The organism is Pantoea sp. Cy-640, assembly GCF_011752635.1.
GTDB classification, from domain to species: Bacteria; Pseudomonadota; Gammaproteobacteria; order Enterobacterales; family Enterobacteriaceae; genus Pantoea; species Pantoea dispersa.
Window position 1 is genome coordinate 57,672 of record NZ_VWXB01000012.1, and the last position, 56,213, is coordinate 113,884.

Genomic DNA, 56,213 nt, shown 5'->3' on the forward strand with positions numbered 1-56,213 from the left:
TTAAACGCGCAGAATTTTTCCACCCGAGCCGTCCGGCATTTCAATCAGCAGGCTTAGCTTGCCGCCCATCGCTTCAATGTAGCGCTTAATGGTAATCAGACGCTGATCGGCGCCGCCCTGCTCAATTTGCGTGATACGCGGCTGCTTAACGCCCATCGCTTCCGCAACGGTTCTCTGCGATAACGCTAACTCTTCCCGCAGCAGTTGCAGGCCGGTTTCGAGAATCAGCTCATCTGCCATCAGCTGAATGTCAGCTTGCTCAGCTTCAGTAAACTCACTCTCGATAAATTTTTGTAAGTCGTTCATGAATGATTTTCCTCTGCGTTATTGAGGTAAGCCGTGAACAATTGATCTGCAAGGCATATCATCCGCGCATAAAATTGTTTGTCTCCGGATTTATTGCCAGCACACAAAATGACCGCTTTGCGTTGCGTGTCGAATGCGTATAGCGCCCGAATTGGCTGACCAGCGTACTGTATTCTCAGTTCTTTCATGTTGTGGAAGCGTGATCCGTTAACCGTATCGGCATAGGGCCGTGGCAGCAACGGGCCATAATGCTGCAGGTTTAACAGGGCCGCAGCGATGCGTTTTTTCAGTTTGTTATCCTGTGCCCGCAACCATTCCCGGAAGGTGTCGGTAAAAATGATTTCCCACATAGCGCAATCTCCATATAAGTGATTGCTTATAGCAATTTATAAGCAATCACTTATATGATCAAGCGAGTCAGCAGAAGTAAAACACCAAATGCTCAAACTGGATAATGCTGCACAAAGCATGACAGGCGTTATCTGCCGATTAACTGGTCAATGTGAGCTGAATCGCGCTAGCATTAAAGCCAGACCCTGAATTAACCGAGGACGTTATGGCGATAAAACTGATTGCGATCGATATGGACGGCACGCTGCTGAATCCGCAGCACGAAATCACGGCGGGCGTCAAAGCGGCGATTGGCCGGGCGCGGGATAAAGGTGTGTCGATCGTACTGGCCACCGGACGCCCGTTTGTTGGTGTGGAGCGCTACCTGATGGAACTGGATCTGCGCCAGCCGGGGCAGTATTGCATCAGCAACAACGGCGCACTGGCGCACAGCGCGGACAGCGGTGAGGTGGTGGCCGAGAAGACGCTTGGCTTTGATGACTATCTCTACCTGGAACAGCTGGCGCGCGACCTTGGGGTACATTTTCAGGCGTTCGACAAATCCTTCCTCTACACGCCAAATAAAGACATCAGTGAATACACCATTCACGAAGCCAGCCTGACCGGCATTCCGGTACGCTATCGCGCCGTAGAAGAAATGGACCCGGCGACGCGTTTCCCGAAACTGATGATGATCGACAAACCGGAGCTGCTGGATAAAGCCATCGCCGCTTTACCGGCGCGCGCCCGCGACAGTTATACCATTCTGAAAAGTGCACCTTACTATCTCGAAATCCTAAATCCGCTGGTCAACAAAGGCTACGGCGTAAAAATGCTGGCGGAGAAACTCGGCCTGCAGCCGTCAGAAGTGATGGCGATTGGCGATCAGGAAAACGATCTGGCGATGATTGAATACGCCGGCACCGGCGTGGCAATGGGCAATGCGATTGATTCCGTGAAGCAGATTGCGCAGTTCGTGACCAAGACCAATATGGAAGATGGTGTCGCGCACGCCATAGAAGAGCTAGTGCTGTAACCCTCATCTGATGCGGGCGGCGTTCTGCTGCCCGTCACTTCTCTGCTGAATTTTTTACTGCCAGTGCGCCAATGGGTTGTCTGTTTTGTGATCCATATTGTAGTACAAACAATACATATGGTACTACAATCGCCGCTACAGGATGCGTCAGGGATTGGGCTTTGCACTACGAAAGCAGTAATCTGATTTCTCACGCCTTTCATGGAATCGAACACGATGACGCAGGAACCACTGAGTAAAACAGAGCGCATCATCCAGACGCTGGGTGAAGAGATTGTTGCCGGAAAATATGTGCCGGGCGCCGCGCTGCCGGCGGAAGCGGAGCTGTGCGAGCGATTTTCAACCTCGCGCAACATTATCCGCGAAGTGTATCGCTCCCTGATGGCTAAACGCCTGATGGAGATGAAGCGCTATCGCGGCGCGTTTGTCACCTCACGTAACCAGTGGAACTATCTCGACAGCGATGTACTGCAGTGGGCGCTGGCGCACGATCACGATCCGCGCCTGATTGCGGCCATGAACGAGGTACGCGTGCTGGTGGAGCCGCAGATTGCGCGCTGGTCGGCCGAGCGGGCAACGTCGACCGATCTGGCGGCGATTGAGCTGGCCTACAAAGATATGGTGGCCAACCACCTCAACCGTGATGCCTTTAACGACGCAGATATCCGCTATCACGAAGCGGTGATGGCCTCGGTGCATAACCCGGTGCTGCAGCAACTCAATGTGGCCATCAGTCAGTTGCAAAAAGCGGTGTTTGCGCAAACCTACATGGCGGACTCCGGCAACATGCCGCGCACGTTAGCCGAACATAAAGCGCTGTTCGATGCCATTCGCCACCAGGATGGCGATGCGGCGGAACAGGCGGCGAAGGCGATGATTGCCAGCTCAACCGCCCGACTCAAGGAGATTTTGTGACCGGTTATATCGCTATTGACTGGGGCTCTACCAACCTGCGCGCCTGGTATTACCGCGCCGGTGAATGCGTCGATGAGCGCCGTTCGGAAGCGGGCGTGACGCGCCTCGGCGACCGCACGCCTGCTCAGGTGTTTGCCACCATTACCGACGGCTGGCCGGTGGCCGAAGTCCCGGTGATCATGGCCGGTATGGTGGGCAGCAACGCTGGCTGGCTGGCAGTGCCTTATCTCGCCTGTCCGGTGGCGCTCAATGCATTAAGCGATCGCCTGACCTGCGTGGAGGGAAAAGCGTGGATTGTGCCGGGACTGAGCGTCGAACGTGACGACAACTACAACGTAATGCGCGGTGAAGAAACCCAACTGCTCGGCGCGGTCACGCTGCAGCCCGCGCCGCTGTATGTCATGCCGGGCACGCACGCTAAGTGGGTGCAGATGGAACAGGATCGCGTCATCGATTTTCGCACCGTGATGACTGGCGAGCTGCACCATTTACTGCTGAAGCAGTCGCTGATTGGCGCCGGTTTACCCGCGCAGGAAGCCAGTCCGGACGCGTTCCGGGACGGTTTGCAGATTGGTAGCCACGACCGCTCAATTCTGGCGCGCCTGTTTGAAGTGCGTGCCGCCCACGTGCTCGGCGCGCGCGATCGTCGCCATATCAGTGATTTTCTCTCTGGCCTGTTAATCGGCCATGAAGTGGCGCAGATGACGCAGCAGTTAACGCATAGCCGCCAGCCGATTGTCATTATCGCCGGCAGCGCGCTGGCACAGCGTTATCAGCAGGCGCTGGCCTTTATCGGAACAGATTCAGTCACGCTGGAGGGCGATCGCGCTTTCCAGCACGGAATAAGGAGTATTGCGCATGTCCTGGCCCACTAAACTTCCGCTGATCGCCATTCTGCGTGGCATCACGCCGGATGAAGCTGAAGCGCACGTCGCGGCGTTAATCGACGCCGGTTTCGATGCGATTGAAATTCCGCTCAACTCGCCAGAGTGGGCGAAAAGTATCGGCGCGATGGTGCAAACCTTCGGCGATAAAGCGCTGATCGGAGCCGGCACCGTGCTGCAGGCGACGCAGGTCGATCAGCTGGCGGCGCTCAACAGCAAGCTGGTGGTGACGCCCAATACCGATGCTGCGGTGATTCGCCAGGCCGTGGCACACGGCATGCTGGTTGCCGCAGGCTGTGCCACCGCCAGCGAAGCCTTTACCGCGCTGCAGGCTGGGGCGCAGGCGCTGAAAATTTTCCCGTCGTCGGCGTTTGGTCCGGGTTACATCAAAGCGCTGAAAGCGGTGCTGCCGCCGGAGGTGCCGGTCTTTGCCGTGGGTGGCGTTACGCCGGAAAACCTGCATGAATTTATCGCCGCCGGTTGCGTCGGGGCTGGCCTGGGCAGCGATCTCTATCGCGCCGGTCAGCCGCTGTCGCGCACCGTGGAGAAGGCCCGCGCATTTATTGCTGCCTATAAGGACGCTGTACGATGAAAATTACGAAACTGACCACTTATCGCCTGCCGCCGCGCTGGATGTTCCTGAAAATCGAAACCGATGAAGGCATCATCGGCTGGGGCGAGCCGGTGATTGAAGGGCGCGCGCGCAGCGTCGAAGCGGCGGTGCATGAGCTGTCGGAATATCTGATTGGGCAGGATCCGGCGCGGATTAACGATCTGTGGCAGGTGATGTATCGCGGCGGTTTTTATCGCGGCGGCCCGATTTTAATGAGCGCCATTGCCGGTATCGATCAGGCGCTGTGGGATATTAAAGGCAAAGCGCTGGGCGTGCCGGTGTATCAGCTGCTGGGCGGTCTGGTGCGTGACAGCATCAAAGCATACAGCTGGGTAGGCGGCGATCGTCCGGCTGAAGTGATTGATGGCATTAAGAAATTACGTGGTATCGGCTTTGACACCTTCAAACTCAACGGCTGTGAAGAGATGGGCATCATCGACAATTCTCGTCAGGTCGATGCCGCTGTTAACACCGTAGCGCAGATCCGCGAAGCCTTTGGCAGTGATATTGAGTTTGGCCTCGATTTCCACGGTCGCGTCAGCGCGCCGATGGCCAAAGTGCTGATCAAAGAGCTGGAGCCGTATCGTCCGCTGTTTATTGAAGAACCGGTGCTGGCCGAGCAGGCAGAATACTATCCGCGCCTGGCGGCGCAGACACATCTGCCGATTGCCGCAGGCGAACGCATGTTCTCCCGCTTCGAGTTCAAGCGCGTGCTGGAAGCCGGTGGGCTGGCGATTCTGCAGCCGGATCTGTCGCACGCCGGCGGCATCACCGAATGCTACAAAATCGCGGCGATGGCCGAGTCTTACGACGTGGCGCTGGCGCCGCACTGTCCGCTGGGGCCGATTGCGCTGGCTGCCTGTCTGCATGTCGACTTCGTGTCGCGTAACGCGGTGTTCCAGGAGCAGAGCATGGGCATTCACTATAATCAGGGCGCTGAACTGCTCGATTACGTGATCAATAAAGATGATTTTAAAATGGATGACGGCCATTTCTATCCGTTAAATAAACCCGGCCTCGGTGTGGAAATTAATGAAGAGCTGGTGATTGCGCGCAGTAAAAATGCGCCAGACTGGCGCAACCCATTATGGCGCTTTCCGGATGGATCGGTAGCCGAGTGGTAATGTCCGTAGTATTGCGCCCGGTCGCTGCGTTTACCGCTTTATAACAGCACCGATTATCAGGCGATTAAACATCTGACTATTTAAACCATGTGCGGGATATATAAGGCACAAGGCAGCGCTCAACCTGTTTTCACCGCGCTGCCAGTTTACCGCTGCTGCGGCTTTTATCTTCGATAACCTTACCCTGCGTTGGCTGCGGCGTGTTTCGGCACGTCCGCCAGCTGACATCTGACGGAGAAACACCATGGATCTCTCTGCTGTTCAGGCGAAACCTACGCGTCGCCGTTATATTACGCTGCTGATGATTTTTATTACGGTGGTGATTTGTTATGTTGATCGCGCTAATTTAGCCGTGGCCTCGGCGCATATTCAGCAGGAGTTCGGCATCAGCAAAGCAGAAATGGGGTATGTCTTTTCTGCTTTTGCCTGGTTATATACGCTGTGCCAGATTCCCGGCGGCTGGTTTCTCGATCGTGTAGGTTCACGCCTGACCTATTTTATTGCTATTCTCGGCTGGTCGGTGGCGACGTTATTACAGGGATTCGCCAGCGGCTTATTATCGCTGATAGGTCTGCGCGCCATTACCGGTATTTTTGAAGCGCCGGCTTTCCCGACCAATAACCGCCTAGTTACCAGCTGGTTCCCGGAACAGGAGCGCGCTTCGGCCGTCGGTTTTTACACCTCCGGTCAGTTTGTCGGCCTGGCGTTTCTCACGCCGTTGCTGATCTGGATTCAGGAACTGCTGAGCTGGCACTGGGTGTTTATCATCACCGGCGGGATTGGCATTATCTGGTCGCTGGTGTGGATGAAGGTTTACCAGGCGCCGAGCCAGAGCAAAGGCATCAATCAGGCCGAGCTGGATTACATTCGTGCCGGTGGCGCGATGGTCGACGGCGATGCGCCCGGCGAGAAAAAAGCACGCGTTAAACTCACCGCGGCCGACTGGAAACTGGTGTTTCATCGCAAGCTGTGCGGCGTGTATCTCGGCCAGTTTGCAGTGACCTCAACGCTGTGGTTTTTCCTCACCTGGTTCCCCAACTACCTGACGCAGGAGAAACATATCGCCGCGCTGACGGCCGGCTTTATGACTACCGTGCCGTTTCTCGCCGCCTTTGTTGGCGTGATCCTCTCCGGGATGGTGGCCGATCGTCTGGTGCGCAGCGGCCGCTCGCTCGGCTTTGCCCGCAAGACGCCGATCATCTGCGGCCTGCTGATCTCCACCTGCATTATGGGCGCAAACTACACCAACGATCCGCTGTGGATTATGGTGCTGATGGCGCTGGCCTTTTTCGGCAACGGGTTCGCGTCCATCACCTGGTCGCTGGTCTCGTCGCTGGCGCCGGTACGCCTGATCGGCCTGACCGGCGGCATGTTTAACTTTATCGGCGGCCTCGGTGGCATCACAGTACCGCTGGTGGTGGGGTATCTGGCGCAGGATTACGGCTTTGCGCCCGCGCTGGTGTACATCTCCGCCGTTGCGCTGATTGGCGCGCTCTCTTACATCCTGCTGGTGGGGGATGTGCAGCGCGTGGGCTAAGCTTCCGGGTGCGCATGCCTGCGCACCCGCATTAGCTGCTCAGCTTTTGCTTAACTGAACGGCATCACGTAATTTGTCCGGCAACGGTTACATCTGAGGTTGCCCCATGTCAGAAAAACAACTCACCTTTACTCAGCGCCATCATCAGCTGACCAATATCAACGTCTGGACCGCCGACAGCCAGTGGCTGGCATTTGATGTGCGGCCGTCCGGCGCCGCGTTTACCAGCCTGACCATTGAGCGCGTCAACGTGCACAGCGGCGCGGTCGAGGTGCTGTATCAGGCGCGCGATGGCGCGCACGTCGGCGTGGTGACCGTGAGTCCGGATCTGCCGCCGCGCTATGTCTGTATTCATGGGCCGGAGCATCCCGATGCGCAGTGGCACTATGACTTTCATCACCGACGCGGCGTGATTGTTCAGCAGGGCATCGCAGAGAACCTCGACGCCTGCGATATCACCGCGCCCTACACGCCGGGTGCGCTGCGTGGTGGCTCGCACGTGCATGTGTTCAGTCCGGATGGCTCGCGGCTGAGCTTTACCTATAACGATCACGTGATGCATGAGCGCGATGTGCGTGACGACCTGCGCAACGTCGGCGTGGCGGTGCCGCTGCATCCGGTGTGCCCGCCGAAGCAGCATCCGCGCGAATATGACGGCAGCCACTACTGCGTGCTGGTGAGTCACACCCGGCGCGATCCACAACCGGGCAGCGATCAGATTGACCGCGCTTATGAAGAGTGCTGGATCGGTGAGCGTGGCTATCAGAAAGCGGACGGCAGCTGGCAGCGCTGGGCCATCGCCTTTATCGGCGATACGCGCAATGCCAGTGGTGAAAAAGTGCCGGAAGTGTTTGTGGTCGATCTGCCTGAGGCGCTGGCGGACTATGCCAGAGCCGGCAATGCGCCGCTGCAGGGCACGGCAGAGCAACTGCCGGCACCGCCGGCTGGCGTGCAGCAGCGGCGGATCACGTACAGTAAAGGGCTGGCGCTGCAGCCGCGCCACTGGTTGCGTGCTGCGCCGGATGGCAGCGCGATCGCCTTTTTGCAGGCTGACGAGCAGGGCATTGTGCAGCTGTGGACAGTCTCACCCAACGGTGGCGCGGCGCGTCAGATCACCTCACTGCGCAGCAGCATTCAGTCTGCTTTCAGCTGGCAGCCGGACGGCGCAGCCATCGCCTTTATCTGTGATAACAGCGTGATGCGTTGTGAGCTAGCCAGCGGACAGTGTACGTGTCTTACCGCGCGCAGCGCACAACCGCCGGGCGGCGACGCGGTGGTGTGGTCGCCGGACGGGAAGCAGATCGCCTACATGCGCGAGGTTGACGGCTGGCGACAGCTGTTCTGCGTCAGTGCGATTCCGCCGGCATAGCCGCCGCGGTGGCCAGGCTGGCTTGGGTGCCAGCCATCTTCTCGCTCTGCAGCACGCGTTCGCGCGGCGAATCTTTGGTTTTATCGTCGTCGGCGCGGAAGTAATCCCACGGCAGCAGCAGCGTATCCATCACCGCCGAGAAGGGCAGATCGATCAGCGCCAGCGGTTTAATCGCCCAGCTGGTATTGTCATCGGTCAGCATCTCTGCGCTGGCGCGCGTGCCGGGGTAGTAACCCTGGCTGGCACCGGTATGCGACATCACGCTGGAGCAGCCCGATGTGGCACAGGCGCAGCAGACCAGCAGGCCGGTGAGCGGAAAGCGTTTCATCATTTTCATCATCATCATCCCTACAGTCATGGCATGGCCCTGGCTGGAGTGTGTCACCTGACATCCGCATAACTCTGTGGTTATGTCCTTCCCGTCAGGCGAAGCGTCCCCTGAGTGTATGCCATATCGTCAGAATTGCTGCAAAAAAAAGCGCATTGCCCCTTGAAAGCGACCTGAGCGCACCCATCTTTAAGCTACGGTCACGACGCGGTCGCCGACAGGGACACCGACGGGCCGGACAACCTGTCCATGGTGGAAGGTTGCCAAAACTTGCTGATTATCAGGAGTCTTATTATGCGTAACTTTGATCTCTCTCCGCTTTATCGTTCTGCTATTGGTTTCGATCGTCTGTTTAACCTGCTTGAGTCCAACCAAAACCAGGCTAACGGCGGCTACCCTCCGTACAACGTCGAGCTGGTAGACGAAAACCACTATCGCATCACCATTGCCGTCGCCGGCTTTGCGCAGAGCGAACTGGATATCACCGCCCATGACAACATGCTGGTGGTACGCGGCGCCCACCCTGAAGAGCAGCAGGAACGTAAATACCTGTACCAGGGCATCGCAGAACGTAACTTCGAACGCAAATTCCAGCTGGCCGATCACATCGTGGTGCGCGATGCGCGTCTCGAACTGGGCCTGCTGAGTATCGATCTGGAACGCATCGTCCCGGAAGAGGCGAAACCACGCCGGATTGAAATCCTGAAATAAGGCTAACGAAGTAAAGAAAAACGCCGCTGCAACGCGGCGTTTTTTTATGGCTGCATCATCAGGTACGTACCAGCAGGCGCTGGCTCACCATACCGCCGAACACATTCACCAGCAGCCCGAGAATGATCACCGACGCGCCGAGAATCTCCTGCGCCGACAGAGTTTCACCGAGGATCAGCGCGGCGCTGAGAATACCGACCACCGGCACCAGCAGCGACAGCGGCGCCACGCGCCAGGTTTCGTAGCGGCTGAGCAGATTGCCCCAGATGGCGTAGCCAATGATGGTGGCGAAAAACGCCAGATAGAGCAGCGCCAGCACCGTCTGCAGCGAAATATCCAGCAGGCTGGTGACAATGGCGGATTCGCCCTCGAACCACCACGAACAGGCAAAGAACGGCGCAATCGGCACCAGCGCGCTCCATACCACCAGCGACATCACCGGCACCTTGCGGTTGCGCAGGATAATCTTGTTAGTGATATTGCCCAGCCCCCACGACAGCGCCGCCGCCAGCGTCAGCATCATGGTGGTCAGCGTGATGCCCGCGGTTGTCTGGCCCTCCATACCGGCGGTTGCCAGCATAAACATGCCGAGCGTGGCGACCAGAATGCCGGCGATGTGGTTCCAGCGCAGCTTCTCGGCCAGCAGCAGCGCGCCGAGCAGCAGGGTGAAAAATGCCTGCGCCTGCAGCACCAGCGAAGCCAGCCCGGCTGGCATGCCAAGCTTGATGGCGAGGAACAGAAACGCGAACTGACCAAAGCTGATGGTCATGCCATACACCACCAGCCAGCGCAGCGGAATTGCCGGACGACGCACGAAAAAGATCGCCGGAAACGCCACCAGCGTAAACCGCAGTCCCGCCAGCAAAAAGGGCGGCATGCCCTGCAAACCCAGCTTAATCACCACAAAATTTACGCCCCACGCCACCACGACGCACAGGGCTAACAACATATCTTTCACGGACATACGCATTCCTCAGCGCGGCAATCAGGCGGTTGCCGTCACCGGTGTGGCGATCTCTGCACCGCAGTCGTCGCCGATCAGTCGAAAATAATCATCCACATCCAAAGCTACCGAGCGGTCCAGCGCACCGGCGTTAAACCACAGCGTCCCGACATCACGCAGCCGCGCATCCACGCGCAGCGCCAGTCGGTCATCAAAACTAAACGGCGGCACCGCGCCCATCACACACTGCGTCAGCGCTTGTGCCTGCTCAGGGGTGGCAAACGTCGACTTCTTACCGCCAATGGCACGCGCGGCGTGTTTGAAGTTGATTTTGCAGTCGCCGGGTACGATCGCCAGCAGATAGCGCGGCGCGGCACCGTCCGGCATAGTGACTTCCAGCACCATAGCTTTGGCCGCCTGCTGGAGATCGTTTCCGCGGATGGCGCTGATCACCTCGGTCTGGCCGATGGCCTCATGCTCCACCACGCGGTAGCGGGCCTGCTGCGCATCCAGCAGCGCGATCACTTTGTCATAGGTTGTCATACTGTCTTCCTCGTCTAAGGCCGGGATTAACTCCAGGCAATGGCGTGCTTCATTTTTTTGTCGGTCAGGCCAAAGAAAAAGCCCATGGTGATGCGCGTGTCGCCTTCAACGCGATCGATTTCATGATAAAACGCGGGATTAAACAGATAGATATCGCCACTGCGCGGCGCGAACTCGCAGGTCTCGCTGCCGGCGATGACGCCGCTCTGGTAGCCCAGCTCGCCGGGCGTTTTAAAGCGCTCGTCTTCCGACTGCCATTTCTTATTGAAGATGCGCAGCGCGCCACCGGCGTTGCACTCCTGCAGGCACACGACGCAGCTCAGCTGATGCAGAATGTGCGTCACCGCCAGACCGCTGCCAGCGGCATCGCGCACGATATTGTCGTTATGCAGCGGATTAGCGACGCCGTCAGCGTGGAAACGCACAATCGAGCCGGCGTAATCACCCAGTGCCGGTTCGGTGGCGGTTTGCAGACTCTCAAGGCGCAGCGCATGCTGCACCCAGTGGTAAATCTGCGCGCGCAGGGCGTGCAGCGAGGCCGGCAGCGCCGGCTGGATGTCGCGCAGTTCGGTGAAATAGTTTTCCGGCGCGGCGGTGTGCTTCGCCAGATACGGGCCGAGCGTGGTCAGCGCGCCATTTGGATAGTGAGAAACCCGTACCTGCTCGCGGCACTGCTGCAGATCAGCCACCACCGCGGTGCGCACCTCTGGCGTGAGGAAATTGCGCAGCACCAGCAGCGGCACGCGCGCGGTGACGATGTCATCCAGCCAGGTGCTTTCGACGAACATGTTGGGGTTAATGACGCGAATCTGATTGAAAATGGCCATGGGTTCACTCTCCAAAAGGAATTTCATGAAGTTCATGGTTGCTCATACGGTGCCATGCTGACGCCGTGCCCAGTGTTGAAACAGGTTCAGAGGAGATAAAGGTGCTGTTGTTCTGCTGACAACGATGCAGGGTGAAATAGTCGGGATAAGGCGTGTCATCAGGATGCCATTGCCATGCCCAGGCCTTCTCGCGGGTGACGAAAATGGCGTTCGCCGCGCTGCCACCTGGCGCCACCCGGGCCATTTTTTCGCGCAGATAGTCGCGGGTGAAATCGGCGGGCGTGACGCGGTCAACGATATATTCCAGATATTCAGCGGAATCAAAGCGCGACTGCGCCATGCCCAGCTGCGCATAGACGGTCGGCAAAAAGCCGTTGTGCATCATGTACCACTGGGTGGTGCCGCTGGTGCGCCGCAGCGGATGGGAGAACGCAATGCCCTGGTTTTTGCTGAGCGTGGCGTGACGCACGTGCACCGCCAGAAAGCGGCTGTGCTGCATGCGCGTGACGTCAATGCCTGGCAGTGCTTCGGCAAAGGTGCCGCTGCCATGCAGCGTACGGATTTGACCGTGCTCCAGCCACAGACAGCCCCAGCCGTTGGGATGTTGTTTAATCGGGCCATCGTGCGCGGCGGTTTCACCGCAGCTCATGGCGCGTGCGGCGTCCAGTACCGCAGCGGCGTCAAACTGGCCGTGTGCCAGAATCATTCTGCACATAGTAAATCTCTCCGTGAGGTCAAAGCGGGAACAGCAAGAAGGGCGTGAAACACCGCCAGAATTTCGTCGCGGCTGGCGGCAGGCAGACGCAGCGTAGCGAGAATCCCGGCGTGGCGCGTCAGATCGGCGTACAGCGATGAGCGCGGCGAGACCTCCAGCGCCGGTAAGTTGAGCGGCGGTAACAGCTGGCCGCGCTGGTGGTCGGCAATCCAGCGCTCGGCGGCGTCATACTGCAGCCGCTGGCGCAACCGCAGCCGGCCGACGGCCTGTGACGGTGAAGCGAAGTGCAGTTCAGGCAGGCCGCGTCCGGCTTCAACCTGAAAGGCCACCTCGGCCCAGTTGATGCCGGTGACCTCTTCCACCAGGTTCACCACGCCCATGCCGGACAGGCGAAAGCCCATTTCGAGAAAGTGCGGTTCGCCGTTCACCATAATGAAATCAATGTGGAAAGCGCCGCGCCGGTAGCCGAAGGTTTCACAGCAGAAGCTCATCAGGCTGGTGAAGGCGGCGGGCAGCTGCTGCGCCGCCATCGCCACATGGCCGGATTCGTAAAAGCTGATACAGCCGTCGGCCTCGGTATGCTGCTCAATCACCTTCTGGCAGCAGGTCAGCGCCACCGCGTGTCCATTCTCTACCACGCCCTGCAGCGAATATTCGTCGCCGGCCAGCCAGCTTTCGACGATAAAGCCGGTAAAGCCGCGTCCGCCATAGTTCATGGTGTCGAGCAGCCGGGCAATCACCGCATCCAGCTGGCTGGCCTCTTCCACCAGCCAGATGCCCAGCCCGCCGCCGCCGTCGACCGGTTTAATCACGCAGGGATAAAGCAGCGCATCCCGCGCATCGCCAATGCTGAGCGGTGAGGCAAAGAAGCGAAACTCCGGCTGCGGAAAACGCGGCCAGGCTTTGCGCAGCGCCATGCGCTGTGCGTATTTATCCGGCGGGATAAAGCCCGGACCGGCATCCGGGCCAGCCAGCAGTTCACGCACCCGGCCAGCGCTGGCGTTGTAGGCCTCAAAACCGGCCAGCACCACCTGTGGATGCTCCAGCAGACCGGCGTGCAGACAGGCATTGAGGACATCCCACGGGTTTTCCGGGCGATCGAGACGCACAATCAGATCGAACGGCAGGGCGATGCTGAGCGATTGATAGTCGACAAAATCCCCCATTTCGGCCAGTACGGTAAAATAGCCTTCGCGTTTTGCCACCGCGCAGTAGGGATTTTGCCCGTCGCGCGTGGCGCCAATCTGCAGAAAAATCTTTCTCATCGCGTCGCCTTACCGGGTTAACGCCCGGAAATCACTTCAGTAACGATGTCCTGTAACGCACCGTTGTTAACCTGAATCACCGCTTTGTGCGGGTCGAAACGCAACACGCGCGACAGCGCATCGCCGCGCGCGCCGTCCAGCAGCGAACTCACCGCCGCGCTGCGCCAGCAGTGCCGCATCTGCGCCACGCTGAGGCCAGACAGCTGCGTGAGCTGCTGCGCCAGCGCCACATCTTCGCTCTCTCCGCTCAGCAAGGCGCGCACCGCGGCTTCTTCCGGCGCGGCCGGCAGCTGCAGCAGCCAGGCTTTCAGCTGCTGGCCGGCGGCGATAAACGGTGAATAGATCATGCATACCAGCTGGGTTTCACTGAGGCCGAAAGCGTCGAGTGCGAACTGCGCGGCGCGCTGGCGTGCACGGGCAATCGCGGCATCGTCCTGATAGCGCGCGGCCATCTCATCAATCAGCTGCGGCGGAAAGTCCTTCTGCACCATCAGGCCGAGCGCAAAGCGCACATATTCGCGAATGCCTTCGGCGTAGCTGCGCTGCAACAGCGTCTCCGCACGCAGACCGCGAATATGTGCCATTAACGTCGGGTTGCCGCAGTCCGACTCGGAGAAGCTGAACATCAGCTCGTCGAAGCGGAAATGCATGAATTCGGTCAGCAGCGCCCAGTGCGCGCCAGCCTCATAAGCGGTGTCCTGATAGATGTTGAAGAACAGCGGGTCGCGCGTCAGCTGCCAGGTAATGCGATGTGCCGGCGTGACCTGGTCAGCGCCGTAAATGTCGGCGAAGTAACGCGCCGCCACGCCGTCCAGCGTGTGCAGAAAGCCGCTGAAGCCGCGCGACTTATCGGCCATCGGCGCATCAAACAGTTTTGACAGGTGGCGCGCCCACGCAAGGTAAGCGGTCTGTTCCTGCGGCGAATCGCCGGTGATGATCACATCGACGCCGCCATCGTAATGCGCCGCCAGGCCAAACGAATTCACCATACTCAGGTTGCAGGCGTTGCAGAAGGTGGAGCGCGCGTCGGCACGGAAGCGGTGACCATTCATCAGCACATCGTCGCGGTTCTGCTGACGCACGCTCTGCGGCATCGGCAAATGGCGATCGAAGGGTCGAATCTGCAGCCCGTCGGTCACCAGGCACTCGGTGAACGCGTCGTCATGGATACGCAGCGCACGATAGACGCGGTCGATGTTTTCCATCACGCTGTCGTTCATGGCGGCATGGCGGTTAGTGCTGATGCGCAGCTGGAAAGTGCTGTTGCGCTGTTGCCAGATTAACCCCTGAATGTAACGTACGTAGGCCACCATATAGCTGCTGTCTTTGCCGCCGCCATAGGCCAGCAGTACGCGGTTACGTTCGGGATGGTCGGGATCAGGCAGGGCGGCGAGCAGTCGCTGAGCACAGTGCTGGGCGGAATCGAGAATCGCGGGCGTCAGGTATTCTTCAATTTCACTCATCATCGCGGACAGATTATTCATTTTTCACTTCATCCTTTGGCTAATAAAATCGCCGCTGCCGTGCGGGCGACAACGGGCTGGAAAACGGGCCACGAAGGTGCTGCGTGAAGCTGAATTAACAGATGCAGCCTAAAGTACTTTGAATGTAATCTGATGAATACGCACAGATCAGCACGATATGGGGTGGAACAGATGGCGGGTGAAACGCAGGAACAGGAGAGTCAGAGCAGTCGTTACCGTCAGATCGCTGAGCAGATAAAACAGGCCATTCACAGCGGATCGCTGCCGCCCGACAGCCGTTTGCCGTCGGTGCGCACGCTGGCGACGCAGTATCGCGTCAGCATGACCACTGCGCTGAAAACATTACGCACGCTGGAGGATGAGCACTACGCGGTGGCACGGCCGAAGTCCGGCTTTTTTGTCGCACCGCGTCCCACAGAGAAAAAAGTGCCGGCGGTATTCAGCGAGCAGCCGCGCGAAGTGGCGCCGCTGGATGAGCAAACCGAACTGCACCTGGCGATGCTGGGATCGGACTGCCGCGTGCGGCTCGATCTGGCCAACGGCGACATCTCGCTCTATCCGGTGAAAAAAATTGGTCTGCTGATGCGGCAGATGGGTTACAGCAAACCGGCGCTGCTCGGTAATACGGTGAAAGGCACCGGCTATGCGCCGCTGAAGGCGGAAATTGCCCGGCGCGCGGTGGATTATGGCTGCAATATCAGCGCTGATGACATCCTGGTCACTAACGGCTGCATTGAGGCGATTTCGCTGGCGCTGCGCGCCACCACGCGGCCAGGCGATATCGTGGCGGTAGAGTCGCCATGCTACTTCGTGCTGCTACAGATGTTGCACAACCTCAACCTGCGCGTCATTGAAGTGGAAGCCGGGCCGGAGGGTTACGTTAACGTCGCGAAACTCACCGGGCTGTTCCGGCGTAAAGCGGTGCAGGCCTATCTCACCATCAACAACATCAATAATCCGCTGGGCAAAAGCATTCCCAACGAGCACAAAGCGTATATCGCGCGCCAGGCCGATGAGAATGATGTGGTGATCATTGAGGACGATATCTTTGGCGATACGGCTTTCGGCGAGCGCCGGCCGTTTCCGATGCGCGCCTTCAGCCCCAATGCCATCCTGTGCAGCGGCTTCTCCAAAACTGTGGCGCCCGGCATCCGTATTGGCTGGGTGCACAGCACCAAGTACATGCGCAAAATCGCCTCGCTGAAGTACACCACCAGCATGGGCACGTCGGTGCTGTCGCAGGCGGCGATTGCCGAACTGCTGCGCAGCGGCGGTTACGATGCGCACCTGCGCAAGCTGCGGCGCGAGCTGAAAAATCAGATCCACCATATGCGCCAGGCGGTGCTGCGCTACTTCCCGGCGGGCACGCGCGTGTCGGATCCGGAGGGCGGTTACGTGCTGTGGGTGGAGATGCCGCAACAGGCGCTGAACGTGCGCGCGCTGTTTCTCAAGGCGCGCAACGCGGGCATCGGCATCGCGCCTGGGCACATCTTCGCCACCGATCACCGCTACGATCACTGCTTCCGGCTCAACGCCGGTTTTGGCTGGAATGCCGAAGTCGAACAGGCGATTCAGCAGCTGGCGCAGTGGTGCCAGCTGTCGTTAAGCGCGGATTAAGCGTTCCAGGCGTTATCCAGCTCTTCCGCCAGAATCTGTACCGCACGCTCAATCTTGTCGCTGTCCGGTACGTAATTCATGCGCATGCACTGATGGGTGTGCGGCCAGGCCTGTTCCAGCCCCGGGAAGAAGAAGTGGCCCGGCACCATCAGCACGCCGCGCGCTTTCAGGCGCTGATACAGCGCTTCGGTGCTGATTGGCAGGTCGCGGAACCACAGCCACAGGAAGATAGCGCCTTCCGGTTTGTGGATCAGGCAGCGATCTTCGCTGATATAGCGGCGAATAATCGCGATAGTTTCGCTAACCTTGGCCTGATAAAACGGTTTAATCACTTCCTGCGACAGGCGCAGCAGATCGCCACGCACAATCATCTCGGTAGCTATCGCCGGACCGATGCTGCCTGGCGCCAGGCTGATAATGCCATTCATGTTACCAATAGCACTGATTGTGCTCTCATCGGCAACGATAATCCCGCAACGTGCGCCCGGCAGGCCCAGCTTCGACAGGCTCATGCACAGAATGGTGTTGGGATTCCACAGCGGACGTGCCTCACTGAAGATGATGCCGGGGAACGGCACGCCGTAGGCGTTATCGATCAGCAGCGGGACGCCGTGCTGCTGTGCCAGCGCATCCAGCTGCAGCAGTTCGTGGTCGGTGATGACGTTGCCGGTTGGATTGGTCGGACGCGACACGCAAATCAGGCCAGTCTCATCATTCAGCGGCAGATGGTCGAAATCGACGTGGTATTTGAACTGGCCTTCCGGCAGCAGTTCAATATTGGGTTTGGCGGAGATGAACAGATCCTCCTCCAGCCCGGCATCGGCATAGCCGAGGTATTCCGGTGCCAGCGGGAACAGCACGCGCTTTTTGCTGCCGTCGGCGCGGCGGCCGGCAAACAGATTAAACAGGTAAAAGAACGCGCTCTGGCTGCCGTTGGTGAGCGCGATATTTTGTGGCGTCACCGGCCAGCCGAGTTCCTCGCGCAGTAGCGTAGCCAGCGCCTCCAGCAGCAGCGCTTTGCCGCGCGGGCCGTCGTAGTTGCACAGCGCTTCGTTCAGCTTGCCGTCCTGATGCATCTGCAGCAGCAGCTGACTGAAATAATCATTGATGGCCGGAATCTGCGCCGGATTACCGCCGCCCAGCATGATCGTGCCAGGCGTGCGCAGCCCTTCGCCCATATCTTCCATCAGACGAGAGATGCCGGAATGTTGCGTAAATTTGTCGCCGAACTGAGAAAAAGCCATAGGAGGTAAAAACATTGTTATCAGGGGGAAGACCACCATAGCGCCCGCAACCGGCAGGCGCAATGGCTAAAGCCGTGGGATCAAGCCTGGACCTGCGGGTTAACGCAGTTTTTCTCCACTTTACCGCTCAGCGCGGCGATCAGGTTGTCGACCGCATCGCGCGCCATGCCGTAGCGCGTTTCATGCGTGGCAGAGCCGATGTGCGGCAGTGCAACCACGTTCGGCAGCGTGAGGATTTCCGCATCGGCCGGCACCGGCTCGACTTCAAACACATCCAGCCCGGCGGCGTGAATGGTACCGTCTTTCAGTGCGGCGGTCAGCGCCTGCTCATCGACCACCGGACCGCGTCCGGCGTTGATCAGAATCGCGCTCGGCTTCATCAGTTTCAGCTGTTCCGCACCGATCATATGGTGCGTCTGCTCGGTCAGCGGCAGGCTGATGCAGACAAAATCGCTCTCTTTCAGCAGCGTTTCCAGATCGCAGGCGCGCGCGCCAAAGCGGGTTTCCGCCTCTTCATGCTGGCGGCGGGCGTTGTACAGAATGTTCATGCCGAAGCCAAAGTGCGCGCGCTGCGCCAGTGCCAGACCAATGCGGCCCATGCCGAGAATGCCCAGCGTCTTGTGGTGTACGTCGATACCGAAGTGCTCAGCGTCGATACTCTTTTTCCACTCACCGGCTTTGACCCACTTATCCAGCTCGGTGACGCGACGCGCGGTGCTCAGCACCAGCGCCATCATGGTATCGGCCACGGTTTCGGTCAGTACGGTGGGCGTGTGCATCAGCAGAACGTTGCGCTGGTTGAGCGCATCAACGTCAAAGTTGTCATAGCCGACGGAGACGGTAGAACAGGCACGCAGTGCCGGCATGCTGGCCAGCAGCTCATCATTCACTTTGCCGCCGGAGCCCAGCAGACCCTGCGCTGCGGCGAACTGCGCCGCATGTTGTTTCACCGTCTCCGGCGAGACATCTTTTACTTCCGTGACGCTGAAGTGCTGGTCCAGCTTGGCACGCAGGTCATCGGGCAGGCTCTTATACAGAATCACAGCAGGTTTCATTATTTGCTCCCTGTAGAACGTGTGACGGGCGACCTGAGTCGCCCGGAAAAGTCATCGCTTACGCTTTCAGGCGTGCTTCGCCCCGTGAATCGGCGGCGGCGTTTTGTTGGCCGCCGGTTTAACAATCAGCGTCAGCCACACCGACGCCAGTAGCGCAGCACCCATAAAGACATAGGAGGCGGCAGGACTGCCGGTCGCCCCATTAAGATAGCCTACGATCCATGAACCAATGAAGGAACCCAGTGCGCCCATACTGTTAATCAGCGCCATGGCACCGCCGGAAACATTGCGCGGCAGCATCTCCGGAATGATGGCGAAGAACGGGCCATAGGGGGCGTACATGGCCCCGCCGGCAATCACCAGCAGCGCATACGACAGCCAGAAGTTGCTGGAGCCCACCATCCACGAGCCGAGGAACGCCAGTGCGCCAATCAGCAGCAGCGGCCAGACAAACAGCTTACGGTTTTGCGTCTTGTCCGACGCCCACGACACCACCAGCATGGCGATGGTCGCCACCAGATACGGTACCGCCGACAGCCAGCCCGCTTCTACCATGCCCATCTGCGTGCCGTTACGCAGAATTGACGGCAGCCACAGCACGAAACCGTACACGCCGATGCTCCAGGCAAAATATTGCAGGCACAGCAGGATAACGTTGCGGTTGCGAAAGGCTTCGCTGTAGTTGCGCACCGCTTTAATGTTCTCCTGCTCCTTCTGCAGCTGCGCCTGCAGCGCCGCTTTCTCTTCGTCGCTCATCCATTTGGCCTGGGCCGGTTTATCCTGCACCATAAACCACCAGGCAATCGCCCAGATCACCGCCGGGAAGCCCTCGATGATGAACATCTCGCGCCAGCCAAAGGAGTTAATCAGGTAGCCGGACACCACCGACATCCACAGCACCGTCACCGGGTTGCCGAGGATCAGGAAGGTATTCGCGCGGGAGCGCTCGGATTTGGTAAACCAGTTGCTGATGTAGATCAGCATCGCCGGCATCACCGCCGCTTCCACCACGCCGAGGACAAAGCGGATGGCGGCCAGCATCGGAATATTGCTGACGATACCGGTCAGCGAGGCGCAGCCGCCCCACAGAATCAGACACCAGAAAATCAGTTTTTTTACGCTGCGGCGCTCGGCATAGACCGCGCCGGGGATCTGAAAGAAGAAGTAGCCAAGGAAGAACAGGGCACCGAGCAGCGATGACATGCCTTTGGTGATACCGAGATCCTCATTTATCCCTGCGGCAGAGGCGAAGCTAAAGTTCGCCCGGTCCAGATACGCCAGACTGTAGGTGATAAACACGATGGGCATGATATACCACCAGCGTTTTGGCGCGATTGTCTGCGATTTCATGGGTGACTCCTCTGGTTGAGGCGGGCGCATTCTGTGGATGCGTCTCGAAATTAGGGTGTAGAGACAGTTTTAGCGTATTGGCACGGCATCGTAGCGGCGCGATTCATCGCGCGTTGTTGACGTTGCGTCCTGCATGTGCGCAATAAATTGCGCCGCTACGGGTCCGTGCGTTTGTTTAATAATCGCCGAGCGCTGCGCGCGTCGGCAGACCTTCGCTGTCGCCGGCAACCTGAATCGCCAGCGAACCAATTTTGTTACCGCGCAGAATCGCCTGCGGCAGCGATTTCCCTTCCAGCAGTGCGCTGATCAGCCCGACCGCAAAGCCATCGCCCGCGCCGACGGTATCCACCACATTCTCCACGTGGATCGGCGCAATCTGGCCCTGTTCGCCCGCGGCGGTTTTATACCAGGCGCCGTCGCTGCCGGTTTTGATCACCACCGCCCGCACGCCTTTATCGAGGTAGAAATCCGCGATCGCTTCAGGCTGACGGTAGCCGGTCAGAATCAGCCCCTCTTTTTCACCTGGCAGCACCCAGTCGGCGTATTCTGCCAGCAAATTCAGCTGCTTACGCATCTCTTCTTCACTGCGCCACAGCACCGGACGCAGATTAGGATCAAAGGAGATGGTTTTGCCGCGGGCGCGCATCTCTTTCGCCGCATGTTTAGCCAGCGCCAGCGAGCTATCGGAAAGCGCGGCGGCCACGCCGCTCAGATGCAGATGGCGCGCGCTGCCGAAATAGCTTTCGTCGAAATCATCCGGTGACAGGTGGCTGGCGGCGGAGCCTTTACGGAAATACTCCACTTCCGGATCGGAACCGTCGTCCACGCGCGCTTTGAGCTGAAAACCGGTGCGATAGCGGTTATCAATGGTCACGCAGCGGTGGTCAACGTGCTCTTTCGCCAGCTGCTGCAGGGTAAAACGGCCGAAGCTGTCGTCGCCGACGCGGCTGACCCAGCCCACCTGCAAACCGAGGCGCGCCAGACCAATCGCCACGTTAAGTTCGGCACCGGCAATGCGCTTCGTGAACTGATCGGCTGCGGCGAGATCGCCGGTTTGCCCGGCGATAAACATCGCCATCGCTTCACCAATGGTGACGACATCCAGCTGAGAGGTGTGTGTCATGCTCAACTCCTTACACCGCGCGCAGCAGATCGACGTAGTGGCGGGTCACCGCCACTAAATCTGCGCCGGCTAATGGGAACTCAATACCGCGCGGTGCATCGGCCGGCAGCGCCTGCAGCAGCGTGCGCCAGCTGTCGTCGGCGTCATCCAGCGCAATGGCGCGGAAGCTGTCACCGTGCGGCACCGCCGCCTTAACATGAATGTAGCTCACGTAGCGACTGAGCTGCGCCGCTGCCTGCAGGGCGTCTTCGCCGGTCCAGCGCCAGTTGCCCATGTCGAAAGTCATATCCAGCGGCAGCGCGGCATCGCAGGCGTGATGGAAGAAGTGCAGCATCGGCGTCAGCTTACTGTCCGGCGTCTGATCGTTTTCGATTACCAGCGTGACGCGCGAGCCGGCCAGCACCTCGACCAGCTGGCGATCGGCCAGCGAGACATAGTGACCCAGTGCCAGCTTGAGGCGCTGAGCGCCCAGCAGCTCAGCTTCCTGCAGGAACTGCGCCAGACGTGGATTGAGCGCACCGTCCGCCTGCCACAGCGCTTCCGGCACTGAATAGCTGACGCTGAGCTGATGCTGACGCAGCGCGTCGCTAAGCGTATGCAGCTGGCACAATTCGTCGTTGCTGAACAGCTCGCGGCGGATCTCGACGCCATCGGCACCGGCCGCTTTAATCAGCGGCAGCAGCGCTGCCTGGCCGCCCAGTTCTGCCACCTTGTGCGCGCCGTAGGCGGCCGTGACCACAATAATTTCCGCTTTCGACATCTTTCCTCCAGCCTGTCTCGCTGTACTGCCCGCCGCACCGTTTTGCGCCGGACAGCACGTTAATGTGCTGTAAAAAGCTTAATGGAACCGGTTCCAAAGGAAAGTAGCAGAGTGCGGAATTATGATCCTGCTCACGAAGTGAGCCGTGAAAAGCGGGATTAGCGCAGCGGCTGGCTGGAGCCGCGCACAATCAGTTCGCCGGAGAAAACCTGCTCGCGAATCGGCTGTTCGCTGCCTTCGATACGCGCGATCACCTGCTCCAGCGCGGCATAGCCGATCTGCCAGGTGGGCTGCTTCAGCGTGGTGATACCGACGCCGGCCAGCGCCGCCCACTCCAGTTCGTCGAAGCCCAGCAGGCCAATGCTCTCGCCCCAGCGCAGCGTCAGGCGCTGTAACGCCCGCGCCACCTGTAGCGTCAGCGCACCATTGGCTGCCATCACCGCGCAGCGTTTGCCCGGATGGCGCTGATGAAACGCCTGCAGCACCTGTTCCAGCTGTGCCGGCTGATGCAACACCACTTCGGCATTCTCCGCCACCACTTGTGGCGCGCTGCTGATGGTGTCAAAGAAGGCGGCGAGACGTTCGCGGCGGGTATTGACGCTGCCGAGCGGCTCACTGAGAAACAGCAGCGCTTCGTAGCCGTTATCCAGCAGATGCCGGGTGGCGATGCGGGCGGCCTCCGGGTTGTTGAGCCCGACCACGTCGCAGGCGAAGTCGGGAATTTTGCGGTCAATCAGCACCATCGGCAACATCGACTGCTGCAGACGGTTGAGCACCTCTTCGTGCATCCCGACTGCATTCACCACAATGCCTTCCACCTGATAGCTGCTGAGCAGCTGCAGGTAGTGCTGTTCGAGGTCAACTTCGTTGTTGGTGTTACACATCAGCAGCGTGAAGCCGCGCGCGCGGCAGGCGGCTTCAATGCCGCTCAGCACATCCACCGAGTAGGGATTGGTGATATCGGCAATGATCAGGCCTATCAGCCGGGTGCGGCCGCGTTTGAGTCCGCGCGCCATCTGGCTGGGGCGGTAGTTGAGGTCGGCAATCGCCTGTTCGATACGGGCTTTCAGATCCGGCGAAAGCAGATGAACTTCGCCATTCAGATAGCGGGAAACGCTGGTTTTACCGGTTTTTGCCGTGCGGGCAACGTCACTGATTGTGGCTCGTGGCGGCCTGGTTTTCATCACATACACCTGATTAATTGCATCAGGCGAAGACTATCACAGCGCGGCACCCGCGCAATCACTGTGCGTCAGAAGTGAGGCGCAGCATTGGCTGCCACAGCGTCTGTAACTGCGCGGGCGGCGCGCCTTCCAGCAGCTGCAGCACCATTTCGGCGACGCGTTCGCCAATCCGCTGCTGTGATGATTGCAGAATCGCGTTGACCGGTTGCGTGATAATGGAGTCGTGCGGCAGACCATCGTACACGTACAGGGGAATTGCCTGCGCGCCGCTCAGACGCCCGGCCTGCTGCAGGGCAATCGCTGCGCCTTCGCCGAGTGGGCTGCAGTCGGTAATGATGGCGTCAGGCTGGATAACGTGCGCCAGCCAGGCGCGGGTTTGCTGATAGCCGGCGCGGCGCGAGGGCGGCAGCGCGGCCATCCAGCCAGCCTGCTGCGCGCAGGGCGTGGCGGGCAGCGCGTCGATAAACCCCTGCCGGCGGTCAAGAATGTAGGTGCTGGGCTCGTTACCGCCGAGATAAGCGATGCGCGTATAGCCCTGCTGCTGGCAGTGCTGCGCCGCCAGTAGCGTTCCGGCATGGTTATCATAATCAAACCAGGCGTAAGGCTGCGGCAGCTGGCTGCGCCCCAGCGTAAGAAAGCGAAAACCCTTCTGCTGCAGGCGCTGCAATCGCACATCCTGCGGCGTGGTATGGGTGACAATCAGCGCGTCCAGCACGCCGCTGCGCAGCATGCGCAGCAAATTGCGCTGCTGATCCTGCGGTTTGTCGGGGAGCAACAGCAGATCGATCTCGTGCAGGGCAAGGCGCTGATCGAGCGTCAGCAGCATTTCACTGTAGTAGCTGTCGTTGAGTGAGGCATTGCTGACCGGAAACACCAGCCCGACCGCATTGGCACGGCCGGTCTTCAGGCGGCGCGCGGCGGCATTCGGGCGATAACCGCGCCGGTCGGCTTCCTCTTCGATGCGTTTGCGGGTTGCAGCGGCGACATCATCAAACCCATTCAACGCGCGGCTCACGGTGGTCACAGAGAGGCCAAGGGCGGAGGCGATAGCTTTGAGTGACATGATGGCTTTCCACTGATCAAATTTTGATCACGCTAGCATAAAGTCATCGCTGGCTCTATCGTGCTGCGACGTTTACGCGTTATCTGCTGCTTTGCGCGCCAATAAGCGCGTAAAAACGCGTCAAAAGCCGGCCTGCAGCGGCAGACCGGCCTGTGCCTTAGCCCAGCGGACTCAGGGTAATTTCGACGCGACGGTTTTGTGCTTTACCGGCTTCGGTGCTGTTGCTGGCGATCGGGTTATCCGGGCCCATGCCCTGGGTGCGCAGGCGGTTCTGCGCCACGCCCTGCACGATCAGCGCGCTGGCAACGCTCTCTGCACGCTGCTGCGACAGGCGCATGTTCAGCGCGCGCGTGCCGGTGCTGTCGGTAAAGCCGACCACGTTGACGGCGGTTTTCGGATACTCTTTCAGCACCATCGCCACGCCGGTCAGCGTATTCGCGCCGGCCGGTTTCAGGTTGGCGCTGCTCGAGTCAAAGGTCACGTTGTTCGGCATGTTCAGCACGATGTTATCGCCCTGACGCGTTACGCTGACGCCGGTACCGCGCATCTTGTCGCGCAGTTTGGCTTCCTGCACATCCATGTAATAGCCGACGCCGCCGCCCAGTGCCGCACCGGACGCTGCGCCAATCAGCGCACCTTTACCGCGATCTTTCTTCGACGAAGAGAGCACGCCCACGCCAGCGCCCAGCACCGCGCCCAGACCCGCGCCGATGCCCGATTTCCCGGCCTGCGATTCGCCGGTATAAGGATTGGTGGTACAACCCGACAGCGCCACGCTGCCGCTCATTAACAAGGCCAGCGCCAGTACACGCTTTTTCATGAAAAGTCCCTCATACGGAAACGGGGAAAATGCCCCAAAACGGCACTATTATGCCGTTCAATGATGGGGAAATTCGTGAGGCGCAGTCTTAATTTGTAAACTTTTGCCTTAAAGATTATCGGGATGGCAGAAACAGCTGGTTTGATGATCGTTTATCAGCCCGCAGGCCTGTAAAAAAGAGTGGCAGGTTGTAGGCCCGACGAATTTAAAACCACGCTTCTTAAGCGCTTTAGACAGCGCAATGGCCGGTTCGGAGGTGGTGGGCGCCAGTTTATAATCCGCATAACGGTGCAAAATCGGCTGGTTATCGACAAATGACCAGATAAAGCGGGAAAAGTCTTCACCGGTGGCCTCCAGCGCTAGCAGCGCTTTGGCATTATTGATGATGGCTTCCAGCTTGCCGCGATGGCGGATCAAACCGCTGTTCTGCAGCAGGCGCAGCAGATCGGCCTCATCCATCAGCGCCACCGCCTGCGGATCAAAATTATGAAACGCCTGGCGGTAGTTCTCGCGCTTTTTCAGCACGGTGATCCATGACAGGCCAGCCTGTTGCCCCTCCAGACACAGCATCTCAAATAAGGCGCGCTTATCGGTCTGCGGCACGCCCCATTCCGTGTCGTGGTACGCCAGATAAAGCGCATCCTGTGTTACCCAGCCACATCGCTGCATTGCATCACTCCCTAAGCATGAGGAAAAAGCGGTCAGTCGCTTGACGTTTGAAAGAATCGATTAATAGTTAATCAATGGGTGCCGATAATAACGTTATGGATGTTCGCGCTGCAACCGCGTGAACGCTTCAGGATGATCATCAATTTCAAGGCCAACCCGATCCCTTCCGGCTCGTCAGGAGTCTTTCATGTGGCAGAACAGTCAGCGGACCGGCCAGCGTCTCCTTGTGCTGGCCTTTAGCGGTGGGTGGCTACTGGTGGCGGCCCTGCCAGCGCACGCGTGGGATCAGGCCAGCGAGAGCAGCGCGCCGGATTACAATGCGATACTTGCCGAAAAAATTTCCAGTAATCATCTGATGTTGACAGAAAACCGCGACAGCGATCTGCTTGATGCCGCGCTCAATCCGCCCGGCGGCGGCATGGCGCTGCACAGCGAAACGGCCAGCGTCGGCAACTCGCCGCTGGTGAACCGCTACTCGGCAGGCTGGAACCTGCCGATGAATGACCGCCTGCGCACCGGTCCGGTGGCGCAGTTTGCCGTCGATGATTCCACCCTGAGCTGCGCCGCCTGCGCGCCGGTCGATCGTAATAACGCCGAACACATCGCTTCACTGGGCTGGCGCGTGGATTCCAGTTTTGGCTGGATATCGCCGTGGGCACAGGTGAGTTACAGCCATCAGCTCAGCTTTGACGGCACGGCCGCGCCGCGCGATCGGCCGGAAGAGATGAACCGGGAAACGAACTGGATGGATGTCAGCGTCGGTGCCCGTCTGCCGCTCGGCCAGAACATGGCGGCGTTCGCCTCCTTCGCCCAGACCGGCGCGGTCAGCAGCGGCGAACAGTTCATTTACAACCTCGGCGTCAGCGCCAGCTTCTGAAGCGGCATGAAATGAGAAGTGGTGCCAGCCAGCGGAAATATAATAAGCGCGCTAATTATTTTCTGATTTGGTATCACAATGCGCGAAAACATTATTCTTATTAGCCGCGAACTGGCGGCCTTTATCATCAGTGGATTGGTGCTGGTCTTCTGTATGGCGATGGTCTACATCGACGTCAACTGGATGAACGATGCACTGCACGAAACCTCTTTCACCGAAGCGACACAGGAGCTGATGCTGGCGGCCATTGCCGCACTGTTCTTCCTCGCCGCCTGGCAGCGACCGCAGCAGCGCAGCGCGCTGATCCTGGTCGGTGGCTTCTTCAGCTGCATGCTGATTCGTGAAATGGATTTTCTGTTCGACGTGGTGCAGCACGGCGCATGGCTGTGGTTTGCGCTGGCAACCACCGCGGCCTCGCTGGCGATGGCGCTGCGTCAGCCGCGGCAAATCCTGCCGGGCCTGGCGGCACTGCTGCAGCATCGCAGCTGGCAAATGATGGCCGCCGGGCTGCTGGCGGTGCTGGTGTTCTCGCGGCTGTTTGGCATGCATGAGCTGTGGCAGCAACTGATGCTGGATGGCTATAACCGCGTGGTGAAGAACATGGCGGAAGAGGGCAGCGAGCTGTTTGGCTACAGCCTGTGTCTGGTGGCATCGCTGCGCTATCTGTGGCAAACCCGCCCGGCGCTGGCAACGGCCCGCGCCAGCCGTCGCGTGGTCAGCATTGAGGCGGCTGAAGCGCACTTCGCCTCGCGCTAAATCCGCGCGGTTTTATGGCGATCCCCGGTGCTAAAACAGGTACACTGACCGCTTAGCACCGGGTCGCCGGTGCACCGGGTGAGTCAACGTCAGGTTTCTTCATGTCAGTCAAAATCTTATCTTCAACGCTGGTGGGGCTGGACGGCTTTTGCCACGATCCCCTCACCACGCTGCAGCAGGCCGATAACGGCACGCTGGCGGTGCTGCACAACAATGTTCCGGCGTTTTACGCGATCACGCCGCAGCGCCTCGCGCACCTGCTGGCGCTGGAAGCGGCGGCGCAGCAGCCGAATGATGTCACGCTGGACGACAGCCTGTTTCACAGCGACGCCGCGCCGATCGCCGTGCCGGTGGGTAAGTTCGCCATGTATCCGGGCTGGCAGCCGGACAGCGACTTCCAGCGCCAGGCGGCGATCTGGGGCGTGGCGCTGAGCGAGCCAGTGACCGCCGCAGAGCTGGCGGCTTTTGTCGCCTACTGGCAGGCAGAAGGCCGGCTGTTTCACCATGTACAGTGGCAGCAGAAACTGGCGCGCAGCGTGCAGATGAACCGCGCCGCCAACGGCGGTCAGCCAAAGCGCGATATCACCCAGATCAGCAATACTGATTATGATATTCCCGATGGATTCCGAGGTGAGTAATGAAAACGCCGAACGATCTTTTCAGTCGCCTGAAAAAAATTATGCCCGCGGATGTGCAGCCAAAATTTAAAAACGGCGCCGAGCTGCTGGCGTGGAATCAGGAGCAGGGCCGGCTGCGCTCAGAAGCGATTGTGCGCGAAAACCGCGCCATGAAGATGCAGCGCATCATGGGCCGCTCCGGCATCCGTGAGTTGCACATGAACTGCTCGTTCGACAACTACCGCGTCGAAAATGACGGCCAGCGCAAGGCGCTCAGTCTGGCGCGTGAATACGCCGCCGGCTTTGAGAACAGCATCGCCAGCTTCGTGTTTTCTGGTCGTCCCGGCACCGGCAAAAACCATCTGGCGGCGGCGATTGGTAACGATCTGATTCTGCGCGGTAAAAGCGTGCTGATTGTCACGGTGGCCGATCTGATGTCGAGCATGAAAGGCACCTTCAGCGGCGGCAGCGACCTGACCGAAGAGCGGCTGCTGCAGGATCTCAGCCATGTCGATCTGCTGGTGATCGATGAGATCGGCATGCAGAGCGAATCGCGCTACGAGAAAGTGATCATCAATCAGATTGTCGATCGCCGTTCGTCGTCAAAGCGGCCGACCGGCATGCTCTCCAACCTCGATCCGGCCGGCATGAACACGCTGCTTGGCGAACGAGTGATGGATCGCATGCGCCTCGGTAATAGCCTGTGGGTGCGTTTTGACTGGGAAAGTTACCGCAGCCGCGTGCGCGGTGACGAGTACTGATACGCGGCAGAAGCGGTAAAAACCCGGTTTTACCGGCGATTAACCGCCGGTGCGGGCTGCTAAACTTACACCTATTACTCTTTGTCAGGTGAGGGTGCGATGAAAGCAGCCGGGAAAGGACCAGCGGTACTTCGACTGAACAACCTCAAGCGGGTGATGACGCAGCTGCGTACCACCCGCATCACTTCCCGCCAGGATCTGGCGCTGGCGCTCGACCTGAGCAAAAACACCGTTTCCCTGATTATCGATGACCTGCTGGCGCAGGGGCTGATTCACGAGCTTGGCCCGGTCAGCGTGGCTGCGGCCGGTCGGCCCAAAATTGAGATCGAACTGCGCGCGGGTCAGCTGAAAAGCGCGGGCATCATGGTGGAGCGCCAGGCGATTCACTGGCGCGTGTGCGACTACTTTTCGCGCGTGGTGGCCGAGCAAACCTGGCGCACCGAAACGGCTGATGCCGACGGGCTGCTGCACGAGCTGACGGAAGTGTGTCAGACGCTGCGCGCGGCGCATCCGGCGCTGCTGGGCGTGGCCATCGGTTTTCCCGGCATCATTGATTCTCAGCGCGGACGGGTGCACTTTTCTGCGCCGCTCGGCTGGCAGGATGTCGATGTGCTGACGCCGCTGCGGCGCGGCGTTGAGCTGCCGCTGCGCATCATGAATAACGTCAAAGCGGCCGCGCTGCTGGCGGTGCAGCAGCTGGAGCTCAATAAAGCGCAAAGCCACTTCTATCTGCGCATCGCCGACGGCGTGGGCGGCGCGCTGGTGGAGCGCGGCGAGGTGTTCAGCGGCAGCAGCTGGACCGCCGGTGAGATTGGCCATCTGAGCGTGCAGCCCAACGGCGCGCGCTGCAGCTGCGGGCGACAGGGTTGTCTGGAGACGCTGGTCAGCCTGCCGGCTATCCAGCAGCAGCTGGCCCGGCGTAAGCCCGGCTTACGCTGGCAGTCTGGCGACAGCGAGCCGGAGATCGTGTATGAGCTGATGGCGCAGACCGGCCGCTATCTCGGCCATGCGCTGAGCCAGGTGATGCAGCTGGTCAATCCGGCCAGCATCATCATTGACGGCCCGTGGAATGCGCAACCGGCGTTTGTGCAGGCGGTACAGCAGGCGGCACAGGCCGGCACGCTGGCGTTTACCTTTGCCCATACCGCGCTGCACTTTCTGCCGCAGCGCATCGATCCGGCCAACGGTCTGGCGCTGGCGGTGATTGAGCACTATGAACGAGCGGTATGACCGGCGGAGCAGCGTTTCTTTTTTGACTCGCCAGCGGGCATAATACGTTGATTGACAGGCTCTCTTTGCGGACCGCGCAATGAAAACGCAGCGCATCACTCTGGACGATATTGCGACTCTCGCAGGGGTCACCAAGATGACGGTGAGCCGCTATCTGCGCACGCCGGAAAAGGTCAGGGCGGAAACGGCGGCGAAAATCGCCAGCGTCATAGCCGAAATCGGCTACGTCGCCGAACAGGAAAACACCGCGGCCTCGCGGCACCCACCGCCGCGCATCGGCGTACTCATCCCCTCATTCAATAATCAAATCTTTGCCGATCTGCTGGCCGGTATCGAATCGGTCACCAGCGCCCACGGCTATCAGACGCTGGTGGTCAACTACGACTACAATCCGCAGCGCGAAGAGGAGCAGATTGCCACGGTACTGGCTTTTAACGTGCAGGGATTGATCCTGACCGAGTCGGTGCATACCGTGCGCGCGGAAAAGTATCTCAACGCGGCCACCATTCCGGTCGCCGAAGTGATGGGACTGAGCGAGACGCGCGGGCGCATCAACGTCGGCTTTGATAATTACCGTGCCGGCTACGACATGACCGCGATGCTGCTGGCCAGCGGCAAACAGCGGGTGATTTATTTTGGCTCAATGTCCGACCGCCGTGACCAGCAGCGCTACGCCGGCTATTGCGATGCCGTGGCGGCGGCCGGATTGCCGGCCGGACGCATCGTTCCGAACAAAGTCTCTTCGGTGTCGATTGGCACTGGCATGATGACGCTGGCGCGCCAGCTCTATCCGCAGATGGATGCCATTCTCTGTACCAACGATGATCTGGCGGTCGGCGTGCTGCAGGAGTGTCAGGCGGCAGGCATTGCTGTGCCGCAGGCGCTGGCGATTGCCGGATTCCACGGACTGGAGATTGGTCAGGCGACAACGCCGCGGCTGGCCAGTGTGATTACACCGCGCTTCGAGATGGGCAAAGTGGCAACGGAAATTGTGCTGAAGAAGATTAACCAGCAGCCCACCATTGAACAGGTGGATTTGCATTATCAGCTGTCGATGGGCGCCACCATTTAGCGGTGGCGCTCTGGTGCAGGCGCGACGTGCGCCTGCATGATTAACGTTTAGTCGCGTGCAGCGGTGGGTGGCACAATCGACGGCTGAGCGTGATGGGTGCGCTTCAGGAAACGGCTCTCCAGCAAATTCCACGAGGTGTAAGCCAGCGCCAGCGTCATCACAATTGTCAGCCCCAGGCCAGCAAACGCGTTGGCATCGAACACACCGAAATGCTGCAGCACCTGAATAATCGGCCAGTGATAGAGGTACATGCCGTAAGAGAGATCGCCGTACTGGCTGATTTTAATCTCTTTACACAGGCTGGTGCAGAACAGAATCACTACCGCCGAAAACGCCACCGGTTCAACGATAAACGCGTAATCCGTGCTCTTGAACAGCAGGAACACCACCAGCGACACAATGGTGATCTCTTTCAGGCGGTCAAAGGTCGGCTGATGCACCGCCAGCAGGCTGCCAAAGAAGAAGTAGGACGACAGCGCAATAAACTGCTTGGCCAGCGTATCGGCTTTCGGGCCGCTGTACAGCGCGGTGAAGTAGAAGTACCAGGCGCAGGAGATAATAAAAATCACGCTCCACACCTTCAGCGGGCTTCGCTTCAGCAACGGCACGATAAAGGGCAGCAGCACGTAGAGCGTCAGCTCGGCTTTGATGGTCCACAGTGAACCATCCAGCGGCTGATTGGGGTTGTTGGTAAACACGCCCGGCAGCGACGGCTGAATAAAGTTAAGAAACGAGAAGTTGGCGACCAGATATTTAAGGGTTTCTTTATTTTTCAGGAAATCCATCAGCGGCAGGGTGGTGAGACACATGCCAATCACAAAACACATGATGATGGTGAAAATATAAGCCGGCAATATACGTTGTGCGCGCTTAATAAAATAGGACGTCAGCGATTTACTTCTTAAGTAACTTTTTGCAATAAGAAAACCACTTATTGCGAAAAATCCTTTGACGGCAAAATCACTATTGAGAAAATGCGCCAGGAAACGGATATCGGCGTTTCTCGTCACCTCAGCGGAATGCACCAGCATTACGATAAAGGCGAGGGAAAGTCGTACGATGTCAAAATTGTTTTTTTCGTTCATGTCAGCATTCTTTCATTGAGTGACGACGTGCCAGGAAAAGCCATGAAAGACTTTGCATGGTTACTTCGGAATATTCTTATCACAGGTGTTCTGCGTGAGCAGGTGCAATCTATTAGAATTTTAATCCTCATAAAAAGCAAGCAATGTTCAGGACCAGTAAAATATTCGGATTTTCCCTGGATGACGATGAGAAAGGGCTTATTAATGAAAAAACGCTAACCAGTTGGCTAGCGTTATTTCTGGACCTAACGGAACAGCTGGAAGGTGCGTGACACCTCATAGCCGACAATCGACTGCTTGCTCGATACGGTGTTGTAGTAGAGATAGTACAGCACCATCAGAATGGTGACAGCCACGGCAAGTACCTTCTTCAGCTTTTTGGTTTCCCAGATACACAGCGAAATAAGCACCGGCTCAACCTGCAGCAAATAGTTCGCCAGACGACCACCGGAAGCGTAATCCTGTAGCGCCATCCTCAGGCCACTGCCGATGGCAAAAGTGATCACCAGAATGTAATAGGTATTAAACTTTTCCGGGTCGAAATTTTTAATTTTATCGCTCAGCAACATGTAGCTGAAGATAAAGACGAAGCCGATATTCTTCAGGTTCGACAGGGTCAGAATACCCTGTTCCTGGCGTGAATCGGCATCGGCATAGCCCATGGCCCTGTCGCCCAGCGCACCGAGGTGGCTGGAGAGCGCGGCGATCAGCGCCGAACTGCCGAGAAACGCCAGCGGCAGGCTGGCGACCACGATGGCAATCGGGATGTATTTGTTTTTGCGCACAATCATCGCCAGCGGAATCAGCAGCGCGACAATCGCGGTGGCGTGGCTGATAAACGACAGGATGAAGGTGGTGATCATGCCAGACTTGCTGCGCCGCGACATGTGCCAGACGAAGCCCATTAAAAACGCCGAACATAAACCGAAGCGAATCTGGTTCATGTCTTTGTTGATAAACAGGTGCGCAGAGTAGACGGCGAGGGCCACCAGCGGCAGCGGTGTCAGCTTACGGAAGTAGTGCGCGTTGACACCAACAGCGATGACCGCGAAGACAAAGATGAAAATGTCCGGATTAGCGGTAAAGATGCGTGTCGCACCGGCAATGGCGTAAATGGCTGGTTCATAACGGAATTCCACGACCGCACGCCAGAAACCTTCGATAATAATTTTATCGATAAACTGGGCATAGAAGTCGCGATACTGGAAGTCATCAAGGCCGGTTCCCAGGCCACGAATACCGCCAAAAGTAAAAAGTACTACAACGGCAACAAAATAAAGCCACGTCCTGATTTGCGCTGTGTTTTCATTTTTACTTAACATGATTTCGACAATAGCGACGAAAGTCAGGCTAAGACTTATGATCCAGTAAATTCCCATGGTCACAGATTCTTATAGTTTAAAATTCACTTATAACATACGGTCTTGTTAACGTAAACATGAGAAAAGTCTAATTTTTTCTGGTCCGATATTATATTGAATAGGTTTTGCCATATTTATTTGCTACCGTTTCCACAAGCATTTTTCGATGAGTATGTTTTTTTCATTATCTCGCGGGGAGCCGGAGCGTCACTGAGCGATTTTGTTCGCTCAGTTTGACTTTTGTTACTGTTTTTATTCGGGATTTGGAGCCAGTGCGATGAAAGGGTTGCGGATATTTAGCCTGTTTTTTTTACTGTATCTTCCGGCCGCGTTTGCCAATAAGGAAATTCCGATCTGGCCGAATGAAGTGTCAGCAAATAATAAATTTATTAATTTTAGTAAAAACCCGGCCATTAATAACCGGGCTGTTACCCACGTCGATGCGCCACAAATGATTTATGTTCCGGCGACCGGAAAAAATAATCATGCGGCGGTGCTAATCATTCCCGGTGGGGGTTTTTCTTATATTATGAAAGATCTCGAAGGGCTGGACGTGGCCAACGTGCTCAGCAAGCAGGGCTATGCTTCATTTGTGTTAATTTATCGTCTGCCACACGACGGTTCAGCGCAGTATCGCCAGCAGGCTTTTGCCGATACCCAGCGAGCGCTGCGGCTGATTCGGGCCAATGCGCAGCAGTACCAGGTAGCGCCTGAGCGCATTGGCGTGATGGGCTTTTCCGCCGGTGCCTTTCTCGCCGCCAATTTGAGCAACACTCCCGATGAAGCTAACTATCAGGCCGTCGATGCGCAGGATAAGGTGTCGGCGCGCCCGGATTTCAGCGCGCTTATCTACCCGGTGCTATCGCTGAAACAGGGCGTGACCCACCCCGGCACGCGCGCGGCGCTGTACGGAAAAGATCTCACTGCCCAACAAATGGCGCAGCTTTCGCAGGAAGATCGCGTCAGCGCACACACGCCGCCGACTTTTCTGGTGCAGGCGCTGAACGACGGCACCGCCTCACCGCAAAACGCGCTGGGCATGTTGAACGCACTGCGGCAGAACAAGGTCAACGTGGAACTGCATCTATTCCAGCAGGGCGGTCATGGCTTCGGCACCGGCCAGAAGCAACATCTGCCGGTGCAAAACTGGCTCACCCTGTTCCACGCCTGGCAAAGCAGCCTGGTGAAGCGGTAAGCGGGATGCGCCGCGGTAACGCAGATGGCGCAGAGGAAACGGAATTCCTCTTTGGGCAGTTATACGGTGTCTGCCAGCACACCGTCGGTTAGCCTGGCAAGGATTTGATGATAACTGCTGCACGGCAACTTACCGATCAACACACGGTTATGGTTACCGGCCTGAGCGAGAGGGTGAGCGCTACGTCAAACGGCTGTGTCTCGATAACTCTTTGCAGACGATTTATGAGGCTTCCATTTGATTGCGGTGCACGAAAGCAAATAAATCACTCATGGTTTTGCAGTGCAGTTTATCCATTAACCGGCTTTTATAAGTACTGACGGTTTTATTACTGACGCCCATCCGCGCCGCGATGCGCATATTATTCAGGCCCTTAATAATGTGATGAAAAACCTGAAACTCCTGTGGTGACAATGATTCAATCATTTTTTTCTCCGCCTGCGTGCTTTCCTGCTCCATTTGCTGCATAAAACCGCCCAGCGGGAAATAACCGTAACCACGTTGTGTCGCCTGAATAGCAGTGGCGATCTCTGGCATATCGGTTTTTTTACTGACAAAGCCATTGGCGCCGCTGCGCAGGCTCTGCACGGCATACACGTTTTCATTTTTCCCGGAGATAACAATGATTTTTCCTGGAAAACTCTGATCGCGCAACGACTTAACCACTTCAATTCCGTCCAGCGACGGCAGGTCGATATCAATGATGACGATATCCGGCTGCTGCTGCTGAATCAACGTTACCGCTTCCCGGCCATCGGCGCTTTCGGCCAGCACCGTATGTCCATTTTGTTCCAGCAAATAACGAACGGCCATCCGCGCGATCGGATGGTCATCAACCACAACGACCTGAGCCATAGTTAACCTTTTCCTGATGAGTGAATGACAGGTCAAACCTTAGCCGCTCGTTGAATTTTATATATTGCGTATGATCAAGAACAATAAAATAATTATTTGTAGTCTATGTCCTACAAGATTAAATTAATTATAAAAGGGAAGTGGTTATTCCGCCTGGAGGAGTTATCTTTCCTGGTGGGAAATAAATATTCCCTTTCTGTCACTCAGTTCATTAATTAATTAGCTGATGCCCAATCGCCTTTTCATCGGAATTTCTTTTATTGTGGCGGTCTGCCTTTTCCTATTGGCAGCCTGATTAACACGGATGCCTGGTCAGGGCGTCATCTACGCTCAGCCGGGATAAATTGTTGCCGCCAGCGTGGTTTGCTACAGTAGCGGGAATTTCAGAGGAAACGTCCATGCCACGCGATAACCGCCTGTCCCGCTCGCTGCACGCGCTCATTCATCTTGATCGTCACGTTAAACGCGCCACATCCGATGCCATGGCAAAAATGCTCGGCACCAATCCGGTGGTGGTGCGTCGCATGATGTCAGGGCTGCGTGAAAAGGGGTATCTGGTGTCGGAAAAGGGGCACGGCGGCGGCTGGGAGCTGCGTGCGGACCTGCACGATATCACGCTGCTGGATGTGTACCAGGCCATCGGCTCACCGGCGCTGTTCAGTATTGGCCCGGCGGCCGATCCTTCGCCCTGCCTGGTGGAACATGCGGTGGACGCCCGGCTTGACCAGGCGCTGGGTGAAGCCGAAGCGCTACTGCTGCAGCGCTTCAGCCAGATTACCGTGGCGGACATCGCCGACGATTACCTGCAAAAAATGGCCAGCCTTGGGCTGGATCCGCACACCTTTCCGCGCTGCAGCGACTAGCCGGCGCGGCCGTTAATCCTGCTTCTGCAATTTGATCTGCGCGTCATGCTTCATCACATGCGTGGTGACGGCGGCCTGAAACACTTTAAACATCATACCGCTGACAAACGTGGTCAGCGTCAGCGTAATGAAGGCTGTCATGATCCAGTCGACCAGCGGCCAACCGCTGTTCAGCAGCGTCGGGTGGTAAATCAGCATCGCGGCAAACACTACCCAATGGCTCAGGCAATAGAAACAGTGAAACAGATGACCGAGCAAGGCGTGTTTGCGTGCGGTCCAGGCGCGCAAACCGGCAAACAGTTCGGTCTGCGTCATGGTCATCGCGATGCTGGCTGAGGCCAGCGCAATCGCCAGGCACACACCCGTGTCAGAGAGTAAAAAGGCATGCATAGATTTTCTCCTTTGTGACGATCCGCGCAGCGGAAAGAACGGCTGCTTATCTATCATGTAACTTACAATATTACATTATGTGCACTGGTGCAACAGCGTGTTCTCCCCGCCGGAGTAGTGACAAGTAAATTGGCGAGTTATCGCTATTTATTGGCTTTATACGCAAACACAGCCAGTCGTCCTGTTTTTACAATGTCGCAGATTGAGTCGCACCACGGCATCAGGAGGAGAGGATGGATATTCACGCAGCCTTTATGCATCAGCTGATGATGTGGATAGAGGCGAATATCGAACAAAAGCTCATGCTGGAGACGGTCGCACAGCGGGCCGGTTATTCGCAGTGGCATCTGCAGCGGCTGTTCCGCAGCTACACTGGCGTGGCGCTGGGAGCCTATATCCGTGAACGGAAGCTAACGGCTTCCGTCATCACCCTGCTCAGCAGTAACACGTCGCTGATGCAGATTGCGCTGCAGTTTGGCTTCGATTCACAGCAAACCTACTGCCGCACCTTTCGGCGCATGTTTGACCTGCCGCCGGGCGCGTTTCGCCGCAAATACCGGCACAGCCTGCCACCGATTGACGGTCCGGCTAGCCTGCTGATGCTGCATTCGCAGAGTCGGCTGGCGTCATAAAGTATTTGCCTGGCGTTGAGCCGAAGGCGGCGCGAAACGCGCTGATATAGCTGCTGACGCTGTCGAAGCCCACCTGCCAGGCAACCTGCTGCACACTGTGGCCCGCCGCCAGCCCTTCCAGCGATTTGAGCAGGCGCGACACCTGACGATATTTACTCAGGCTCATGCCAACCGCGTTCGACCAGTGGCGACTCAGGCTGCGCGCGCTCAAACCAGCCCACTGCGCCAGCTCCGGCCCGGTGCGTGTATCAGCCGGATCGTCCATCAGCAGGCGTGCAATCTGCCGTAGCCGCGGCTCATCCGGCAGCGGCAGGGTGAGTTCCTGCGGCGTGGATTCGTACAGTTCATCAAGAAACACCTGACCCAGCCGGGCATAGCGCGCGCTGCTCCACAGTTCAGGCTCCAGCACCGCCAGCCGTTCTGCCAGCGGCTCCAGCACGGTTGGGCAGGAGAGCAGCACCGGCCGATCCGGCAGCGGCGCGGCCAGCGCTTCGTCAATCAGTACCGTCCAGCCCAGCACGCGCCCCGGCCCGACAAGGGCATGGTCAAACCACGGCGGAATCCAGCCGACCAGCCGCGGCGGGTTAGCAAAAATGCCCGACGAGGTGTTCACCGTCATCAATCCCTGGCGCAGACAAAACAGCTGACCGGCGGCATGACGATGCGTGCGTCGCTCGCGATCCAGCTCCTTCGACAGTGACACGGCAATGACTTTGGGCGCATCCGGTCGCATCAGCCGCTGGCGCAGCTCTTCCTTACGCGGATCGCCAGAGAACGGAAGGTTGTCGGATGGATGGATGAGCATGGCTGGGCCTGAGTGGTGGAAGATCACAGGAGTAAGGATTTTAGCTCAATTTATTGCTTTTATTGGTTTTAATTTTGTTGGTTAATTTATTTTATACATAGTTCCATACACAGTTAGACTTTTTGGCATTCATTGAGTGCTATGTGTATCACTCCAGTAAGAGCAAAAAAATGATTTTGCGTGAAAGTGTTCATACTGTTCATATTCTCATTTTTTAACTTCAATACCTTACAGGATGAGTGGTTTGAGGTGTGATGTTTACATGTGTACACTAGTGGTGACCACCTCAACCTAAATGAAAAAGGCTCAATCCTACATGTGTGGGTGACGCTATCAGGCGTTACTCGCTGGTAATGGTCAGTTCTGTATCAGGAACGTAAGTTGCACAGAGACATTTTTAATGTATGCAGATGACAGATTGCTATGATTGATAACTGAGTGGCTTTCTTATGCCAGTTTATATTGTCGTAAATAAGTCTGATGAATATTTACAACCTCAATTTTTAGGAAGTATTAGGAGCTATATGAAAGCCCGGCTGTTACCCCCGCGAGAAAACTACAGTGGTAATCTTGTTTGGAAAAAAGATGATTTTCTTGAAAAAGTTGATGAGATTTCAATATCTCTTAAAAAGTTAAGGGATCTTGGATACTGGGCCAGTACATTCCCTGAAGGTGATGGCATTGCATTTAATTATAAATATGAGAAACATCCCAAAAAAAATATTGAAATATTAGAAGATTTCCGAAGGTGCCTAGAATGGATAAATATAGACTTAGCTAAGTCAGATAACTCAAATTTAGAGCTCGCTGATTTAGAGGATGAAAACAAAAAGATGGAGTGCACAATCATTGTGCCGATTGAGAATATTTTTATTCAGGAAACAATATCGATTGGGCAGTATATTTTTTATTGTAAGAAACAATTTGACGATAAACCATATGAGCGTCTATCGGAGCAGAACGGTTCCTATATACAGTTCAACTGCCAATTGTCCTATAAAGATTTATTAAAACTCAATACAACCATTGATCATAATAGCTACATAATAAACAAGTGTTTATCTATGGCTGAATATGCGCTTGACCTCGTCAGATTTTCTCATAGCTCATTTATGCGTAAAGAATTCACTCCGAATCCTGCAGGCCAATGCCCTAGCGGATTCTATGATGTGGAAATCATTCCTTTAGAGCGAACTCACCTCAAACCACTTTTGATTAGTGGAATATCAAGACCGCTTGGCGTGAGTAATAATTGGCTTGGTCCCCAAGTTGATAGCCTTTATTATCTAGGGCTAGATTATTTATCTAGTGTATTCAGTAAGGCTATTGAAAATGAGCTTTCTATGGTAGTCACTTGTGCTATTAGGTCATGCAGGCAGTCTTTGTATTCAATTGGCGAAGAGTCACAGTTTTTAAATCTCATTTTTGCACTTGATGGTCTTTCTAATATCGACCCAGCATGGAAAGGATGGAAGCAAAGAACTTACATTGCTGCACTTACTTGTAATAACTCACTAATTAAATTTAAGAAGAATTTACAAGTTTATGACAAGCTATATACGGAGGTTAGAAACAAACTTGTACATGATGGCAAAGACTTTTATCAACTACAAGTCAACGCGGATGAATCTTCTGAACAAATATTTACATACATAAAAGTAATTATAGCCATTATAGAAAGAAACAATTACTCAACTTTGAATGAATTAAGGGGGCATGCGATTCAAATTTTAAGACAGGATGAGTTTAAAATTGCTATTAAAGAGGTGATTGACAATGTGTCTATATTGAGAGGGAGTAATCCTTGGTACCCATCATGGTAAATTATTACTAATTTCATCCAATATCAACTGAGACGCAGTTAATGAATGGTTGGTCATAATTTTTTGTTTTTACGTATTATTTGCTTAATAATATATTGCATCAACCTTTACAGTTCTTAAAAATAAGAGAGTCGATATGGCACCCCCGAGAAGAAAAATTATAAAATCTTTTTTTGCCGTTTTTTTAAGTTGTGTCCTCGCCGTTTCGGCTTATTTTGGAGCGTTGAATGGAGTGTTTGATTTATATCAAAATATTGCAAATAATTTTTTCCAAAAGAAAGCGGAAGATAATCTTCATGTGATTTATACCGGGGCGTCTATAAAGTATATAGAATCAATTTTTGGTGCTCCTGTAAAGGAAGAACACTCTGAGGATGGTAAGGTAAATGAGTATATTTACTCCTTTAGAAAGTTCTATCTACAAGTGGTTTATGATAACAAAAATACGGTAATACTTTACTCTGTAACTAGCAAAGATAAGGATTTCCATCCTGAGATACCATATCTGGGTAAGACACTTGGCCATACATTTAAAGATTTTGGAAGTGATGTTGATTATTTGCAGTCTGGCTACTCATCTAAATTCTATAAATATGAGGAGGGGCACTATTTAGGAAATCCAGGTAATTATAGGAACTTTTATCTTTCCTATAATCCTGCTGGTACTGATTATTCTGAGTTGCACGCGCTGCCTGATTTTTATAATAGCAACAAGTTTCCTCCAAATGAAAAAGATCTTGAAGAATTCAGAGATAAAAATGTTCCTAATACTTTTGGTATTGGCGATATACAAGGTGATCCTGATGGTCCTGAGTTAAGCTTTGGACTTGGGATTGATTATTTCGATGCGAGAGATATTCCCAATAAAGATTAGAGGTGGTGAGCAGGTTCTATATCATTTCTCTCGCTTAGCATTAGGTAATAAACATTGGGTTAGCCATTTAGCTATTATGTCAACTTTTCACCCATAGATGACCTTTGCTGGCCTTGGAATTGTTTTAAATAAAAAAACGGCCTGGGTCGGTTTATATTTAGACGATTATCACGCACTACATGCTGGTAACCAATCTACCTTGCTACCCTCATGTAACGTCAGGTTGGTTTGTATGCCGTTATTCGTCCGGCGCTTGAGAAGCACGCGTGGGCCTTTATGGTTCTGCATTCTGCCAGGTTCATTAAACCCCGCACAGCTGCTGCCCGAGTAGCGGTTTTTTTGTGCCCGCCCTTTGTCTTTCTAAAGCCTTTTTCCTGGCCAGCAGATTTGTAAAGAGTGATGCATGCATAGCGTGCATGGATTTGCATGAAAAAACATGCACCGCTTTTCATCGTTCAGCTCATACCGGGCGCGGCCCGGCCCGCATCATGCACCTGCATGAAAAGCGATGCATAAAGCGGGCAGGCGTGGCGGGGATGGCATTGCGCGCTGGATAGCATTTATCATTTGTCATCACTGTTAACTAGCAGCTGTCTGATAGCTAAGGTTGCTATATTACGAAGACATATTTTCTTTTGAGATTCGTCTTTAATATTTGATAGCATGTTTGCATATTGTAGTATTTGGTTGTTCGACGTTACCGCCTCATCATAGCCTGCAAATTCATAGAAACGATTTAATCCACATAATGAAATGGTTTTCTCTCCTTTCTGAGTTTTAGATATATAAAATTCACCAGGCTTTATTGCTTCAATATGCTCATCATAATTATCGAAGTGAGGGTGAACGATAGAATAATCATCTGATTTAGAGGGAAGGCGCCTTCTGGCCTTGCTCTGAGTAACTCTATGGGCACCTTTTCGATGATTACATTCTGGGCATGCAGCACAAAGATTTTTGGGTTCGAACATAAACTCACACGCTAGTTCTCGCGATATTATATGTTCAATGTCCCATACTCGACCATTAGTGCTTTTTATTACTTGCTTGCAATATACACAGGTATATGCTTGTGCTTTGATATAGTGATACTTTATTTCTTTTCTTATGAAATCAATGTCGTCATCAGACCAGTACGATCCACAAAAACCATTGCTCTTAAGTTTTTCTTTTATTTTTAGTAATGCTTTCTCAGAATAATTAACTTCATCTAACATTTAAAGAACCTCCCTGTTATTTCAAGTGCGAGATCGATTAATTTTCTAACGTTATCTTCGTTTTCAATTTTACTCCTGTTTTTTTAAGCAATTCGAGATCATCAGAATAGTCTTTGAGATTAAATGTTCCATTAGACAACGCAGTAAGAATATTTACTGCAATTCTGTTTAAATACTCGTTACCTAACCCTGGGGCATCAAAAAGAGTGGCGAGTTGGAAATCGGCAGATTTATTTATGAAATGTTGTGAAGAGATACAGTGACCAGTTTCAATCAATGAGATGAAGCAATTTTCCTCTCTTAAATTCGATACAATTTGTGGCGAATGGGTGGCTACTATAAAATGACATCCTTTAATGTGAGTAAATGAATCAATAAGAAGTTGTATATAAGTTTCCTGCCATTCTGGATGCAAGCTTATCTCTGGTTCATCAATTAATATTAATGAATTGTCTTCTATACTTGCAGCGATTCCAAGCACATTGAGAAGAATGCATTGCTGTCCAGAGCTTGCGTCATTTATACTAAATCTTACACTATCTTCTCTCCACCATGACCACCCGTCTTTATCTCGAGATGGCTTTCTGTTAACAATAACATCATTTACCGTAAGAATCCCAATATCAGCTAGGATTTTAATGTCAGAAATAAATTTTTTGGTGCGGCTGTCAACTTTTAATGAATCATAAAAGATTTCAAATGTAATAATCCTTGAGAAGTCATGCTTTATACAATAATCATTTAATGTGAAGAATGCATCTCTTAATTTTTTAAGGTTGATGTCATATTTTTTATATAAAAATGATAAATCTCTTTGTGCTGCTGATGAAATATAGTTCATGAACTCATTTGTTGACATGGCTGAAAGGTTACTCATGAATTTACCAATTCCATGTTTCAGTCTGAAATTTATTTCAAAATGGGACTCAAGACCTAAAAACCCAAGTAGTTTTTTAATGGTGGGTTTGTTACTTATTAGAGAGTTATCGGCTACTGAAAAGAATAGCTTTTGAACTAGAGATAATAAAGCTTTGTTTTTTGAACGGTCTTCAATTCCATAATAATTGTATATAACTTGGGATTCTTTTCTTCCTGAAAAATAAGATATCTCCTCAGGGAATTTGTCAAAAGGGCTGGTTGACGCTGCAATTATTTTCTTGGGGCATACAAGATCTTTATTTATAGATTTGTATTTAATTATACTGCGACCATGCACCTGTATTTTCGAATGGACCTTGTTTGATGTTATGGATAGAGAGGAGTTATGATCATCTTGTTTATATTGACTTACCGTACCTATGTCTCTTTTCAAAAGTGTATTATCTACGTAAATTGAGCATAATACGTTCACAATCTCACTGAGAACTCGACTTTTTCCAGAGCCATTCTTGCCAATAAGAACTGTAAATATATTTTCTTCGCTATCTGTTTCTATTTTATCTAAAAATGAAATAGATAGTCGTTCGTAGTCTACATAATCAATTCTATAGCTCATTTTATACCCTCTGAGCGGACAATGTTTGAATACCACTGCAACATCTCATTTCTTTTTTCAATGTATTGAGCATGATTGTAGGTATCTCTAATTTTATTTCTATCAACATGTGCCAATTGCATCTCAATCCATGTACTGTCGACCCTTGTTCATGCAGTATTGTGGACATTGTATGTCTAAAGCCGTGACGTGTGGCTCAGCCTTTATAGCCCAATAATTCAATGACTTGAGAAACACTCTCTTTAGAGATTGGTTTTTTACGATTGCTCCTGCCAATAAAAATGTATGGGTAATGGCCTGTTATGGGCCTGAACTGATTGAATATATCAATTACCTGAGAAGATAAGGGAACAATGTGAGGGCTACGCATTTTCATTCTTTAAGCCGGAATTTCCCATATACCATTTTCTAAATCAACCTCATCCCAAGTAGCAAAACGCATCTCCTGCGTCCTTACACCCGTGAACATAACGATCTTTGTCGCATTTTTAGTAATGATACTACCTGTATACGCTTCCAGGTCTCGTACAAAATAAGGCAGCTCTTCCGCAGATAAAATGGTTGATTCTTTTGTTTGGGAACGGTTGGCGCAATAGGTAAATCAGGAGCAGAAATGTACTCAGCTCGGCCGGTAATAATTGCATATCGGAACTCCTCACCGCAGCGCTGGCGAACCTTGCAGGTTTTCTCTAAAGCTCCACGCTTTTCAATACGACGCAGCACCTCAAGAAACTCAAGCGGCTTAATCTCTGAGATTGGACGACTGCCGATAAATGGGAAAACATCCTGCTCAAAGGTCTTAATCATCTCGTCCCGGTAAGCAACGGTCCAGCGGTCCGCCTTATTCGTGTGCCATTCTCGACTTATCACCTCAAAAGAGTTTTCTGCAGAAAGCTCTTTTGCCAGTTTTTGGGCCTTACGCTCTTCTACTGGATCAATGTCATTAGCTACCTGCTTGCGCGCGATATCGAGTTTCTCGCGTGCCTCAGCGAGTGAAACGAGGCTATAGGAGCCAAACGACATCAACTTAGCCTTACCGTTGAACCGATAACGGAAGCGCCATCCTTTGCTGCCATCAGGGTTAACGAGTAAAGCCAAGCCGAGGCTGTCGCTAAGGGTGTAAGGCTTTTCCTAGGGTTGTGCGCGTCGAATTTGTATGTCTGTGAGGGCCGTGTGTATAAGTCTAAAGTGTGTATAAAAATTCTATACGCACCACTATACACATTTACTGTGGATTCTGGCAGATGTGTTAGGACTAATACGGATGAGTTGTTATTTCAATGCTATGTTTTTAAAGGTAATTAAAAATAATATCGGAAGGCTACGGAAGTGTAGTGGCGGAAGATCACAGGAGTCGAACCTGCCCGGGACCGCTGGCGGCCCCAACCGGATTTGAAATCCGGCCGCCTCACCGGAGACGACGATCTTCCTTTGAAGATGCCGCGCAGTATAGCGGCAATTGGCGGCAAAATCTTGATCGCATCGGGCCGTTACTGCACCTTCTCGCCGTGATGCTGCCGATACTCCTTAGGCGTGGTGGCGTAGCTTTTCTTAAACACCGAATAGAAGTACTGCAGGGAAGGATAGCCGCACATCTGCGAAATTTCATTAATATTCAATGAAGAGCAGGCCAGCAGTTCACGCGCTTTCTCCAGCTTCTCGCGGTGAATCATGGCGTGAATGGTGTCGCCGGTCTCATCGCGAAAACGCTTTTCCAGATTGGAGCGCGACATGCCAATCGCATCCAGCACCTGTTCGACCTTGATGCCTTTACAGGCGTTAAAGCGGATGTAATGCATCGCCTGAATCACCGCCGGATCGCGCAGCGAACGAAAATCAGTAGAGCGGCGGGCAATGACTTTCACCGGCGGCACCAGAATGCGTTGCAGCGGCAGCGTTTGCCTATCGAGCAGACGATGCAGCAGCTTGGCGGCCTGATAACCCATCTGGCGTGTGCCCTGGGCTACCGAAGAGAGCGCCACGCGGGACAGATAGCGCGTCAGCTCTTCGTTATCGATGCCGATTACGCTGAGCTTCTCCGGCACCGGAATTTTCAGGTGTTCACAGGCCTGCAGCAAATGGCGCGCACGCGCGTCGGTCACCGCGATAATGCCGGTCTGCGGCGGCAGCGTTTGCAGCCAGTCGGCGAGGCGGTTTTGCGCGTGCTGCCAGTTTTCCGGCGCGGTTTCCATCCCCTGATACACCACACCCTGGTAGCGCTCGCGCATCACTAGCTGGCGAAACGCCTGCTCGCGCTCCTGCGCCCAGCGTTTGCCGCTGGCGGCGGGCAGGCCGTAAAACGCAAAGCGATGAATGCCTTTCTCTTTCAGGTGCAGAAAGGCACTCTCCACCAGCGCAGCGTTGTCGGTGGCGATGTAGTGCACCGGCGGATAATCCTGCTGGCGGTGATAAGAGCCACCAACGCCGACAATCGGCACCGGCACATTGCTGAGCAGGCTCTCGATCGAGCTGTCGTCGTAATCCGCAATGACACCGTCCCCCAGCCATTCGCGGATGTTGTCGATGCGGCAGCGGAAATCCTCTTCAATGAAGATATCCCAGTCAGTTTGCGAAGCCTGCAGATACTCGCCAACCCCTTCCACCACCTGGCGGTCATACACCTTGTTGGCGTTAAACAGCAGCGTAATACGGTAACTTTTTTCGTGCATCGTGGCGCGCTCCCTTAAACCTGTTGCGCATTGCATAGCACGGCGGAAAAGGCAGCAGAAATTGTTTGCGCCACATTGTGATCGCCCACGCGATTACACCCGGCGGCGCGTGGCCGTATCCATCCACACCGCCAGCAGTAAAATCGCCCCTTTGACGATGTACTGCCAGAAGGTCGGCACGTCCATCATGCTCATGCCGTTATCCAGAGACGCCATGATGAAGGCGCCCATCACCGCGCCGGCCACCGAACCGACGCCGCCCGCCAGGCTGGTGCCGCCAATCACGCAGGCAGCGATGGCGTCCAGTTCGGCAATATTGCCCGCCGAGGGCGAGCCAGCACCAAGACGTGAGCTGAGGATCAGGCCGGCGATAGCCACCATGACGCCGTTGATGGCGAACACCGCCAGCTTGGTGCGCGCCACGTTGATGCCAGACAGGCGCGCTGCATCAATGTTGCCGCCGATGGCGTAAATCCGTCGTCCGAAGGCGGTGCGCGTGGCCATAAACATGCCGCCGAGCAGCAGCAGTGCCAGCAGCAGGACCGGTGTCGGCACGCCGCGGTAATCGTTCAGTAACCAGATGGCACCCAGCACCAGGACGGCGGTAATCGCCTGGCGTGCCACCGTGCCGCTGGCGGCTGGTTGTGATAACCCCAGCTGCTGACGACGCAGCCGCAGCCGCCATTGCCAGAGAATAAACAGTGCCAGACCGGCGAAGCCGAAGCCAAAGCCAACACCGCCCGGCAAATAGCTTTGCCCGATCTGTGACATCGCCGGCGTTGTTGGCGCTACGGTGGTGCCATCGGTAAAACCAACCAGAATGCCGCGAAACGCCAGCATGCCCGCCAGCGTGACGATGAACGAGGGTACCTTACGGTATGCGACCCACCAGCCATTCCAGGTGCCCAATAACAGGCCAAGCACCAGCGTTACCACGATGGTCAGCGGCAGCGGCCAGCCGAGCCAGACGTCAAAGATGGCTGCGGCACCGCCCAGCAGGCCCATCATCGAACCGACGGAAAGGTCGATCTCCGCCGAGATAATGACAAACACCATGCCCACCGCGAGGATGCCGGTGATGGCGGTCTGGCGCAGCAGGTTAGAGACGTTGCGTGGGCTAAGCCAGGCACCGTCGGTGGTCCAGGTGAAGAACAGAGCGATAAGCACAATCGCTCCCAGCATCACCAGCACCTGCAGATTGAAGCGCGGAAACTTGCCCGGCGCTGGCTTGCCCGGGGTACCGGACAGGCTCTGGCTACTTTCAGTTTTAAGCATAATGTTCGCTCCGCAGGGCAGCTTCCATGACCTGCTCCTGAGTCAGGTTATCGTTAATCAGATCGGCTTTGATTTGCCCTTCGTGCATCACCAATACGCGGTCACTCAGACCCAGCACTTCAGGCAGTTCGGAGGAGATAACAATCACCGCGATGCCCTGCTGCACCAGCGCGTTAATCAGCAGATAGATCTCCTGGCGAGCGCCGACGTCGATGCCGCGCGTCGGTTCGTCCAGAATCAAAATGCGCGGATTGAGCAGCAGGCATTTGGCGAGGATCGCTTTTTGCTGATTACCACCGCTGAGGCGGCCAATCGCCAGCTCGGGTGAGGAGGTTTTGACGCGCAGGCGGCGGATAGCATCATTGATCGCCTGCTGCTCCTGTGCTTCATCCAGCGTGGAGAAGCGATGGCTGTATTGATCCAGCGCGGCCAGCGTGATGTTTTTCCCCACGCCCATCAGTGGCACGATGCCATCTTTTTTCCGGTCCTCCGGCACCATGGCGATGCCGTGCGCAATCGCGGCCCGGCAATCGTCGATCTTCACCTGCTGGCCATCAATCCAGATTTCGCCCTGCCAGCGACCGGGCCAGACACCAAACAGGCACTGGACCGTTTCGGTGCGTCCTGCACCCACCAGCCCGGCAATACCGAGAATTTCGCCGCGCTTCAGGCTGAACGACACATTATTAACGCGGCGCACGTGGCGGTTGACCGGATGCCAGGCGGTGAGGTTTTCCACTTTCAGTACCGTTTCGCCGATCTCGTGCGGCTGGTGCGGATAAAGTGCGGTGAGCTCGCGGCCCACCATCATCGTGATAATGTCATCTTCACTCAGCCCGGCCGCTGGCCGTGTGGCGATGTGCTGACCATCGCGGATCACACAGATGGTGTCCGAAATCGCTTTGACCTCATTAAGCTTGTGGGAGATGTAGATGCAGGCAATACCGTGCTCGCGCAGGTTAGTGATAATCCCAAGCAGCACTTCGGTTTCCTGTTCGGTGAGCGACGAGGTCGGCTCATCAAGAATTAGCAATCGCACCTGCTTATTCAGCGCCCGCGCGATCTCTACCAGTTGCTGCTGACCGAGGCCGAGCTCGCCAACTTTGGTGGCAGGCGAAACGTTAAGTTTGACCCGCTCCAGCAGCTGCTGGCAGCGCAGCGTCATGGTTTCATCATCGACCATACCGAAGCGACCGAGCTCGGCACCGAGGAAAATGTTCTCCATGACCGTAAGCTGCCGCACCAGCGCCAGCTCCTGATGAATAATCACAATGCCTTTGCGCTCGGTGTCGCGGATGGTTTGCGCCTCGATGCGATCGCCGGCAAAGCGGATTTCGCCGTCAAATTCGCCGTGCGGGTAAAGCCCGCACAGCACTTTCATCAGCGTCGATTTACCCGAGCCGTTCTCACCGCACAGCGACATGACTTCACCGGCTTCGAGCCGCAGGCTGACGGCGTCCAGCGCTTTCACCGCGCCGAAACGCTTGGTGATGTTGTTCATTTCCAGCAGCATCGATCTGCTCCTTCGCGTTTCAGGCGCTTAGAGTTCGCTCTGTTTATGGAAGCCGTCTTTCACCACGGTGCTTTCGATGTTGTCTTTATTGACCGGAATCGGCTTCAGCAGGCGCGACGGCACCTCTTTCAGGCCATTATTCAGCTTGCTGTTGCTGGCGGGGGTTTTGCCGTCGCCCAGTTCCACCGCAATTTTTGCCGCTTCGGTGGCAAGTTCGGTGATAGGTTTGTACACCGTCATGGTTTGCGTGCCGTTCATGATGCGTTTGATGGCGGCGAGATCGGCATCCTGACCGGAAATGGCGACTTTGCCCGCCAGTCCCTGCGCGCTCAGCGCCTGAATGGCCCCACCGGCGGTGGCATCGTTGGAGGCAACGACGGCATCAATGTGGTTGCTGTTAGCGGTCAGCGCGTTTTCCATTATTTTCAGCGCATTCTCTGGCAGCCAGGCATCAACCCACTGATCGCCCACCACTTTAATGCTGCCGTTATCGATGTAAGGTTTTAACACTTTCATCTGGCCGGCACGGAACAGACGTGCATTATTATCCACCGGCGATCCGCCCATCAAAAAGTAGTTCCCTTTAGGTACCTGTTTAACCAGACTTTCGGCCTGCAGTTCGCCGACTTTTTCATTATCAAACGAGATATAAAAATCGATGTCGGCATTATTAATCATGCGGTCATAAGCGAGGACTTTAATGCCTTCGCGTTTCGCTTCGGCCACCACATTACTCAATACCTGACCGTTATAAGGAATGATGACCAGCACATCGACACCGCGGTTGATCATATTTTCAATCTGTGAGATTTGCGTCTCTTCATTGCCGTTGGCCGACTGGACAAATACTCTGGCCCCAGACTTTTCCGCCTGGCTGACAAAAATGTCCCGGTCTTTCTGCCAGCGTTCCAGACGTAAATCATCGATCGCCATACCGATTTTCACTTCTTTCGCCAGCCCGGCGTGGCTGAACAGGGCCAGTGCAGCGCTGAGGGCTAACAGCGTGTGTCTCATTTTCATCATGGTCATCCTGTAGGTTGAGGCTATTGTCGTTGTAAGGCTATGAACCAGGGCGGATGAATTGTTGCCCCGCGACGTGAACAACATCAATTACTGATTTTTATCCTGCTATTACGTTTTTTTGTTTATTTGTGATTCTTTGAGCGCGATCGAAATTTTACGCGGTCATCTGTTAAATCATGCAGCGGCGCTGCGCGCCGGCCCGCGATGTAATTAAATACATGGATTTGCGAGCTGCCGCACAAATAATAATTATCTTAAGTTCAGTGTGAAATATCGTAATTGAGCTGAACGCTTACGCCTCCGCAAAATAACGCTTCACTGCTGACCATTCGGGTCTGATGCTAAGGAGCACAACATGCACGCTTATTTCGACCAGCTTGAGCGCGTTGGTTATGAAGGGGCCAATACCACTAACGCACTGGCGTTTCGTCATTACAATCCGCAGGAAGTGATTCTGGGTAAAACCATGGCGGAACACCTGCGTTTTGCCGCCTGTTACTGGCACACGTTCTGCTGGAACGGGGCGGATATGTTCGGCGTGGGTGCCTTTGATCGCCCGTGGCAGAAAAATGGCGATGCGCTGCAGCTGGCGAAGCTCAAAGCGGATGTCGCGTTCGAGTTCTTTTATAAACTCAACGTGCCTTATTACTGCTTCCATGATGTCGATGTGTCACCGGAAGGTGATTCACTGCGCAGCTATCAGGAAAACCTGGCGGTAATGACCGATAAACTGCTGGAAAAACAGCAGGAAACCGGCGTCAGATTGCTGTGGGGCACCGCGAACTGCTTTACGCATCCCCGCTATGCGGCCGGCGCGGCGACCAGCCCGGATCCGGAAATTTTCGCCTGGGCAGCCAGCCAGGTGTGCAGCGCGATGCAGGCGACGCAGACGCTGGGCGGTGAAAACTATGTGCTGTGGGGCGGACGCGAAGGATACGAGACGCTGCTGAATACCGATTTGCGGCAGGAGCGCGAGCAGATCGGGCGCTTCATGCAGATGGTGGTGGAGCACAAGCATAAAATCGGTTTCCAGGGGATGCTGCTGATTGAGCCGAAGCCGCAGGAACCGACTAAACACCAGTACGACTTTGATGTCGCGACGGTCTACGGTTTCCTCCGGCAGTTTGGCTTGGAAAAAGAGATCAAAGTGAATGTGGAAGCCAACCATGCCACGCTGGCGGGTCACTCTTTCCATCATGAAATTGCGACGGCGATTGCACTGGGCATCTTCGGTTCGGTCGATGCCAACCGCGGTGACAGCCAGTGCGGCTGGGATACCGACCAGTTCCCGAACAGCGTCGAAGAAAACGCGCTGGTGATGTACGAAATCCTCAAAGCGGGCGGGTTCACCACCGGCGGCTTAAACTTTGATGCCAAAGTACGGCGCCAGAGCACCGACAAATACGATCTGTTTTATGGCCACATCGGCGCGATGGATACCATGGCGCTGGCGCTGAAAGTGGCGGCACGTATGGTGAGCGATGGCGAGCTGGATAAGCGCGTGGCGCAGCGCTATAGCGGCTGGAATGGTGAGTTCGGCCAGCAAATTCTGAAAGGCGAGTTTTCTCTTGCCTCGCTGGCGGCGCATGCTCAGCAGCTGCAACTCAATCCGCAGCATCGCAGCGGACGCCAGGAGCAGCTGGAAAATCTGGTGAATCACTATCTGTATAATTTCTAATCCATCGGGAGCGAAGCATGGTTATCGGGATCGATTTAGGCACCTCCGGCGTTAAAGTGGCGCTGCTGGATGCGCACGGCCAGGTTCAGGCAACGGCCAGCGCGCCGCTGCAGGTGACGCGTCCGCAGCCGCTATGGAGCGAACAGGATCCCGAAAGCTGGTGGCAGGCCACCGATAGTGCCATGCAGGCGCTGGCGCAGCAGCACGATTTACGCCACGTCAGCGCCATCGGCTTTAGCGGCCAGATGCACGGCGCGACCCTGCTGGACGCCACGCATCAGGTGCTGCGTCCGGCGATCCTGTGGAACGATGGGCGCAGCAGCGCGCAGTGTCACGAGCTGGAGCAGCGCGTGCCATCGTCACGTCAGATTACCGGCAACCTGATGATGCCGGGTTTTACCGCGCCCAAATTGTTGTGGGTGCAGCAGCATGAACCGGCGATATTTGCGCAGGTAGCAAAAGTGCTGCTGCCGAAAGATTATCTGCGCTGGCGGATGAGCGGCGATTTCGCCACCGATATGTCAGATGCGGCGGGAACAATGTGGCTGGATGTGGCACAGCGCGACTGGAGCGATGCAATGCTGGCGGCGTGCGGGCTGAACCGCAGCCACATGCCGCAGCTGTTTGAGGGCAACCAGATTACCGGCACGCTGCTGCCGGAAATTGCGGCGCGCTGGGGGATGGAGCCGGTGCCGCTGGTGGCCGGCGGCGGCGACAATGCAGCTGGTGCCGTGGGCGTTGGCATGGTTGAGCCAGGGCAGGGCATGCTGTCGCTCGGCACCTCCGGCGTCTATTTTCTGGTGAGCGAAGGCTATCTCAGCAATCCGCAACGCGCCGTGCACAGTTTCTGTCATGCGCTGCCGCAGCGCTGGCATCTGATGTCGGTGATGCTGAGTGCCGCCGCCTGTCTGGACTGGGCCGCTGCGCTGACCGGCTGCGATGATGTGCCGCACCTGCTGGCCGAAGCTGAACGCGCCAGCGCGCAGGCCACGCCGGTATGGTTTTTGCCTTATCTTTCCGGCGAGCGCACGCCGCACAATAATCCGCAGGCACAGGGGGCTTTCTTTGGCCTGACGCACCAGCACGGCCGGCCGGAACTGGCGCGCGCGGTGCTGGAAGGCGTGGGCTTTGCGCTGGCGGAAGGCATGGATGCGGTGCATGAGTGTGGCGTACTGCCCAACGCGGTGATGCTGATTGGCGGCGGTGCGCGCAGCGCGTACTGGCGGCAGATGCTGGCGGACATCAGTGGACTGACGCTGGATTATTGTCACGGCGGCGAGGTGGGGCCGGCGCTCGGTGCCGCACGTCTGGCGCAGCTGGCGGTGGACCCGGCCAGCGAATGGCCGGCACCGGCGTTAGTGCAGCGCCATCAGCCGGACGCCGCGCAGCATCAGGCCTATCAGCCGCGCCGTGCGCGCTTTGCGCAGCTATATCAGCAGCTGTTACCACTGATGTCCTGATTTGGCTGACGCATGGCCGGATGAGGTCGCAAGGCGTGAACAGAGTCGGGTATGATGGGAAGAATCGATGAAGATACGTGGCCGGATTTGGCTGCGCATCTTCGCCCATCGTTACCCTTCATCGCCTGAGGAACCCACCATGCCGCAGCCCGTCTATTTTCTTGTCCTGCCGGGCGTCATGGCGCTCGACCTCACCGGGCCGGCAGAGACGCTGCAGCTGGCGGGCGGACATTTTGCGCTGCACTACATCGGCCCACAGGCGAGCGTCACCTGTTCGACCGGCATGACCATTGCGGATATTGCACCGCTGCCCGCCACGCTACCCGATAACAGCCTGCTGATTGTGCCCGGCGTGTTCGATTCCCGCATCTGGTTCGATACCGGGGCTGCCGGGCAGGCGCGCGACTGGCTGCGCCAGCAACGCAGCGCGATTCATACGCGGCGCATTACCCTCGTGTGTATTTGCTCCGGCGCGCTGCTCTCCGCGCAGGCTGGTCTGCTGGATGGCGTACAGTGCACCACGCACCATGATGTGTTGCCGCGCCTGAAAGCTGCCGCGCCGGCTGCGCTGGTGAAAGACAACCGCGTGTTTGTGGAAGATGCCGGCATCTGGACCAGCGCGGGGATAACTGCGGGTATCGATCTGGCGCTGCACCTGATCAACCGTCTGTGCGGCGCGCGGCAGGCGCTAACGGTGGCGCGGGAGATGGTGGTGTGGTTCCGCCGCTCGGGTGACGATCCGCAACTCTCGCCGTGGCTGCGTTATCGTAATCATCTGCATCCGGCGATTCATCGCGCGCAGGACGCGATGATTGCGCATCCGGAACATGACTGGTCGCTGGGCGCGCTGGCCGAACGTGCCCACGTCAGCGAGCGCCATCTGACGCGCCTGTTTCGCCAGCATCTGGGTATCAGCGTGCGGGAATACCACGAGCAGCTACGGCTGGTGATTGCGCGCCAGCGCCAGCAGCAGGGGGAAGCGGCGGAGAAAGCGGCGCTGGCCGCCGGCTTCTCCTCGGCACGCCAACTGCGTCGCGCCCGGCAGCGCTGGGACGATCAGCTCACCAGGTGATGCTTGTCCACGCGTTTTAGCAACATCGCCAGCAGCAGGCTGCCCAGCAGGGTTACGCCAAAGACCCACGGCAGATCGAGCCACGGCCGCGACATATCGTCGTAATGATGGGTACGCAGATAGTGAATGAACAGCGCATGGAAACCATAAATCGGCAGCGAATAGCGTGAAATGGTCGCCAGCAGCGGCAGCGGCCGGTGGTTCAGCACATTTTTAAACAGCACCAGCAGGCTTATCGCCGCGATAAACACCAGTGGGCCACAGTAAAGATACCAGGTGTCATTAAACGCGCCGTTAATCTTCAGCATCTGTCTGGTGCCGAGCGCGATACCGATGACGCAGGCGATAAAACTCAGCCCTGCCAGCCAGCTAATGCCGCGCCTGTCGGTATCCATCACGCCAATCGCCCGTCCAAGCAGCGCGTACAGCAGGTAGTAAATCGAGTCGCCGCTGACATACAGATTGACCGGCAGCCAGTGGAACGGCCCCAGCGACTGGCTGACGGTGTTCGGATTGGCGATCACCGCGAGGACCAGCACCAGCAGCGCCACGTAGCGCGGCGGCACGTTTTTCACCTGAATCAGCGGAGACAGCAGGTAAATGCCGATAATGGCGAAGAAGAACCACAGATGGTAGAACACTGGCTTCTGCAACAGCTTCAGTAGTGAGCGGCCTTCGCTGATCGGCGTCAGCCAGGTGATGTAGGCCAGCGCGACGGCGCTGTAGAACAGCAGGCACAGCACAATGCGCAGCAGATGGCGGCCCTGCGCGCTGCGTTCGCCAAAGAATAGATAACCGGAAATCATGAAGAACAGCGGCACGCAGACGCGCGAAGCCGAGTTAAGCAGATTGGCGACGTCCCAGCTGGGTCCGGTGACTGCCATCGGTCCGGTAATGTACCAGGTGGTGGTGTGAATGACGATCACCATCAGACAGGCGACCGCGCGTAAGTTATCAATCCAGCAGATTTTTTGCGACATGGCTTCCTCGTGCGTACTCCGTGCGAAGAAGGGTAGCCAGTGCACAGCGGGCCAACAACCCCCGCAGCCTGGATTTCGGAGCTCTCTGTTAACCGCCGCATAACCGCACCCGCCTGCGCCAGGATTTCCGGCTGCACAATGCGCGGTCAAAGGGTATACTGTCGCACTCTTTTTAAATCCACCCGTATCGCGTGCGAATTCAACATGCAAAAGTTTGATACCAAGACCTTTCAGGGCCTGATCCTGACCTTGCAGGATTACTGGGCGCGTCAGGGCTGCACCATCGTCCAACCGCTGGACATGGAAGTGGGCGCTGGCACTTCTCACCCTATGACTTGCCTGCGTGCTCTCGGGCCAGAGCCGATGGCGAGCGCCTACGTGCAGCCATCGCGCCGTCCCACCGATGGCCGCTACGGTGAAAACCCGAACCGTTTACAGCACTACTACCAGTTCCAGGTGGTGATTAAGCCGAACCCGGACAACCTTCAGGAGCTGTACCTCGGATCGCTGAAAGAGCTCGGTATCGACCCTGGCGTGCATGACATTCGCTTCGTCGAAGATAACTGGGAAAACCCAACGCTGGGCGCCTGGGGACTCGGCTGGGAAGTGTGGCTGAACGGCATGGAAGTCACGCAGTTCACCTACTTCCAGCAGGTCGGCGGCCTGGAGTGTAAGCCGGTGACCGGCGAGATCACCTACGGTCTGGAGCGCCTGGCGATGTACATCCAGGGCGTGGACAGCGTGTACGATCTCACCTGGAGCGACGGCGCGTTCGGCAAAACCACCTACGGTGATGTGTTCCACCAGAACGAAGTGGAGC

55 protein-coding genes, 1 tRNA gene and 1 pseudogene (1 of these 57 only partly in view) are annotated in these 56,213 nt (G+C 55.9%); 25 read left to right on the forward strand and 32 right to left on the reverse strand.

Annotation, left to right across the window (positions count from 1 at the left end; genetic code table 11):
• Window positions 1-306 (reverse strand): helix-turn-helix domain-containing protein, encoded by a 306-nt coding sequence (locus F3J36_RS22315; protein WP_166720623.1) that lies wholly within the window; start codon window positions 304-306, stop codon window positions 1-3.
• On the reverse strand, window positions 303-656 hold the full coding sequence (locus F3J36_RS22320; protein WP_058758198.1) for a type II toxin-antitoxin system RelE/ParE family toxin: 354 nt from the start codon (window positions 654-656) through the stop codon (window positions 303-305). The genes F3J36_RS22315 and F3J36_RS22320 overlap by 4 nt, the downstream gene beginning before the upstream one ends.
• Window positions 657-862: 206 nt before the next feature.
• Between F3J36_RS22320 and yidA the strand changes: the two genes are divergently transcribed.
• The 7 genes from yidA (at window position 863) to F3J36_RS22355 (ending at window position 8,114) form a co-directional block, all read left to right on the forward strand.
• Entirely contained in the window at window positions 863-1,672 is an 810-nt protein-coding gene (gene yidA, locus F3J36_RS22325; protein WP_058758197.1) for a sugar-phosphatase, read from the forward strand.
• A gap of 216 nt (window positions 1,673-1,888) precedes the next feature.
• Window positions 1,889-2,587, forward strand: coding sequence for a FadR/GntR family transcriptional regulator (locus F3J36_RS22330; protein ID WP_166720624.1), 699 nt, complete (start codon window positions 1,889-1,891; stop codon window positions 2,585-2,587).
• Entirely contained in the window at window positions 2,584-3,462 is an 879-nt protein-coding gene (locus F3J36_RS22335; protein WP_166720625.1) for a 2-dehydro-3-deoxygalactonokinase, read from the forward strand. The genes F3J36_RS22330 and F3J36_RS22335 overlap by 4 nt, the downstream gene beginning before the upstream one ends.
• A complete protein-coding gene (locus F3J36_RS22340) occupies window positions 3,446-4,063 on the forward strand; it encodes a 2-dehydro-3-deoxy-6-phosphogalactonate aldolase (RefSeq protein ID WP_021506907.1) in 618 nt (205 codons plus the stop codon). The genes F3J36_RS22335 and F3J36_RS22340 overlap by 17 nt, the downstream gene beginning before the upstream one ends.
• Window positions 4,060-5,208 (forward strand): galactonate dehydratase, encoded by a 1,149-nt coding sequence (dgoD, locus tag F3J36_RS22345; protein ID WP_021506906.1) that lies wholly within the window; start codon window positions 4,060-4,062, stop codon window positions 5,206-5,208. The genes F3J36_RS22340 and dgoD overlap by 4 nt, the downstream gene beginning before the upstream one ends.
• 244 nt (window positions 5,209-5,452) lie before the next feature.
• A complete protein-coding gene (locus tag F3J36_RS22350) occupies window positions 5,453-6,745 on the forward strand; it encodes an MFS transporter (RefSeq protein WP_021506905.1) in 1,293 nt (430 codons plus the stop codon).
• 106 nt (window positions 6,746-6,851) lie between these two features.
• On the forward strand, window positions 6,852-8,114 hold the full coding sequence (locus tag F3J36_RS22355; protein ID WP_166720626.1) for a DUF3748 domain-containing protein: 1,263 nt from the start codon (window positions 6,852-6,854) through the stop codon (window positions 8,112-8,114).
• On the opposite strand, the gene F3J36_RS22360 is transcribed toward F3J36_RS22355, so the two are convergent.
• Window positions 8,092-8,451 (reverse strand): YceK/YidQ family lipoprotein, encoded by a 360-nt coding sequence (locus tag F3J36_RS22360; protein WP_040679624.1) that lies wholly within the window; start codon window positions 8,449-8,451, stop codon window positions 8,092-8,094. The genes F3J36_RS22355 and F3J36_RS22360 overlap by 23 nt on opposite strands.
• Window positions 8,452-8,736: 285 nt before the next feature.
• On the opposite strand from F3J36_RS22360, the gene ibpA reads away from it, so the two are divergent.
• A complete protein-coding gene (gene ibpA, locus F3J36_RS22365; RefSeq protein ID WP_010617843.1) occupies window positions 8,737-9,153 on the forward strand; it encodes a small heat shock chaperone IbpA in 417 nt (138 codons plus the stop codon).
• A 58-nt stretch (window positions 9,154-9,211) separates the two neighbouring features.
• Here ibpA and F3J36_RS22370 read toward each other — a convergent pair whose 3' ends face one another.
• From F3J36_RS22370 to F3J36_RS22395, 6 genes are read right to left on the reverse strand one after another with little or no spacing between them, the layout of a single operon-like run.
• On the reverse strand, window positions 9,212-10,117 hold the full coding sequence (locus F3J36_RS22370) for an EamA family transporter (RefSeq protein ID WP_021506902.1): 906 nt from the start codon (window positions 10,115-10,117) through the stop codon (window positions 9,212-9,214).
• A 21-nt stretch (window positions 10,118-10,138) separates the two neighbouring features.
• On the reverse strand, window positions 10,139-10,639 hold the full coding sequence (locus F3J36_RS22375) for a YbaK/EbsC family protein (protein WP_058775617.1): 501 nt from the start codon (window positions 10,637-10,639) through the stop codon (window positions 10,139-10,141).
• 26 nt (window positions 10,640-10,665) lie between these two features.
• A complete protein-coding gene (locus F3J36_RS22380; protein ID WP_166720650.1) occupies window positions 10,666-11,466 on the reverse strand; it encodes a hypothetical protein in 801 nt (266 codons plus the stop codon).
• A gap of 4 nt (window positions 11,467-11,470) precedes the next feature.
• Complete coding sequence (locus tag F3J36_RS22385) at window positions 11,471-12,181, reverse strand: class II glutamine amidotransferase (protein ID WP_058781871.1); 711 nt, start codon at window positions 12,179-12,181, stop codon at window positions 11,471-11,473.
• A complete protein-coding gene (locus F3J36_RS22390; RefSeq protein WP_058758188.1) occupies window positions 12,169-13,446 on the reverse strand; it encodes an acetyl-CoA carboxylase biotin carboxylase subunit family protein in 1,278 nt (425 codons plus the stop codon). The genes F3J36_RS22385 and F3J36_RS22390 overlap by 13 nt, the downstream gene beginning before the upstream one ends.
• A 17-nt stretch (window positions 13,447-13,463) precedes the next feature.
• Entirely contained in the window at window positions 13,464-14,930 is a 1,467-nt protein-coding gene (locus F3J36_RS22395) for a hypothetical protein (RefSeq protein ID WP_088516165.1), read from the reverse strand.
• A gap of 171 nt (window positions 14,931-15,101) precedes the next feature.
• Between F3J36_RS22395 and F3J36_RS22400 the strand changes: the two genes are divergently transcribed.
• Complete coding sequence (locus F3J36_RS22400) at window positions 15,102-16,547, forward strand: PLP-dependent aminotransferase family protein (protein ID WP_058775612.1); 1,446 nt, start codon at window positions 15,102-15,104, stop codon at window positions 16,545-16,547.
• Here the strand turns inward: F3J36_RS22400 and F3J36_RS22405 are convergent.
• The 9 genes from F3J36_RS22405 to F3J36_RS22445 all read right to left on the reverse strand — a co-directional run bounded on the left by F3J36_RS22405 (window position 16,544) and on the right by F3J36_RS22445 (window position 25,815).
• Window positions 16,544-17,791: a valine--pyruvate transaminase gene (locus F3J36_RS22405; protein WP_127833464.1), complete on the reverse strand. Its 1,248-nt coding sequence runs from the start codon at window positions 17,789-17,791 to the stop codon at window positions 16,544-16,546. The two genes, F3J36_RS22400 and F3J36_RS22405, sit on opposite strands and share 4 nt — an antisense overlap.
• Window positions 17,792-17,871: 80 nt before the next feature.
• Complete coding sequence (gene ghrB / locus F3J36_RS22410) at window positions 17,872-18,846, reverse strand: glyoxylate/hydroxypyruvate reductase GhrB (RefSeq protein ID WP_058758185.1); 975 nt, start codon at window positions 18,844-18,846, stop codon at window positions 17,872-17,874.
• A gap of 66 nt (window positions 18,847-18,912) precedes the next feature.
• The gene (locus tag F3J36_RS22415) at window positions 18,913-20,196 is read right to left on the reverse strand and encodes an MFS transporter (RefSeq protein WP_021506893.1); all 1,284 of its coding nucleotides are present in this window, start codon (window positions 20,194-20,196) and stop codon (window positions 18,913-18,915) included.
• Between the two features lie 175 nt (window positions 20,197-20,371).
• Window positions 20,372-21,319, reverse strand: coding sequence for a sugar kinase (locus F3J36_RS22420; RefSeq protein ID WP_058758183.1), 948 nt, complete (start codon window positions 21,317-21,319; stop codon window positions 20,372-20,374).
• Window positions 21,320-21,329: 10 nt separating this feature from the next.
• Entirely contained in the window at window positions 21,330-22,079 is a 750-nt protein-coding gene (locus tag F3J36_RS22425) for a sugar phosphate isomerase/epimerase (protein ID WP_166720627.1), read from the reverse strand.
• Window positions 22,080-22,237: 158 nt separating this feature from the next.
• Window positions 22,238-23,263 (reverse strand): LacI family DNA-binding transcriptional regulator, encoded by a 1,026-nt coding sequence (locus F3J36_RS22430; RefSeq protein ID WP_058770743.1) that lies wholly within the window; start codon window positions 23,261-23,263, stop codon window positions 22,238-22,240.
• Window positions 23,264-23,321: 58 nt separating this feature from the next.
• Window positions 23,322-24,326 (reverse strand): LacI family DNA-binding transcriptional regulator, encoded by a 1,005-nt coding sequence (locus F3J36_RS22435; protein ID WP_104189516.1) that lies wholly within the window; start codon window positions 24,324-24,326, stop codon window positions 23,322-23,324.
• A 157-nt stretch (window positions 24,327-24,483) separates the two neighbouring features.
• On the reverse strand, window positions 24,484-25,146 hold the full coding sequence (locus F3J36_RS22440) for an OmpA family lipoprotein (RefSeq protein ID WP_088516171.1): 663 nt from the start codon (window positions 25,144-25,146) through the stop codon (window positions 24,484-24,486).
• 108 nt (window positions 25,147-25,254) lie between these two features.
• Complete coding sequence (locus tag F3J36_RS22445) at window positions 25,255-25,815, reverse strand: DNA-3-methyladenine glycosylase I (protein ID WP_058775606.1); 561 nt, start codon at window positions 25,813-25,815, stop codon at window positions 25,255-25,257.
• A 187-nt stretch (window positions 25,816-26,002) separates the two neighbouring features.
• Between F3J36_RS22445 and F3J36_RS22450 the strand changes: the two genes are divergently transcribed.
• The 6 genes from F3J36_RS22450 to F3J36_RS22475 all read left to right on the forward strand — a co-directional run bounded on the left by F3J36_RS22450 (window position 26,003) and on the right by F3J36_RS22475 (window position 31,128).
• Window positions 26,003-26,692, forward strand: coding sequence for an autotransporter domain-containing protein (locus F3J36_RS22450; RefSeq protein WP_166720628.1), 690 nt, complete (start codon window positions 26,003-26,005; stop codon window positions 26,690-26,692).
• A 78-nt stretch (window positions 26,693-26,770) separates the two neighbouring features.
• Window positions 26,771-27,448, forward strand: a complete 678-nt coding sequence (locus F3J36_RS22455) for a hypothetical protein (protein WP_059010246.1) — start codon at window positions 26,771-26,773, stop codon at window positions 27,446-27,448.
• Window positions 27,449-27,549: 101 nt separating this feature from the next.
• Window positions 27,550-28,086, forward strand: coding sequence for a primosomal protein DnaT (gene dnaT, locus F3J36_RS22460; protein ID WP_021506884.1), 537 nt, complete (start codon window positions 27,550-27,552; stop codon window positions 28,084-28,086).
• Window positions 28,086-28,826 carry a DNA replication protein DnaC gene (dnaC, locus tag F3J36_RS22465; RefSeq protein WP_021506883.1) on the forward strand — a complete coding sequence of 247 codons (741 nt, stop codon included), beginning with the start codon at window positions 28,086-28,088 and terminating at the stop codon, window positions 28,824-28,826. The genes dnaT and dnaC overlap by 1 nt, the downstream gene beginning before the upstream one ends.
• 99 nt (window positions 28,827-28,925) lie before the next feature.
• Window positions 28,926-30,056, forward strand: coding sequence for an ROK family protein (locus F3J36_RS22470; RefSeq protein ID WP_021506882.1), 1,131 nt, complete (start codon window positions 28,926-28,928; stop codon window positions 30,054-30,056).
• A 79-nt stretch (window positions 30,057-30,135) separates the two neighbouring features.
• Window positions 30,136-31,128 carry a LacI family DNA-binding transcriptional regulator gene (locus F3J36_RS22475; protein ID WP_166720629.1) on the forward strand — a complete coding sequence of 331 codons (993 nt, stop codon included), beginning with the start codon at window positions 30,136-30,138 and terminating at the stop codon, window positions 31,126-31,128.
• Window positions 31,129-31,175: 47 nt separating this feature from the next.
• Here the strand turns inward: F3J36_RS22475 and F3J36_RS22480 are convergent, their stop codons facing one another.
• Window positions 31,176-32,213 carry an acyltransferase gene (locus F3J36_RS22480; RefSeq protein WP_058758174.1) on the reverse strand — a complete coding sequence of 346 codons (1,038 nt, stop codon included), beginning with the start codon at window positions 32,211-32,213 and terminating at the stop codon, window positions 31,176-31,178.
• A gap of 42 nt (window positions 32,214-32,255) precedes the next feature.
• Between F3J36_RS22480 and F3J36_RS22485 the strand changes: the two genes are divergently transcribed.
• Window positions 32,256-32,432 (forward strand): hypothetical protein, encoded by a 177-nt coding sequence (locus tag F3J36_RS22485; protein WP_166720630.1) that lies wholly within the window; start codon window positions 32,256-32,258, stop codon window positions 32,430-32,432.
• Between the two features lie 26 nt (window positions 32,433-32,458).
• Here the strand turns inward: F3J36_RS22485 and F3J36_RS22490 are convergent, their stop codons facing one another.
• Window positions 32,459-33,535 (reverse strand): EpsG family protein, encoded by a 1,077-nt coding sequence (locus F3J36_RS22490; protein WP_247653236.1) that lies wholly within the window; start codon window positions 33,533-33,535, stop codon window positions 32,459-32,461.
• Between the two features lie 490 nt (window positions 33,536-34,025).
• Between F3J36_RS22490 and F3J36_RS22495 the strand changes: the two genes are divergently transcribed.
• Window positions 34,026-34,769, forward strand: coding sequence for an alpha/beta hydrolase (locus tag F3J36_RS22495; RefSeq protein ID WP_371742077.1), 744 nt, complete (start codon window positions 34,026-34,028; stop codon window positions 34,767-34,769).
• Window positions 34,770-34,991: 222 nt separating this feature from the next.
• Here F3J36_RS22495 and F3J36_RS22500 read toward each other — a convergent pair whose 3' ends face one another.
• A complete protein-coding gene (locus F3J36_RS22500) occupies window positions 34,992-35,624 on the reverse strand; it encodes a response regulator (protein ID WP_104189529.1) in 633 nt (210 codons plus the stop codon).
• A 398-nt stretch (window positions 35,625-36,022) separates the two neighbouring features.
• On the opposite strand from F3J36_RS22500, the gene F3J36_RS22505 reads away from it, so the two are divergent.
• Window positions 36,023-36,487: an Rrf2 family transcriptional regulator gene (locus tag F3J36_RS22505; RefSeq protein WP_088516177.1), complete on the forward strand. Its 465-nt coding sequence runs from the start codon at window positions 36,023-36,025 to the stop codon at window positions 36,485-36,487.
• Between the two features lie 12 nt (window positions 36,488-36,499).
• Here F3J36_RS22505 and F3J36_RS22510 read toward each other — a convergent pair whose 3' ends face one another.
• Window positions 36,500-36,877 (reverse strand): hypothetical protein, encoded by a 378-nt coding sequence (locus F3J36_RS22510; protein WP_021506874.1) that lies wholly within the window; start codon window positions 36,875-36,877, stop codon window positions 36,500-36,502.
• A gap of 233 nt (window positions 36,878-37,110) precedes the next feature.
• Between F3J36_RS22510 and F3J36_RS22515 the strand changes: the two genes are divergently transcribed.
• The gene (locus F3J36_RS22515; protein WP_021506873.1) at window positions 37,111-37,509 is read left to right on the forward strand and encodes a helix-turn-helix domain-containing protein; all 399 of its coding nucleotides are present in this window, start codon (window positions 37,111-37,113) and stop codon (window positions 37,507-37,509) included.
• On the opposite strand, the gene F3J36_RS22520 is transcribed toward F3J36_RS22515, so the two are convergent.
• Window positions 37,466-38,314, reverse strand: a complete 849-nt coding sequence (locus F3J36_RS22520; RefSeq protein ID WP_166720633.1) for an AraC family transcriptional regulator — start codon at window positions 38,312-38,314, stop codon at window positions 37,466-37,468. The two genes, F3J36_RS22515 and F3J36_RS22520, sit on opposite strands and share 44 nt — an antisense overlap.
• 449 nt (window positions 38,315-38,763) lie before the next feature.
• On the opposite strand from F3J36_RS22520, the gene F3J36_RS22525 reads away from it, so the two are divergent.
• The gene (locus F3J36_RS22525; protein WP_247653238.1) at window positions 38,764-40,137 is read left to right on the forward strand and encodes a hypothetical protein; all 1,374 of its coding nucleotides are present in this window, start codon (window positions 38,764-38,766) and stop codon (window positions 40,135-40,137) included.
• Between the two features lie 136 nt (window positions 40,138-40,273).
• Window positions 40,274-41,011, forward strand: coding sequence for an ETEC_3214 domain-containing protein (locus tag F3J36_RS22530; protein WP_166720634.1), 738 nt, complete (start codon window positions 40,274-40,276; stop codon window positions 41,009-41,011).
• A gap of 563 nt (window positions 41,012-41,574) precedes the next feature.
• Here F3J36_RS22530 and F3J36_RS22535 read toward each other — a convergent pair.
• From F3J36_RS22535 to xylF, 8 genes and pseudogenes are all read right to left on the reverse strand, one after another.
• The gene (locus F3J36_RS22535) at window positions 41,575-42,228 is read right to left on the reverse strand and encodes an HNH endonuclease (RefSeq protein ID WP_166720635.1); all 654 of its coding nucleotides are present in this window, start codon (window positions 42,226-42,228) and stop codon (window positions 41,575-41,577) included.
• 37 nt (window positions 42,229-42,265) lie between these two features.
• The gene (locus tag F3J36_RS22540; protein WP_166720636.1) at window positions 42,266-43,723 is read right to left on the reverse strand and encodes an AAA family ATPase; all 1,458 of its coding nucleotides are present in this window, start codon (window positions 43,721-43,723) and stop codon (window positions 42,266-42,268) included.
• Window positions 43,720-44,821, reverse strand: a pseudogene (locus F3J36_RS22545) (tyrosine-type recombinase/integrase). Before F3J36_RS22545 ends, F3J36_RS22540 begins: the two are co-directional and overlap by 4 nt.
• Window positions 44,822-45,058: 237 nt before the next feature.
• Window positions 45,059-45,153: transfer RNA gene (locus tag F3J36_RS22550), tRNA-Sec, on the reverse strand.
• Between the two features lie 60 nt (window positions 45,154-45,213).
• Window positions 45,214-46,392, reverse strand: a complete 1,179-nt coding sequence (gene xylR / locus F3J36_RS22555) for a D-xylose utilization transcriptional activator XylR (protein WP_166720637.1) — start codon at window positions 46,390-46,392, stop codon at window positions 45,214-45,216.
• Between the two features lie 93 nt (window positions 46,393-46,485).
• A complete protein-coding gene (gene xylH / locus F3J36_RS22560) occupies window positions 46,486-47,667 on the reverse strand; it encodes a xylose ABC transporter permease XylH (RefSeq protein ID WP_166720638.1) in 1,182 nt (393 codons plus the stop codon).
• Entirely contained in the window at window positions 47,660-49,180 is a 1,521-nt protein-coding gene (locus F3J36_RS22565) for a xylose ABC transporter ATP-binding protein (protein WP_058758165.1), read from the reverse strand. The genes xylH and F3J36_RS22565 overlap by 8 nt, the downstream gene beginning before the upstream one ends.
• Before the next feature lie 27 nt (window positions 49,181-49,207).
• A complete protein-coding gene (xylF, locus tag F3J36_RS22570) occupies window positions 49,208-50,200 on the reverse strand; it encodes a D-xylose ABC transporter substrate-binding protein (RefSeq protein WP_166720652.1) in 993 nt (330 codons plus the stop codon).
• A 358-nt stretch (window positions 50,201-50,558) separates the two neighbouring features.
• Between xylF and xylA the strand changes: the two genes are divergently transcribed.
• From xylA to F3J36_RS22585, 3 genes are all read left to right on the forward strand, one after another.
• Complete coding sequence (gene xylA, locus F3J36_RS22575) at window positions 50,559-51,881, forward strand: xylose isomerase (protein ID WP_127833456.1); 1,323 nt, start codon at window positions 50,559-50,561, stop codon at window positions 51,879-51,881.
• Window positions 51,882-51,898: 17 nt separating this feature from the next.
• On the forward strand, window positions 51,899-53,341 hold the full coding sequence (gene xylB / locus F3J36_RS22580; protein ID WP_166720639.1) for a xylulokinase: 1,443 nt from the start codon (window positions 51,899-51,901) through the stop codon (window positions 53,339-53,341).
• Between the two features lie 139 nt (window positions 53,342-53,480).
• Window positions 53,481-54,413, forward strand: coding sequence for a GlxA family transcriptional regulator (locus F3J36_RS22585; protein ID WP_141496809.1), 933 nt, complete (start codon window positions 53,481-53,483; stop codon window positions 54,411-54,413).
• Here F3J36_RS22585 and F3J36_RS22590 read toward each other — a convergent pair.
• Window positions 54,398-55,393 (reverse strand): acyltransferase, encoded by a 996-nt coding sequence (locus tag F3J36_RS22590; RefSeq protein WP_058758160.1) that lies wholly within the window; start codon window positions 55,391-55,393, stop codon window positions 54,398-54,400. The two genes, F3J36_RS22585 and F3J36_RS22590, sit on opposite strands and share 16 nt — an antisense overlap.
• A gap of 204 nt (window positions 55,394-55,597) precedes the next feature.
• On the opposite strand from F3J36_RS22590, the gene glyQ reads away from it, so the two are divergent.
• On the forward strand, window positions 55,598-56,213 hold the 5' portion of the coding sequence (gene glyQ, locus F3J36_RS22595; protein ID WP_021506863.1) for a glycine--tRNA ligase subunit alpha. 296 nt of this gene lie beyond the right edge of the window; 616 of the gene's 912 nt are visible here — the first part of the coding sequence; its start codon is at window positions 55,598-55,600; its stop codon lies off the right edge, out of view.

What these genes read in the sequence shown, in the direction of transcription:
- F3J36_RS22355 (WP_166720626.1), top strand. Translation starts at nt 6,852, where the DNA reads ATGTCAGAAAAACAACTCACCTTTACTCAGCGCCATCATCAGCTGACC.
- F3J36_RS22390 (WP_058758188.1), bottom strand. Translation starts at nt 13,446, where the DNA reads ATGAGAAAGATTTTTCTGCAGATTGGCGCCACGCGCGACGGGCAAAAT.
- F3J36_RS22350 (WP_021506905.1), top strand. Translation starts at nt 5,453, where the DNA reads ATGGATCTCTCTGCTGTTCAGGCGAAACCTACGCGTCGCCGTTATATT.
- F3J36_RS22340 (WP_021506907.1), top strand. Translation starts at nt 3,446, where the DNA reads ATGTCCTGGCCCACTAAACTTCCGCTGATCGCCATTCTGCGTGGCATC.
- F3J36_RS22590 (WP_058758160.1), bottom strand. Translation starts at nt 55,393, where the DNA reads ATGTCGCAAAAAATCTGCTGGATTGATAACTTACGCGCGGTCGCCTGT.
- ibpA (WP_010617843.1), top strand. Translation starts at nt 8,737, where the DNA reads ATGCGTAACTTTGATCTCTCTCCGCTTTATCGTTCTGCTATTGGTTTC.
- xylF (WP_166720652.1), bottom strand. Translation starts at nt 50,200, where the DNA reads ATGAAAATGAGACACACGCTGTTAGCCCTCAGCGCTGCACTGGCCCTG.
- dnaC (WP_021506883.1), top strand. Translation starts at nt 28,086, where the DNA reads ATGAAAACGCCGAACGATCTTTTCAGTCGCCTGAAAAAAATTATGCCC.
- F3J36_RS22470 (WP_021506882.1), top strand. Translation starts at nt 28,926, where the DNA reads ATGAAAGCAGCCGGGAAAGGACCAGCGGTACTTCGACTGAACAACCTC.
- F3J36_RS22515 (WP_021506873.1), top strand. Translation starts at nt 37,111, where the DNA reads ATGGATATTCACGCAGCCTTTATGCATCAGCTGATGATGTGGATAGAG.
- F3J36_RS22505 (WP_088516177.1), top strand. Translation starts at nt 36,023, where the DNA reads ATGCCACGCGATAACCGCCTGTCCCGCTCGCTGCACGCGCTCATTCAT.
- F3J36_RS22360 (WP_040679624.1), bottom strand. Translation starts at nt 8,451, where the DNA reads ATGAAAATGATGAAACGCTTTCCGCTCACCGGCCTGCTGGTCTGCTGC.
- F3J36_RS22495 (WP_371742077.1), top strand. Translation starts at nt 34,026, where the DNA reads ATGATTTATGTTCCGGCGACCGGAAAAAATAATCATGCGGCGGTGCTA.
- F3J36_RS22445 (WP_058775606.1), bottom strand. Translation starts at nt 25,815, where the DNA reads ATGCAGCGATGTGGCTGGGTAACACAGGATGCGCTTTATCTGGCGTAC.
- F3J36_RS22475 (WP_166720629.1), top strand. Translation starts at nt 30,136, where the DNA reads ATGAAAACGCAGCGCATCACTCTGGACGATATTGCGACTCTCGCAGGG.
- F3J36_RS22510 (WP_021506874.1), bottom strand. Translation starts at nt 36,877, where the DNA reads ATGCATGCCTTTTTACTCTCTGACACGGGTGTGTGCCTGGCGATTGCG.
- F3J36_RS22385 (WP_058781871.1), bottom strand. Translation starts at nt 12,181, where the DNA reads ATGTGCAGAATGATTCTGGCACACGGCCAGTTTGACGCCGCTGCGGTA.
- F3J36_RS22425 (WP_166720627.1), bottom strand. Translation starts at nt 22,079, where the DNA reads ATGTCGAAAGCGGAAATTATTGTGGTCACGGCCGCCTACGGCGCGCAC.
- xylB (WP_166720639.1), top strand. Translation starts at nt 51,899, where the DNA reads ATGGTTATCGGGATCGATTTAGGCACCTCCGGCGTTAAAGTGGCGCTG.
- F3J36_RS22490 (WP_247653236.1), bottom strand. Translation starts at nt 33,535, where the DNA reads ATGTTAAGTAAAAATGAAAACACAGCGCAAATCAGGACGTGGCTTTAT.
- F3J36_RS22565 (WP_058758165.1), bottom strand. Translation starts at nt 49,180, where the DNA reads ATGCTGCTGGAAATGAACAACATCACCAAGCGTTTCGGCGCGGTGAAA.
- F3J36_RS22405 (WP_127833464.1), bottom strand. Translation starts at nt 17,791, where the DNA reads ATGGCTTTTTCTCAGTTCGGCGACAAATTTACGCAACATTCCGGCATC.
- F3J36_RS22440 (WP_088516171.1), bottom strand. Translation starts at nt 25,146, where the DNA reads ATGAAAAAGCGTGTACTGGCGCTGGCCTTGTTAATGAGCGGCAGCGTG.
- F3J36_RS22380 (WP_166720650.1), bottom strand. Translation starts at nt 11,466, where the DNA reads ATGGCCATTTTCAATCAGATTCGCGTCATTAACCCCAACATGTTCGTC.
- F3J36_RS22375 (WP_058775617.1), bottom strand. Translation starts at nt 10,639, where the DNA reads ATGACAACCTATGACAAAGTGATCGCGCTGCTGGATGCGCAGCAGGCC.
- F3J36_RS22535 (WP_166720635.1), bottom strand. Translation starts at nt 42,228, where the DNA reads ATGTTAGATGAAGTTAATTATTCTGAGAAAGCATTACTAAAAATAAAA.
- F3J36_RS22585 (WP_141496809.1), top strand. Translation starts at nt 53,481, where the DNA reads ATGCCGCAGCCCGTCTATTTTCTTGTCCTGCCGGGCGTCATGGCGCTC.
- F3J36_RS22320 (WP_058758198.1), bottom strand. Translation starts at nt 656, where the DNA reads ATGTGGGAAATCATTTTTACCGACACCTTCCGGGAATGGTTGCGGGCA.
- F3J36_RS22420 (WP_058758183.1), bottom strand. Translation starts at nt 21,319, where the DNA reads ATGACACACACCTCTCAGCTGGATGTCGTCACCATTGGTGAAGCGATG.
- F3J36_RS22435 (WP_104189516.1), bottom strand. Translation starts at nt 24,326, where the DNA reads ATGTCACTCAAAGCTATCGCCTCCGCCCTTGGCCTCTCTGTGACCACC.
- dnaT (WP_021506884.1), top strand. Translation starts at nt 27,550, where the DNA reads ATGTCAGTCAAAATCTTATCTTCAACGCTGGTGGGGCTGGACGGCTTT.
- ghrB (WP_058758185.1), bottom strand. Translation starts at nt 18,846, where the DNA reads ATGAAACCTGCTGTGATTCTGTATAAGAGCCTGCCCGATGACCTGCGT.
- F3J36_RS22485 (WP_166720630.1), top strand. Translation starts at nt 32,256, where the DNA reads ATGAAAGACTTTGCATGGTTACTTCGGAATATTCTTATCACAGGTGTT.
- F3J36_RS22525 (WP_247653238.1), top strand. Translation starts at nt 38,764, where the DNA reads ATGCCAGTTTATATTGTCGTAAATAAGTCTGATGAATATTTACAACCT.
- F3J36_RS22455 (WP_059010246.1), top strand. Translation starts at nt 26,771, where the DNA reads ATGCGCGAAAACATTATTCTTATTAGCCGCGAACTGGCGGCCTTTATC.
- yidA (WP_058758197.1), top strand. Translation starts at nt 863, where the DNA reads ATGGCGATAAAACTGATTGCGATCGATATGGACGGCACGCTGCTGAAT.
- F3J36_RS22330 (WP_166720624.1), top strand. Translation starts at nt 1,889, where the DNA reads ATGACGCAGGAACCACTGAGTAAAACAGAGCGCATCATCCAGACGCTG.
- F3J36_RS22400 (WP_058775612.1), top strand. Translation starts at nt 15,102, where the DNA reads ATGGCGGGTGAAACGCAGGAACAGGAGAGTCAGAGCAGTCGTTACCGT.
- F3J36_RS22530 (WP_166720634.1), top strand. Translation starts at nt 40,274, where the DNA reads ATGGCACCCCCGAGAAGAAAAATTATAAAATCTTTTTTTGCCGTTTTT.
- F3J36_RS22500 (WP_104189529.1), bottom strand. Translation starts at nt 35,624, where the DNA reads ATGGCTCAGGTCGTTGTGGTTGATGACCATCCGATCGCGCGGATGGCC.
- xylR (WP_166720637.1), bottom strand. Translation starts at nt 46,392, where the DNA reads ATGCACGAAAAAAGTTACCGTATTACGCTGCTGTTTAACGCCAACAAG.
- dgoD (WP_021506906.1), top strand. Translation starts at nt 4,060, where the DNA reads ATGAAAATTACGAAACTGACCACTTATCGCCTGCCGCCGCGCTGGATG.
- F3J36_RS22540 (WP_166720636.1), bottom strand. Translation starts at nt 43,723, where the DNA reads ATGAGCTATAGAATTGATTATGTAGACTACGAACGACTATCTATTTCA.
- F3J36_RS22480 (WP_058758174.1), bottom strand. Translation starts at nt 32,213, where the DNA reads ATGAACGAAAAAAACAATTTTGACATCGTACGACTTTCCCTCGCCTTT.
- F3J36_RS22415 (WP_021506893.1), bottom strand. Translation starts at nt 20,196, where the DNA reads ATGAAATCGCAGACAATCGCGCCAAAACGCTGGTGGTATATCATGCCC.
- F3J36_RS22430 (WP_058770743.1), bottom strand. Translation starts at nt 23,263, where the DNA reads ATGAAAACCAGGCCGCCACGAGCCACAATCAGTGACGTTGCCCGCACG.
- xylA (WP_127833456.1), top strand. Translation starts at nt 50,559, where the DNA reads ATGCACGCTTATTTCGACCAGCTTGAGCGCGTTGGTTATGAAGGGGCC.
- F3J36_RS22520 (WP_166720633.1), bottom strand. Translation starts at nt 38,314, where the DNA reads ATGCTCATCCATCCATCCGACAACCTTCCGTTCTCTGGCGATCCGCGT.
- xylH (WP_166720638.1), bottom strand. Translation starts at nt 47,667, where the DNA reads ATGCTTAAAACTGAAAGTAGCCAGAGCCTGTCCGGTACCCCGGGCAAG.
- F3J36_RS22370 (WP_021506902.1), bottom strand. Translation starts at nt 10,117, where the DNA reads ATGTCCGTGAAAGATATGTTGTTAGCCCTGTGCGTCGTGGTGGCGTGG.
- F3J36_RS22450 (WP_166720628.1), top strand. Translation starts at nt 26,003, where the DNA reads ATGTGGCAGAACAGTCAGCGGACCGGCCAGCGTCTCCTTGTGCTGGCC.
- F3J36_RS22395 (WP_088516165.1), bottom strand. Translation starts at nt 14,930, where the DNA reads ATGAATAATCTGTCCGCGATGATGAGTGAAATTGAAGAATACCTGACG.
- F3J36_RS22315 (WP_166720623.1), bottom strand. Translation starts at nt 306, where the DNA reads ATGAACGACTTACAAAAATTTATCGAGAGTGAGTTTACTGAAGCTGAG.